Here is a 57,671-nt window from a genome sequence, read left to right as displayed (position 1 = left end):
CCATCAGCAATGTGCGGTCGTCCGCCAGCTGCTTGACGCCCGACGCCATCTGATTAAAGGCCCGCGTTACCGAACGGACTTCCGATGCGCCATACTCACGCAGCGGCGGTGGAATGATGCCCTTGCCCACCTGCAAAGCGGCATGCTCAAGCTCCACCAGCGGGCGGTTCTGAATACGGATAAACAGCCAGGCGCCACCTATGGCCAACAGCATAATCGCCAGGGTATAGCGGAACAGCGGCGAGAAATCGCCCTGGTGAATTTCAGTCAGCGGAACACGTACCCAGATATCCGGTTGCAGCCAGGTTTTCAGCCACACCACCGGTGAGTTTTTGTTTACTTCCACCCGCACGTCGGTGGGCCCGCCGAGCTGCTGCGCCATTTGCTGGCTGAGGAATTGGTAGTGCTGCGCCCAGCGCAGACCGCTCTCTTCCGCCGCAGAATTGGTGTAGAGAGAAATGCCCAGTTCGCGATAGATTTCGCGACGGAACGCTGGCGGTACTTCCAGCAAAGTACCATCCTCCAGCTGCAGCCGGTCGGTCATCAGCATACGAACTTCGTAGGCCAACACCTTATTGAACTGCTGCAGGCTGGGCAGGATGGCGAAGTTCAGCACCACCAGATAGGTCGTCACCAGGCTGACGAACAGCAAGGTGACGATCAATAGCAGGGTTCGGGCAAACGAGCTACGCGGTGAAAAGCGCAATCGTCTCATGCCTTGCTGCCGTCCGGGACGAAGACGTAGCCAAGACCCCAAACGGTCTGGATGTAGCGTGGATGCGCAGGATCTTCCTCAACCATGCGACGCAAACGAGAAATTTGCACGTCGATGGAGCGTTCCATGGCGCTGTATTCACGGCCGCGGGCCAGGTTCATCAGCTTGTCGCGCGAAAGCGGTTCGCGTGGATGGCTGACCAATGCCTTCAGCACTGCGAATTCGCCGCTGGTCAATGGCATAGGCTCGTCTTCGCGGAACATTTCGCGGGTGCCGAGGTTCAGTTTGAATTTACCAAAGGCGATCACCGCCTCTTCCTGTGAAGGAGCGCCCGGCAGTTCATTGGCCTGACGGCGCAACACCGCACGGATGCGGGCCAGCAGTTCACGTGGGTTGAAGGGTTTTGGGATGTAATCGTCAGCGCCGATTTCCAGGCCAACGATACGGTCGACTTCTTCACCTTTGGCGGTCACCATAATGATCGGCATCGGGTTGCTTTGGCTGCGCAGACGGCGGCAGATGGAAAGACCATCTTCGCCCGGCAACATCAGGTCAAGCACCATCAGGTGGAATGATTCACGAGTCAGCAAGCGATCCATTTGCTCAGCGTTGGCTACGCTGCGAACCTGAAAACCCTGTTCGGTTAAATAACGCTCTAAAAGCGCACGCAGGCGCATGTCATCATCGACGACCAGAATCTTATGATTCTCTTGCATTGTATTACTCCCAAAGGCTTTATTGCCTGACGTGAATATTGTTAAAAAACCCTGTCATTTCGGACAGCGTTTAATGGTATATATTCTAGACGAAATTGTTACAAAGCTTATTCTTTTGCCCATTTATCAACAATTTTCATCAAAATGCCCGCGACGATTCACCAAAATCCCGATGCGCATAGGTTAAATTTAGAAGCACTGCGTCTTTTGGCTGGCGGCATACCCGACGGCTGATTCGGCAGTGTAACTCAGCCGGGGCGATAAGAAACGCGAGCACCGGCAATTTTGCGCGTGGCCGATGATTAACGCTCATTGGATTGTGCAACAGCAGCCTACAGCCCGATGCGAGTTTATGCGACACTTTGCCAACGCAATGACGTCCTTCCCTTTGATATGTCCCTAAAGGCGGAACCACGATGAGAACGCAGCTGATAACCCGCGAAGGTTACGACAAGCTAAAGCAGGAATTAGACTTTCTCTGGCGCGAAGATCGGCCAGAGGTCACCAAAAAAGTGACCTGGGCAGCCAGCCTCGGCGACAGAAGTGAAAATGCCGATTATCAGTACAACAAAAAACGGCTGCGGGAAATCGATCGCCGCGTACGCTACCTGACCAAATGCCTCGAGCAATTAAAGATTGTCGATTACTCCCCGCAGCAGGAAGGCAAAGTGTTTTTCGGTGCCTGGGTGGTAGTGGAAAACGAGGACGGCGACACTAAACGCTTTCGCATCGTCGGCTATGACGAGATTTTTGGCCGCCGAGACTACATCTCCATCGATTCGCCCATGGCCCGCGCGCTGCTTAAAAAAGAAGTGGGTGATGCCGCCACCGTCAATACGCCAGTCGGCGATGCCCTGTGGTACGTGAATGAGATCGAGTACGTAAAATAAGATTTCAGTTTTTTCCGAGCGACCGCCCGCCGCCGCAGTACAGGCCGCTTTACGCGCTATGACTGTCGAGAGGCGGCCCGCTCCGCTGGCATTTTCCCCGCGCAATCCGTATAACTGTCCCCCTGTTTACCAACCGTTCTCAACAGATACCAGACTTATGAATGACCCACTGAGCCGCATTATTGCAACAGAACTGCAGGCCCGGCCGGAGCAAGTTGACTCCGCCATCCGTCTGCTGGATGAAGGTAATACCGTGCCCTTTATTGCACGCTATCGTAAGGAAGTCACCGGGGGTCTGGACGATACCCAACTGCGCCAGCTGGAAACCCGCCTGGGTTATCTGCGTGAACTGGAAGACCGCCGTCAGACCATCCTTAAATCGATCGACGAGCAGGGCAAACTGACCGAACAGCTGGCGACGGCGATCACCGCCACGCAAAGCAAAACCGAACTCGAAGACCTCTACCTGCCTTACAAACCGAAGCGCCGCACTCGTGGCCAGATCGCGATTGAAGCCGGTCTGGAGCCTCTGGCGGACACGCTGTGGCAGGATCCTCAGCAGCAACCTGAACAGTTGGCCGAAGGTTACGTTAATGCAGACAAGGGCGTAGCGGACGTAAAAGCCGCCCTCGACGGCGCGCGTTATATCCTGATGGAGCGCTTCGCCGAAGACGCCGCATTACTGGCCAAGGTCCGTAACTACCTGTGGAAACATGCGCACCTGGTGTCCAAAGTAGTGGAAGGCAAGGAAGAAGCCGGGGCCAAGTTCCGCGACTATTTCGATCATCATGAACCCATTGCCCAGGTGCCATCGCACCGTGCGCTGGCCATGTTCCGCGGCCGTAACGAAGGCGTACTGCAGCTGGCGCTGAATGCCGATCCGCAGTTTGAAGAAGCCCCACGCGAAAGCCAGGCGGAGCAGATCATCATCAGCCACCTGGATCTGCGCCTGAATGATGCTCCGGCGGATGCCTGGCGCAAAGCGGTGGTCAACTGGACCTGGCGTATCAAGGTGCTGCTGCATCTGGAAACCGAACTGATGAGCACGGTGCGCGAACGCGCGGAAGACGAAGCGATCAACGTCTTTGCCCGTAACATGCATGACCTGCTGATGGCGGCCCCGGCCGGTATGCGCGCCACCATGGGGCTGGATCCGGGCCTGCGTACCGGGGTCAAAGTGGCGGTAGTCGATGCTACCGGCAAGCTGGTCGCCACCGACACCGTATACCCGCACACCGGTCAGGCCGCTAAAGCCGCCGCCATCGTCGCCGCACTGTGCATCAAGCATAAAGTGGAGCTGGTCGCCATCGGCAACGGCACCGCATCGCGCGAGACCGAACGTTTTTACCTCGACCTGCAACAGCAGTTCAGCGAAGTCAAAGCACAAAAGGTGATCGTCAGCGAAGCCGGCGCTTCGGTGTACTCCGCTTCCGAACTGGCGGCGCTGGAATTCCCTAACCTCGACGTCTCGCTGCGCGGTGCGGTATCCATCGCACGTCGTCTGCAGGATCCGCTGGCCGAGCTGGTCAAAATCGATCCGAAATCCATCGGCGTCGGCCAGTATCAGCATGACGTCAGCCAAAGCCAACTGGCGAAAAAACTCGACTCCGTGGTCGAAGACTGCGTGAACGCCGTCGGTGTGGATCTGAATACCGCCTCGGTGCCGCTGCTAACCCGCGTAGCCGGCCTGACGCGCATGATGGCGCAGAATATCGTCACCTGGCGTGACGAAAATGGCCGCTTCAGCAACCGCGAACAGCTGCTGAAAGTCAGTCGCTTGGGGCCGAAAGCCTTTGAACAGTGTGCCGGCTTCTTGCGTATCAACCACGGCGACAACCCACTGGACGCCTCGACCGTTCACCCGGAAACCTACCCGGTAGTCGAACGCATTCTGGCCGCAACGCGGCAGGCTCTGCAGGATCTGATGGGCAACCCGGCGGCGGTGCGCAGCCTGAAGGCCAGCGACTTTACCGACGAGAAGTTCGGTGTGCCGACGGTGACCGACATCCTGAAGGAGCTGGAGAAGCCAGGCCGCGATCCGCGTCCGGAATTCAAAACCGCAACCTTTGCCGAAGGGGTGGAAACCCTCAACGATCTGCAGCCGGGGATGATCCTGGAAGGTTCGGTCACCAACGTCACCAACTTCGGTGCCTTTGTTGATATCGGCGTGCATCAGGATGGGTTGGTGCATATCTCCTCGCTGGCGGACAAGTTTGTCGAAGATCCGCACACCGTGGTGAAAGCCGGTGACATCGTCAAAGTGAAGGTGATGGAAGTGGACCTGCAACGTAAACGCATTGCATTGAGCATGCGTCTGGACGAGCAACCGGGTGAAGGTTCCCCACGGCGCGGTGGCAATTCAGCGCCGGCCAAGGACAACACCTCGCGACCGCAGGCCAATAAGTCCAAACCACGTGGCGCTAACACCTCGGCAGGCAACAGCGCCATGGGTGACGCACTGGCGGCGGCCTTTGGCAGAAAGTCGTAGTCAGGCGGCCAGCAGAAAACGCATGAGACACAGGGAGGGGGTTAACCCCTCCCTTTTCCGCTAAATACCCTCATCATTTTTTGACCCGCCTCAATAAACCCGCATTTTTATTCGCTGCCGCCGACAGCCCTGATAATTCCGGTTTTAAGCCTGAAAGCCACGCTAAATAGTCATTTATTAACATCTCTATTAACATTAAATTCTCATTCCGGTATTTCTCAGCGAAACACAAATGCTTAGCGCTCGTATTCAGCAGGCAATATGTTGCCTAATAAATACCGATATTGACGTCACCGAATCAAAGCTGTCGAATCTGTCACTACTTTTTTCAAACCGGAAAAATTCACTACAAATACGTAACTGATTTAACTCACCATTCGCATTTGCACCCCACCAGGCTGGGTGATAAAAATAGCGCTGTCAGGCAATTGCATTCTCTAAATGTGATCGCCACAACCTTTGGTTACCAATACCCCTATTTTTTGTATTGAATACGATAATTATTCTCACTATTATTATTTTGCGTGTTCACTGCATTGCCTCATGGATTGAAAGCGTCGGCAGCCCGTGGTTTTTATCTCGGGACTGCCATTGGAACGTTCTTTTATCATCACCAGCCCAATAGCCTGGGCTTAGAGAAGGTTACATGCATCTTCTGCCTAAACGGTCTTATAAGATCGCCGGCTTCGCCAATGAAATCGGCCCGGCTTATCGCCAAAAACTTTTATCCCTCGGCATGCTGCCGGGCTCGTCTTTTGAAGTGGTACGCGTCGCGCCATTGGGTGACCCCATAGAAATAAAAACCCGCCGCGTCAGCCTGGTGCTGCGTAGGAAAGATCTGGCCCTGATCCTGCTCGACGGCTAGTCCTGAGCCGCCTTGCTTTGGCCATGCATCTTGCCTGGCCCAATTTCCATTGACTGATATCACGCTAAATTATGAAAAAACTCACTATTGGCTTAATAGGCAACCCCAACTCCGGTAAAACTACGCTGTTCAACCAGCTGACCGGGGCACGCCAGCGGGTCGGTAACTGGGCGGGCGTGACGGTAGAACGCAAAGAAGGCCTGTTCACCACGCCGCAATCACAGGTCAAACTGGTCGATCTGCCCGGCACCTACTCCCTGACCACCATCTCGGAGCAAACCTCACTCGACGAACAAATTGCCTGCCACTACATTCTGAGCGGCGACGCCGATCTGCTGATCAACGTGGTCGATGCTTCCAATCTGGAACGCAATCTATACCTGACGCTGCAACTGCTGGAGCTGGGCATCCCCTGCATTGTCGCGCTGAATATGTTGGATATCGCCAAAAGCCAAAAAATTAATATCGATATCGCGGCACTGTCGGCGCGTCTCGGCTGTCCGGTGGTGCCGATGGTGTCCACCAAAGCCGACGGTATTGGCGTGCTGAAGCAGATGATCGACAACCATCAGTTCAATGAATTAAAAGCGCTGGTGAACTACCCGCCGCTGCTGCTCAAGGAAATGACCACGCTGAGCGACGCCATGCCGCAGACCCTGCCAAGCGAGCAACGTCGCTGGCTGGCGCTGCAGATGCTGGAAGGCGATATCTACAGCCACCAGCTTGCCGGCCCTGCGGCGGCCCTGCTGCCGGCGGCCAAACAGGCGCTGCAGCGGCAACAGCAGGAAGATCCTGCACTGGTGATTGCCGATGCGCGTTATCAGTCAATCGCCACCCTGTGCGATGCCGTGAGCAATTCACAACAGGCCATGCCGAACCGTCTGACCGAAGCGCTGGATAAAGTGATCCTCAACCGCTGGTTAGGGGTGCCCATCTTCCTGCTGGTGATGTATTTGATGTTCCTGCTGGCCATTAACCTCGGCGGCGCACTGCAGCCGATCTTCGATATCGGGTCGGCGGCAATCTTTATTCAGGGTATTCAATGGCTGGGCTATACCCTGCACTTCCCTGAATGGTTGACCATTTTCCTGGCGCAGGGGGTCGGTGGTGGTATCAACACCGTGCTGCCGCTGGTGCCGCAAATCGGCATGATGTACCTGTTCCTGTCGTTCCTCGAAGACTCCGGCTATATGGCGCGTGCGGCGTTCGTGATGGACCGCCTGATGCAGGCGCTCGGGTTGCCCGGCAAGTCTTTCGTGCCGCTGATCGTCGGCTTCGGCTGTAACGTGCCTTCGATCATGGGCGCACGTACGCTGGATGCGCAGCGCGAACGCCTGATTACCATCATGATGGCGCCCTTCATGTCCTGCGGGGCTCGGCTGGCGATCTTCGCCGTGTTTGCCGCTGCTTTCTTTGGCCAGGACGGCGCAGGTGTGGTTTTCTCTTTGTATATGCTGGGTATTGTGGTGGCAATCCTCACCGGTCTGGTATTGAAGTACACCATCATGCGCGGTGAAGCTTCCCCCTTCGTGATGGAGTTGCCGGTTTACCACGTGCCACACCTGAAAAGCCTGCTGCTGCAAACCTGGCAGCGCCTGAAAGGCTTTGTGCTGCGTGCCGGTAAGGTGATTGTAGTTGCCAGCATCTTTATTGGCGGCCTGAACAGCTTTTCGTTCAGCGGCAAGCCGGTAGATAACATTAATGACTCGGCGCTGGCGTCGGTGTCCAAAGTATTGACGCCGCTGCTGAAACCGATGGGCGTGCACAGTGACAACTGGCAGGCTACCGTCGGCCTGGTGACCGGAGCCATGGCGAAAGAAGTGGTGGTCGGTACGCTAAATACCCTGTACACCGCCGAACATATCAACAGCACCGAATTTGATGCCGCCAACTTTAACCTGCTGGATGAACTGGGTGGCGCATTGGACACCACCTGGCAAGGGCTGAAAGACACCTTCAGCCTGAGCGTACTGTCCAACCCGATTGAGGCCAGCAAGGGCGATGGGGAAATGGACGTCGGCTCAATGGGCGTTATGAGCAGCAAATTCGGCTCCGGGGTTTCCGCCTACAGCTACCTGATCTTTGTGTTGCTGTACGTCCCTTGCGTCTCGGTGATGGGGGCCATCGCCCGCGAATCCAGCCGCGGCTGGATGACCTTCTCCATTCTCTGGGGGCTGAACGTCGCCTACTCGCTGGCCACGCTGTTTTATCAGATTGCCACCTTCAGCCAGCATCCGCAGTACAGCCTGGCGGCGATCGCCATCGTGGTGTTATTCAATCTGCTGATTCTGTTCGGCCTGCGCCGGGCACGTAGTCGGGTCACGGTACGCCTGAGCAACGCCACCCCGGCAGCCTGCTGTCAGGGCGCCAAGGGCAACTGCCACTAATGGCCGGCCTGCTGCAGATCCGCGACGCATTGGCGCTGCACGGTAGCATACAGGCGCTTCAGCTCAGCCGTCAGTTGGCGGCTCCGCTGCCGCTGGTGCAGGCAATGCTGGAGCGTTTGGTCGCAATGGGGAAAGTGGAGCGTATCGAGCAGGATAACAGCGCCTGCCTGAGCGGCAGCTGCAAAAGCTGTCCGGAAGGCAAAGCGTGCAGCAGTACGGTGATATATCGGTTAAAACACTGAGAGGTGGGGCGCGGCACGAGGCGCGCCCCCTTCTTGATTATTGCTTGTCTTTGTACACTTCGGCGATAGCACTGAACTTGCCGTGCTCACGGCCTGCCAGGATCACGTAATATTGTCCGCCTTTTTCATCAGCCAGTTTGGACAGTTCTTCTTTTGCATCCATCGGCGATGTGGTTTGTGCGGTGGTAGTTACCGTACCGATCTTCTCATATTTACCCGGATTCTTATCCAGATCTTCCTTGGTCAGCAAGGTTGCCGCCAGGGTGCTGAAAGACACGGAACCCACAACTAACGCTGCAACAATCATTTTCAAAGATTTCATTACCATACCTCTCAAGGGATAATTTATTTGTTATGAAAGCCGTCCAGAGTAAATGCGCGATAACACTGGCTGCCGTGACATCTTCGGACCTCGTTGCTTTCCCTGACGAGACCGTTTTCCCAGAGACGAAACGCCGAATGAAAATACGCACGCGTTTTTTCATTGTGCAGCCAACGCAGTTACCCACCTAAGTATTGAACAGGTTTATTTTTTATCCACTAAGCGGCTCTTTTTTTAGCGCTTTATTGTGCGATTTTGGGTCAGATCCCATTTTCTGCCACAAAAGTGCCAATAATTTCTGCAAATTCATCAGGGTGGGAAATGAATGGTGCATGAGCTGCTTTTGCAATGATGATTGATAGCGAGTTTGGCCACTTGGCATCAAGCAGTTCTGCCACCTTACGCGGCACCAAACCGTCCAGATAACCGTAAACCCGCAACAGCGGCAACGGCAGCTTGGCCAGTGGCTGGCGCAAATCGGCCGTTCGCAGTATTTCCAGCCCACCGTTTAATACCTCAACGCTTGGCATCGGTTGGTTAAGCACCACCGATTTCAGCAGGCGGGCATCTTGCCGCGCGCTTTCCGTTCCCAGCGTCTGCAATGCCAGAAAACGCTCTACGGTACGCTGAAAATCCTGCCCCAGCTGATGCTGGAAACCGCTCAACACCTCCGAGCGGATCCCCGGCCAGTCATCCTGAGCGGCAAAACAGGGTGATGAAGCCACGGTGATCAACCCGCTCACCCGTTGCGGCTGCAACAGCGCAATCTGGCTGGCCACCAGCCCGCCCAGCGACCAGCCCAGCCACCAGGCCTGCGCCGGTGCCGCGGCCATCACGGTTTCCGCCATCTGTTCGAGTGACATAGGGCCAAACCCCTGGCTACGGCCATAGCCCGGCAGGTCGACCAGATGCAGGCGGAAATGCGGCGTCAGCCGCTCAATCATGCAATGCCACACTTCGGCATTCAGCCCCCAGCCGTGGAGCAGCACAAGATCGCGATCGCCTTCACCTATTGTTTGCCAGTACAACGCACTCATCCGTTATTGTCCTTTCATTCTCATCCGTCAGGGAGGACGGTTATGCTATCAATCCAGAGCCGCTGTTGGCTATGCCGACAGTCGCTGCGTCTTTATGGTCAGGGTATCTGCAGCTACTGCCTGCGTCACATGCCCGCCAAACCTTTGTGCTGCCCGCGCTGCGGCCTGCCTGCCGGCGATGCCAGATTGCCCTGTGGCCGCTGCCTGCAACAGCCGCCCCCCTGGCAGGCGCTGGTGTTCGTCAATGACTACGCCGCGCCGCTGCGCCAGTTGATAAAAAAGTTCAAGTTTCAGCACACGCCGGAACTGGCCCCGCTGTTGGCGCGGCTAATCCTGCTGAACTGGCAACAGGCGCATCGAGAGCAATATCTGAACAGACCCGATATCATTTTAGCGGTACCCTTACAGGCAAAACGTTGCTGGCGGCGCGGCTATAATCAGAGCGATCTGCTGGCGCGGCCGCTGGCCCACTGGTTAGGGTGCGATTACCGCCCCGCCGCCCTGAGCCGGGTGCGTAAAACGGCTCCGCAGCAACGGCTATCGGCCCGCGCGCGGCGGCGCAATTTGCGTGGTGCGTTTCGTTGCCATGAAGCCATGGCGGGCCGACACGTCGCGCTGCTGGATGATGTGGTGACAACCGGCAGTACGGTCATGGAAATCGCCAAGTTGTTGCAGCAGCAGGGAGCCGCATCGATCCAAATCTGGTGCGTTTGCCGCACGTTGTAGTACCAGGGCAATGGGCGTATTATAACCTAGTATTAAAGTCAACTATTTGAACTAACGAGCTAACGCCATGATTCGTATAACAGATACTGCACAGGAACACTTTGCCAAACTGCTGGCAAACCAAGAGGAAGGCACCCAAATCCGCGTATTCGTGATCAACCCGGGTACGCCTACGGCCGAATGCGGTGTCTCTTATTGCCCGCCGGACGCCGTTGAAGCGACAGATACCGAGCTGAAGTTCGAAAAGCTGTCCGCCTATATTGACGAGCTGAGCAAACCGTATCTGGAAGATGCCGAAATCGACTTCGTCACCGACCAACTGGGCTCGCAGCTGACGCTGAAAGCGCCAAACGCCAAAATGCGCAAGGTAGACGACAATGCGCCGCTGATGGAGCGTGTTGAATACGTGCTGCAGTCGCAGATCAATCCACAGCTGGCTGGCCACGGCGGCCGTGTGACCCTGATGGAAATCACCGACGATAGCCTGGCTATCCTGCAGTTTGGCGGCGGTTGTAACGGTTGTTCAATGGTCGATGTGACCCTGAAGGAAGGCATCGAGAAAGAGCTGCTGCAGAAGTTCCCTGAACTGAAAGGCGTGCGCGATTTGACCGAGCACCAGCGCGGCGAGCACTCTTACTACTGATACCCTTCTTACTTGAAGTTGCAGCGTTGTTGGCTGCGTGCACTTACCCCAGTCACTTACCTGAGTAAGCTCCTGGGGATGCTCGCACTTGCCGCCTAGCTGCAACTCCAATTAATTTGGGTATCTACCATTTGCATGAGAGCTTAAGTTCTCATGCCCCGTCTTTAATACACAATGGCTCTCTGTTACCCCACCGAGACCTTGCGACGCCGCTTGTCCAAATCCTTCAGCAGGCGATTGACCTGCTGATCGGCAAACATCTCTTCCAGCGTTTTGGTCAGTTTTCGCCGCCAGTTTGGGTACTGATCGCTGGTGCCGGGAATATTGACCGGATCCGCCATATCCAGCCAGTCTTCCGGCTGCAGACCCAGCAAGGCGCTGGCGCTGTCGGCGACATAGCGCTGCAAACCACGATTAAGCAGCGGGCTCATATTCAACAACGCCGCCTTTTTGCCCACTTTCTGCGGCACACAGCCATAGTGATGTAAGCCATCCAGTAGCCCCTGCTTGGCACGTTCGCGATCGGCGAACAGCTCTTTCAGGATCTCCGCATCCGGATACAGCCCCAGCTTGTTGCCGAGCTTCAGATCGCCACTTTGCCAATAGCCGCGCAGCGTCGGCAGGTCGTGCGTGGTGATGGTCGCCATCGCCTGAACCGGATAGGCCTGCGGGGCGCGGAAGTGGTTCTCGCCGTCGCGTTCGAAGTACAGCACCTTGTAGGAATAAACGCCGCTGTCGCGCAGCTTGCCGACGATTTCCACCGGAACGGTACCGAGGTCCTCGCCAATCACCATGCAGCGGTGACGTTGACTTTCCAGCGCCAGCACCGCCAGCAGATCATCTACCGGATATTTCACGTAGGCGCCGTGAACGGCGGTTTCACCGTAAGGGATCCACCATAAACGCAGTAACGCCATCACATGATCAATACGCAGCGCACCACAGCTGGTCATATTGGCGCGTAGCAGATCGATAAACGGCTGATAGCCGCGCGCCGCCATCACATGCGGATCCATCGGCGGCAGCCCCCAGTTTTGCCCCAGCGGCCCGAGAATGTCCGGCGGTGCGCCAACCGAGGCCTTCAGGCAATACAGCTCGCGTTCGCACCAGGTTTCCGCGCCGCCTTCCGCCACGCCGACCGCCAGATCGCGATACAGGCCAATCGGCATCTGCTGTTGCTGACTTTGGCGGAAACAATCGGCGAACTGACTGGCAGCCAACCACTGCAGCCACAGGTAAAATTGCACCTGTTCTTGCTGCTGCTGACAAAATTGCTTTACCGCAGCGCTATCACCCTGCTGATATTCTTCCGGCCAGACCGGCCAGCCCCACAGGCTGTCATCCGCAGCCGCAAGATGAGCATGCAGCGCGTCGAATGCCGCCTGCTGATACAAACTTTCGCCGCCGTCGATAACAAACTGCTCGAATGCCTGACGCTGAGAGTCAGCGGCTTTACGCGCCTGGAACAGCGGGAATGCCAGTTGCAACGCCGCCAGCTTAAGCTGCGTCACCTTGCCGTAATCCACCCGATCGCTGGCACGGGCCTCGGCCAACTTTTTTTGCGTTGCCGGTTTCAGCCACCATTGCTGGGCGGCTTCATTGCGCTGGAAATCTTCCACCGCGTTCACGTCAATATAGATGACATTCAACCAGCGTCGCGACGACGGGCTATACGGGCTGGCGCTTTCCGGGTTAGCCGGGTACAGCGAGTGAATCGGATTCAGCCCGACAAAAGCGCCGCCCCGTTCACCGACCTGCTCCACCATCTGGCGCAAGTCGCCAAAGTCACCGATGCCCCAGTTGCGATCGGAGCGAAGAGTGTAAAGCTGGACGCAAGCGCCCCACAGCTTCTTGCCGGTCAACAAGGCATCCGGTTCGAAGCAGCGTTTCGGCGCCACAATCAACCGGCACTGCCACTGCTGTTCACCCTGTGTCAGCGTCAGTTGATGATAGCCCGTTGGCAATTCAGCCGGCAGGGTGAACGTTTTGCGTGCGCTGGCGCGGCCTTGCTGCCGGCCGCCGTCTTCGCGCAGCAGCGTCCACTGATACTCTCCGCTGCCCGCCAGCGGCAAAGCCACCGGCGCGCCCTGATAAAACACCTTCACCGCCGGCAGCGGCGTCACCGCAGCCTCCTGCGGTGATGCGCTTCGGCCCATGGCGTCCAGCAGCCTGCGCTTGGTGTCTTCAGCGATCGCCTGCTGTTGACCATGGGCGTTAATATAATCGGCAGCGATACCCGCCTGAGCTGCCGCCTGATCGATGACCTTGCGATCCATTCGCTCTCCTTAACGCTTGGCTTGCCAGATACGCTGCTGGTAGTCGCGGATCGAGCGATCCGAGCTGAACATCCCAACACGTGCGGTGTTAAGAATAGTACGACGCGTCCATTCATCACGGTCACGATAGAGTTCGTCTACCTGCTGTTGAGCTTTACAGTAAGAAGCAAAGTCCGCCAGCACCAAATAAGGGTCGCCGCCTTCCAGCAGGCTGTGCAGCATCATGTCGAAAGCATGCTTGTCACCGTTGCTGAATGCACCGCTCGCCAATTCGTCCAGAATCGCTTTCAGATGTTTGTCTTTCTTGCGGTAGCTGAGCGGATCGTAGCCTTTCGCCAGCAGCGCCTTCACCTGATCCACGGTATTACCGAAGATAAAGATGTTGTCTTCGCCCACCTTCTCGGCGATTTCCACGTTAGCGCCATCCAGCGTGCCGACGGTCAGCGCGCCGTTTAACGCCAGCTTCATATTGCCGGTCCCTGAAGCTTCTTTGCCGGCTGTGGAGATCTGCTCGGAGATATCCGCGGCCGGGATCATCAGCTCAGCGACGGAAACGCGGTAGTCAGGAATAAACGCCACTTTCAGGCGATCCTTCACCAGCGGATCGTTGTTGATCTTCGACGCCGCCTGGTTGATCGCATAAATGATGTTTTTCGCCAGGTAATAGCCCGGAGCCGCTTTGGCGCCGAACAGGAACACGCGCGGCACGATATCCAGCTGCGGGTTATCGCGCAGTTGACGATACAGCGACAGGATATGCAGCAGGTTAAGGTGCTGGCGTTTGTATTCGTGCAGGCGCTTGATCTGCACGTCGAAAATCGCGTCCGGGTTCAGTTTCAACCCCATGACGTCGTGCACGTAATTGGCCAATACGACTTTATTATCGCGCTTGATTTGCTGATAACGCTGACGGAACGCCGCGTCATCGGCGTACTTCTCCAACCCCTTCAGCGCGTCAAGATCGTTAGCCCACTCTACCTTCAGCGTTTCGTCAATCAGCCCAGACAACGCCGGGTTACACTGCTTCAGCCAGCGGCGCGGCGTGATGCCGTTGGTGACGTTGTGGAATTTGTTCGGCCACAGTTGGTGATATTCCGGGAACAGATCTTTCACCACCAGATCGGAGTGCAATTGCGCCACACCGTTGACCGCAAAGCCGCTGACCACGCACAGGTTAGCCATGCGGACCTGCTTGTTATGGTGTACTGCCAACTTGGCCCACACCGCGTCGTCACCCGGCCAGTGCTTGTCCACCAGCTTTTTGAAGTTGGCGTTGATCTGTTTGATGATGGAGAAGTGGCGCGGCAGCAGGCTGCGTACCAGTTTCTCATCCCAGCACTCCAACGCCTCCGGCATCAGGGTATGGTTGGTGTAGGCGAAGGTCTTGCTGGTGATGGCCCAGGCGGCATCCCACTCCAACTGATGCTCATCCAACAGAATGCGCAGCATTTCCGGAATGGCGATGGTCGGGTGAGTGTCATTAAGCTGGATCACTTCGTACTTCGGCAGATCTTCAATTTTGCGGCCTGCCAGATGGTGCTTACGCAGGATATCCGCCACCGAACAGGCGCACTGGAAGTATTGTTGCATCAGGCGCAGGCGCTTGCCTGCCTGGTGGTTGTCATTCGGATACAGCACCTTGGTCAGCTTGGCCGCTTCAACGCCCTGCTTCTCCGCCTGCAGGAATTTACCGTCGTTGAAATCACTCAGATTAAACGGATGCTGATGCGTCGCCTGCCACAGGCGCAGCGGTTGAGTCACGCCATTGCGGAAGCCCGATACCGGCAGATCCCAGGCCTCGCCGCGCAGGGTAAATGCCGGACGCCACAGTTCACGGCCATCGGCCAATTTCTCCAGTTTCCCGCCGATGCCCACATCCACCGACAGCGCGGCGTTGTGGCGGAACCACGGGTAGCTTTCGCGCTGCCAGTTATCCGGCGCTTCCTGCTGCTGGCCGTCGCTAAACGACTGGCGGAACAGCCCGTATTGGTAATTCAACCCGTAGCCGGTGGCCGGTTGTTCCACCGTTGCCATCGAATCCAGGAAACAGGCCGCCAAACGCCCCAGCCCACCATTGCCCAACGCCGGATCGGTTTCCTGCTCCAGCAGATCCGCCAGCTTGATGTCCTGCTCCGCCAATGCCTGCTCGACGGTGTCATACCAGCCCAGGTTAATCAGGTTGTTGGCCGTCAGGCGACCAATCAGAAACTCCATCGAAATGTAGTTCACGTGGCGCAGCGGCTTACTGCTTTTGCGCGGTGCAGGCTGCGCAGCCAACTGCTCGGCCAACGCCGCGCTTACTGCCTCCCACCATTGGTGCTGAGTCATTTGTTGTGCAGAACTGAGGCCAAACTTTTGCCACTGACGGGTCAGTGCCGCCAGGAAAGCATCCTTTTTAAGCGTAGGCTGGGACATAAAGAACTCTCTATCCAGTAAGTGGGTCAAATTAGCGTTATCGTGCCGGGGAGAAAGAGTGAAGGCATCATCCCGCCTGGGGATTAGCTGGGGAGGAGGATTGGGGCGTAGCTAAAATTGTGATCTCAGGCACTTTTTGACTCCCTTGCATCATGCAAAAAAGCCCACCGACGGACGCGGCGAGCACTGAGAACCAGGCGAAAACTTGTTCAATGACGTTAGCACAGTTATCGCAGAGGCTACAGTCGCCTGCGCGCCCATAAATGCTTTCTTGTACCTGCGTCACTCAAGCGCGCTAAAACACCACGGTTCCACAGGGCTTTAGCTGTAAACGTAAAAAAGTGTGATCAATAGCAATATAACTCCAAGCCAATGCGGAACCTTGTTGCAATACGTTTAACGTTGTCAGAAGTTAGGAGGGGGATTAATTACGAGCCATAAAATAATTAACCCTACTCCGATCCCGGCAGGCGTCGCGCTGCAATGAACGCCAACGGGCAGGCCAACGGCTACGGAAACCGCGATTTTCACTCTGGAATACTATGCTGATCCCATCGAAACTGAGCCGTCCGGTACGGCTGCAAAATACCGTGATCCGCGATCGCCTGCTGGCCAAATTAGCCAGCACGGCCAACTATCGCCTGACATTGGTCAATTGCCCTGCGGGATACGGGAAAACGACGCTGGTCGCACAGTGGGCGGCCGGTAAATCAGATCTGGGCTGGTACTCGCTGGATGAAAGTGACAACCAACCCGAGCGCTTCGCCAGCTACCTGATCGCCGCCTTGCAACACGCCAGCGGCGGCCACTGCGTCAAAAGCGAAGCACTGAGTCAAAAGCATCAGTACGCCAGCCTGTCGGCACTGTTCGCCCAGGTGTTTATCGAGCTTTCCGACTGGCATCAGCCACTGTATCTGGTGATTGACGACTATCACCTGATCACCAATGACGTGATTCATGAAGCCATGCGCTTTTTCCTGCGCCACCAGCCGGAAAATCTGACGCTGATCCTGCTGTCCCGCACCTTGCCGCCGTTGGGCATTGCCAATCTGCGCGTGCGTGACCAACTTTTGGAAATGGGCACGCAACAGCTGGCGTTTACCCATCACGAAGCCAAACAGTTCTTTGACTGCCGCCTGACGGCCCCCATGGAACAGCATGACAGCAGCCGGCTGTGCGATGAGGTCGAAGGTTGGGCTACCGCGCTGCAGCTCATTGCGTTATCCGCCCGTCAATCCACTTCTTCCGCCCAGCAGTCGGCCAAACGCCTGGCGGGGCTTAATGCCAGCCACCTGTCGGATTATCTGGTGGACGAAGTGCTGGATCACGTCGATGCCGAGGCGCGCGCCTTCCTGCTGCGTTGTTCGGTGCTGCGTTCCATGAACGATGCGCTGATCGTCCGCCTGACCGGCGAAGACAACGGCCAGCAACGGCTGGAAGAGCTGGAGCGTCAGGGCTTATTTATCCACCGCATGGACGACAGCGGCGAGTGGTTCTGTTTCCACCCGTTATTCGCTACCTTCCTGCGTCAGCGTTGCCAATGGGAATTGGCGCTGGAACTGCCGGGCCTGCACCGGGCCGCCGCCGAAGGTTGGCTGGCGCTGGGGTATCCGGCGGAGGCAATCCACCACGCGCTGGCGGCCAGCGATGTCAGCATGCTGCGCGATATCCTGTTGCAGCATGCCTGGTCGCTGTTCCACCACAGTGAACTGGCCCTGCTGGAAGAGTGTCTGAACGCGCTTCCTTACGAAAAGCTGATCCAAAACCCCAAGCTTGCACTGCTGCAGGCCTGGCTGGCACAAAGCCAGCACCGCTATATCGAAGTGAATACCCTGCTGGAGCGCGCCGAACAGGCAATGCGCGAGCATAAAATTGACGTCGATCGCACCCTGCACGCCGAATTTGATGCCCTGCGCGCGCAGGTGGCAATCAACGCCGGCAAGCCGGAAGAGGCCGAACGCCTGGCCACCGAAGCGCTGAAATTCCTGCCGCTTTCCAGCTATTACAGCCGCATCGTCGCCACCTCGGTCACCGGCGAAGTCCATCACTGCAAGGGCGAACTGGCTCGCGCACTGCCGATGATGCAGCAGACCGAGCAGATGGCCCGACGCCATCAGGCTTACCACTACGCGCTTTGGGCGCTGCTGCAGCAGAGCGAAATTCTGATTGCACAGGGGTTCCTGCAGGCCGCCTACGAAACGCAGGACAAAGCTTTTGAGCTGGTGCGCGAACAGCATCTGGAACAGCTGCCGATGCATGAGTTCCTGCTGCGTATCCGTTCACAAATCCTGTGGTCCTGGTCGCGGCTGGACGAAGCGGAAGACGCCGCCCGCGAAGGCCTGAAAATCCTGGCCAACTATCAGCCTCAACAGCAGCTGCAGTGCATGGCCATGTTGGCCAAGTGCTCGCTGGCGCGTGGCGATCTGGATAACGCCAATGCGCACATGCAACGTTGTGAAGTCCTGCTGCACGGCTCTCAATACCACCGCGACTGGCTGACCAATGCCGACAAACCGCGGGTGATCCACTGGCAGATGACCGGCGACACCGCAGCCGCTGCCCAATGGCTGCGCCAGACCGAAAAACCCGGCATGGCGGACAACCACTTTATGCAAGGCCAGTGGCGCAACATTGCTCGGGTACAGATCATGCTGGGCCAGTATGAAGAGGCCGAAGTGGTGCTCGACGAGCTCAACGACAATGCCCGCCGCCTGCGCCTGGTCAGCGATCTGAACCGTAACCTGTTGCTCAGCAACCAGCTTTACTGGCAGATGGAGCGTAAAAGCGACGCGCAAAAGGTCCTGATGGAGGCGCTTTCACTGGCCAGCCGTACCGGATTTATCAGCCATTTCGTCATTGAAGGCGAAGCGATGGCGCAGCAACTGCGCCAATTGATTCAGCTTAATACGCTGCCGGAGTTGGAAAATCATCGCGCCCAACGTATTCTGCGCGACATCAATCAACATCACCGGCATAAGTTCGCGCATTTTGACGAGAACTTCGTCGATAAGCTGCTAACTCATCCACAGGTACCGGAACTGATCCGCACCAGCCCGCTGACGCAGCGCGAATGGCAGGTTCTGGGGCTGATTTATTCCGGCTACAGCAACGATCAAATTGCCGGCGAACTGGACGTGGCGGCTACCACCATCAAAACCCATATCCGTAACCTGTACCAGAAGTTGGGCGTAGCCCATCGCCAGGAAGCGGTACAGCAGGCGCAGCAACTGCTGAAGATGATGGGGTACGGCGCCTGACGAATACAGAAAGGACTCATCGATTATGGAAGATGTCATTATTGGCAACGCTAAAAAAACTGATGCGGGAGAGGTGGTAAGGCTTATCGCACTGGCGGATAAAGATGCGGTACTGGCCCTGTCTGGCAAAGACGATATCAACGAAGCCCTGTTTCAGTACGAAGTGAACTTCGGCCGCCATGATGTCTATTTTGGCTATAAAAACGTCTTCGTGGCTCGGGACCAGGAAAAAATACTTGGCTGTATCCTGTATTTCAAAGGAGAAGACGAGTCAGGGTTCACAGCCATAACAGAACATCGAGCTGAAATGGAAAATGAATCAGACCCCGATGAAATATATATAGATTCCCTGGCCGTCCTGCCGGAGTGCAGAGGACGAGGGATAGCAAAATCTCTGATTAGCCGTGTTGTTGAGGAAGCCGGGCGACAAGGGCTCAATAAAGTCGGCCTTCTGGCTGATACGAAAAAACCTCATCTGAAAGCACTGTATCGCAAGCTAGGGTTCAAGGTGACGGCGGAGATAGAGCTCCTCAACGATCGCTACGAAAAGATGACGGTCGAAACGGGAGTTTAATGAGTCAGGAAAAGGGCGCCCTTTTCCTGAGATCGTTGATTGAACCCGCCATAACAACCCAGGGTAATCGCCAACGGGGATAACTCCTTCTGGTTTACCCCTGCCCGTAATAAGCAGCAGCGCCGTGTTTACGATTAAAGTGCTTTTCCATCAGATGGCCATCAATACGCCGCAGCTGAGGGTTGATGCCGCAGCTGATCCAGGCCATCTTCGCCACCTCTTCCAGCACCACCGCATTATGTACCGCCTCATCCGGCGTGCTTCCCCAACTGAAAGGCCCGTGCTGAAACACGATAATACCCGGCGTGTACAACGGCTGATGGCAACCCAGCGTTTCGATTATCACCTGCCCGGTGTTCAACTCGTATTCGCCGGCAACTTCTTCCGCCGTCAGGGCACGAGTGCAGGCAATATCCCCGGCAAAATAATCGGCATGGGTAGTGCCAAGCGCCGGTATGGATTTACCGGCCTGTGCCCAGGCGGTGGCATGGGTAGAGTGGGTATGCGCGATACCGCCAATTTGCGCATATTCCCGATACAATGCCAAATGCGTGGGCGTATCGGAGGAAGGCCGTAAATGCCCTTCCACCACCTCTCCCTGCATATTTACCACCACCATATCCTCCGGCTGCATGCTTTCATAAGGCACGCCGCTGGGTTTGATGACCACCCACCCCCGTTCACGATCAATGCCGCTGACGTTGCCCCAGGTATAAGTCACCAGCCCATGCGCAGGCAGGGCCATATTCGCGGCATAGACCCGCTGTTTCAGTTGTTCCAGCATACTAAGCTCCTATAGCCAACCCTGCCCTTGCCATACGTTCAGTCACCCAGGCTTTCGCCGCCCTCACCTCCTGTAACGGGTCGGTCGCAGTTTCGCTCCACATCTCAATCAGATAGGGCCCGCGGTAACCACTGTGCAATAAGGTACGAAAACAACGTTCAAAATCGACCACCCCTTCGCCAAAAGCTACGTTTTTAAACTCGCCCGGACGGGTATCCTTTACATGTACCGCCACGATATGCCCGCGACCGGCCACCAGTTCCATCTGCACGTCGTTGTCCCAGGCCGACAGGTTGCCAATATCCGGATACAGCTGAAACCACGGGTTGTTCAGGTAATGGGCGTAGCCCAGCGCCTTGCTGATCGAGTTCATCAACGGGTAATCCATAATTTCCATCGCCAGCGTCACCTGGGCACGGCTGGCCATCTCCACCGCCTGTTTCAAACCGTCGCGGAACCTCTCGCGCGTGTTGTCATTGGCCTGCTGGTAGTAAACGTCATAACCCGCCAATTGAATCACCCGGATACCGAGATCCTGCGCCAGCCGGATGGCTTTTTGCATAATCAGCAGCCCCTGGTTGCGCACCCCATCATCCTCGCTGCCTAAAGGAAACCGACGGTGGGCGCTCAGGCACAGTGAAGGCACGCGTACGCCGCTGGTCGCAACGGCTTGTACCAGCGCCAGGCGCTGCTCACTGCTCCAGTCCAGCCGTGCCTGACGGCTGTCGCTCTCATCTATCGACATCTCTACGAAATCAAATCCCAGTTCACCCGCCAGTTGCAGACGCGTCAGCCAGTCCTCTCCCGCCGGCAGTGCCTTTTCGTAGATGCCCAACGGGACGGCCTTTTGCAACATAGCCATGATTTACCCCCACAGTTGATCAATAGCGCGCTTGAACTCACGTGCCGCTGCCACCGGATCCGCAGCATCGCGAATGCTGCGCCCGGCGATGAACACATGAATGGGAATGCCCTGGAACAGCGGCAGATCGCTCAACGCCAGCCCACCGGTGACGGTCACCTTGAAGCCCATATCGGCAAGGCGCCGAATAGCGGCGATATCTTCATCGCTCCAGGCCACACCGGCAGCCTGTGCATCGCGGCTGCGGTGATAAACCACCTGCTGCACGCCCGCCTGACGCCACGCCAACGCTTGTTCCCAGGTCCAAAAGCCGGTCAGTTCGATCTGCACGTCGCCATCGAACTCTTTCGCCACCGCCAGCGCACCTTTGGTGGTATTGATATCGGCGCAACAAATCACGGTGATCCAGTCCGCATGCGCCTCAAAGCACATGCGCGCCAGGATCTGACCCGCATCGGCAATTTTAGCGTCCGCCAATACGATGCGATCCGGGTACAAGGCTTTCAGGTCGCGCACGGCACGCACCCCTTCAGCCACGCACAAAATGGTGCCCACTTCGATGATGTCGACTTCGTCGGCGATCAGCCGTGTCGTACGATAGGCATCGTCCATTGACTGGTTATCCAGCGCCACCTGCAGCATAGGTAAATGTCGGGTCATCATGCTCTCCTGGTTAATGCGTAGCCGCAGCCGCGGACGTTTGATTGATTAAATCCAGCACCTCAGCCACCGTGCGGCAGGCACGCACGCGATCAAAATTGGCTTCGTCTTCAAACAGGTTTACCACCTGCAGAATGCCAACTTCCTGATGCGTACGGCTGTCCACCGCAGCTAGGGTGATCAAGATATCGATCGGGTCGTTATCCTCATCGCCAAAGCACACTGGCGTTTTCAACGTGACCAAAGCAAAACCGGTTTTCAGTACCCCTTCTTCCGGACGACCGTGCGGCATCGCCAGCCCCGGAGCCAATACAAAATAGGGGCCGTGTCGTTCAACGCCGGCGAGGATGGCGTTGAAATAGCGGGGTTCCACCACCTCGGCGGCGACCAACAGATCGACGCCCAATTTCACCGCCTGCTGCCAATCGGTGGCTTCCGCCTGCAGCAGGACTGATTTGTTCTGTGCCAGTGAATCACTCAGTTTCATGGCCGTTCCCTCACTGGCTCAGGTCTTTGGGGAAATGTGTGCCAATCACTTCCATCAACTTGGGGCCAAAGTCGGTCGCAGAAAGCATATTGCGCACGCCAACCACATACTTGTTGCCGCTGACGACAATCTCATCCGCCACATGGGTCGACGCGACAATGATGTCAGCGCTGCCCAGTTCGGATTTGTACTCCCCGACCGCACAGCTGTTCACCGTATGATTAACGCCCTGCTGGGTAAGGAATTGACCGACTTTCATTTTCATGATCATCGAGCTGCCTTGCCCGCAGCCGCATACCGCCAAAATTCGTACTGTCATGGTGCTCTCCCGTTACTGTGAGGCCGTTTCAGCCAGCTGTTTTTCCGCATCTTCTTCCGCGCGCAGGGCGCGCCCGGCGAAGAACATGTAAAGCAGTGCAATCACAATCACCACCCCCATAAACCACAGGCCCAGGCTCAGGCCCTGCATCAATGGCGGTGCCAGAATCGACCAGTCCGCCATGCCCATCCAGGCGCTCAGGCCGGTCAGCTTGACGGCCCAGACGCAGCCGAAGATCTCAATCATGCCCATCACCAGGCAGATTTTCATGGCGGCACGCCAGCCGCCGAAATGATTGGCAAACACGCCGATAGTGGCGTTAGAGAAAAACATCGGAATAAAACCGGGAATGATCATGATGGAGGAGCCGAGCGCCAGCAGCACCGCCACCGCAATCAACTGGCCAATGGTGCCCCACATAAAGCCCCAGACCACGGCATTCGGTGCGAAGCTATAAATGGCGGCGCAGTCAATCGCCAGCACCGCGCCGGGGATCAGCCGCTGAGAAATGCCATTGAAGGCTTCCGTCAGCTCGGCCACAAACATGCGCACGCCCTGAACAATGATGAAAATCGCCACCGCAAACATCAGCCCAGTTTGCAGAATGTAAATCGTCCAGTGCGTTTTCCCGGCCATGACCTGCAGCGTGTCCAGGCCAAATGAGCAGAGAATGATGCCGAAAAACAGCGTCATGACGATGGCGGTGGAGACGATATTGTCGTGGAAAATATTCAACCAGCCCGGCAGTTTCAATGCTTCCACGCTGTCTTCTTTTTTGCCCAGATAAGGGGCGATTTTATAGGCCACCCATGAGGCGAACTGCTGCTGGTGGCCAATAGAAAAGCCACTGTTTTCGGTTACTGCCTGCGTCGGCTTGAACATCATGTTGGAGGTTATCCCCCAATACAGCGAGGCCAACAGCGCGCTGCACAATACGGTGGTCCACATCCCGTAGCCCAGGATGTAGAAAAATACGGCCAACAACCCAACCTGTTGAAACATGATATGACCGGTGAGCATAATGGTGCGGATACCGGTAATGCGCCGCAGCAGGACATAGAGGGTATTGAGTGCCAGCGCCAGCAGCACCGCATATCCGACCCAGCTGTAGGCGTCCCCCATACGCTCAATGGCGGCCATCATTGAGGCGTAGGTATCAGAAATGGCCCCGTTGATGCCGTACACCTCCGACAGCTTCGCCACCACCGGTTTGAAGGTGCTGGTCAAAATGCCGGAACCGGCTTGCAGCAACATAAAGCCGATAATTGTCTTGATGATGCCTTTGATGATCACTGCCGCGCTTTTACGCAGCAGCACATAGCCAAGCAGCGTGACTAACCCCAGCAGCAGCGGGGCGTTAGTCATCACCTGATTAAAAAAAACGGTGAAAATGGTGTAAAGGGTGTCCATCTGGCTCTCCTGGTAGCGTTTGCATGCTTGTTGCGCATTGGCGGACGCCACCAGCACCAAACCAGGCGTCGCAGTCACGCAGGAACAGCCTCACCATACCAATCACCAAGAATCACAAAAAGATTATAAATGATTATTTGTGAACAACCTCGCAAGATATAAAACAATTCTATGTTGATTCAACGCCCTAAGATTCACCACGCTGATTACCCATTGAATTAAATTACCTTTTACGCATTTTCAATCCATGACCTGCAGATTACCCGATGACAAGCCAAACGCTTTACTGCATTGCCAGCATAAAAAAACGGTGTTAGATTCAGTCAAAATCGATCACATTAAATCTTTAAGTGATTATATGTGATTATTTAAAACACTGAACCGCAAATGATGAGGGGTTAACCATGAGCAAAGTCGCAACGATTACGCGCGAATCCTGGATACTGAACACCTTCCCTGAATGGGGAACCTGGCTGAATGAAGAAATTGAACGCGAGCAGGTCGCGCCAGGCACTTTCGCCATGTGGTGGCTGGGATGCACCGGCATCTGGCTGAAGTCGGAAGGAAGCGCAAACCTGTGCGTTGATTTCTGGTGCGGTACCGGCAAACAAAGCCATAGCAACCCATTGATGAAAAACGGCCACCAGATGCAACGCATGGCCGGAGTGAAAAAATTACAACCCAACCTGCGCACCACCCCCTTTGTGCTCGATCCTTTTGCGATCAAGGACATTGATGCCGTCCTGGCCACCCACGATCACAACGATCACATCGACGTGAACGTCGCCGCCGCCGTGATGCAGAACTGCGCGGCTTCGGTGCCTTTTATCGGGCCGCAAAGCTGCGTGGACATCTGGATCGGCTGGGGGGTACCACGCGAACGCTGCATCACGGTAAAACCGGGGGACGTAATCAAAATCAAGGATGTGGAAATCCACGCGCTGGATGCTTTTGATCGCACAGCCTTGATCACGCTGCCGGTGGAACAAAAAGCCGCGGGCGTGCTGCCGGACGGCATGAACGAGCGAGCGGTGAATTATCTGTTCAAAACACCGGGCGGCAACTTGTACCACAGCGGTGACTCGCACTATTCCAACTACTACGCCAAACACGGTAATGATCATCAGATCGACGTGGCGCTGGGTTCCTACGGCGAGAACCCACGTGGCGTCACCGACAAAATGACCAGCGCCGACATTCTGCGCATGGCGGAATCATTGAACGCCAAACTGGTGATCCCGTTCCATCACGACATATGGTCTAATTTCCAGGCGGACCCACAGGAAATCCGCATGCTTTGGGAAATGAAAAAGGATCGGCTCCAATACGGATTCAAGCCTTTTATCTGGCAGGTTGGTGGCAAATTTACCTGGCCGCTGGATAAAGATAATCTGGAATACCACTACCCACGCGGTTTTGACGACTGCTTTACCCTTGAACCCGATTTGCCTTTCAAATCCTTCCTGTAACCAGGCTATGGGGCATTTTGATGTCATACCTATGCGCACTTTTGAACAGCAATGATTCAAATCGTCAGAAGGTGCGCATATAATCAAAAAAAGTGTCCCCACTCCCTGATGGAGCCTGCATGACTGAGTCCCAACGCCATAATGCCATTCTCGATCTCTTACAGCATAAGGGGCAGATCTCCGTAGCGGACGTGATTACGGCATTTGAAATATCCCCCGCCACCGCGCGCCGCGATATCAACAAACTGAATGAAATCGGTAAACTGCGTAAGGTTCGCAATGGCGCAGAAGCCACCAGTACCCCTCGCGCAGCATGGACGCCACTCAATATCCACCAGGCCCAGCATCTGGACGAAAAAATGCGTATTGCCAAAGCGGCAGCGCAACTGTGCCAGCCGGGCGAAAGCGTAGTGATTAACTGTGGCTCGACCGCTTTCCTGCTGGGGCGTGAGATGTGCGGTAAAGACGTGCAGGTGATCACCAACTACCTGCCGTTGGCCAACTACTTGATCGAACAAGAGCACGACAGCGTAGTGATCATGGGTGGCCAGTACAATAAAACTCAGTCCATCACCCTGGCACCGCAGGACGGCGACGCTTCTCTGTATGCCGGCCACTGGATGTTCACCAGCGGTATCGGCCTGACCGCCGACGGCTTGTACAAAACCGATATGCTGACCGCTATGGCCGAACAGAAGATGCTGAACTATGTCGGTAAACTGGTGGTGCTGGTCGATAGCAGCAAGATTGGTCAGCGCGCAGGCATGCTGTTCAGTCGCACCGAGCAAATCGACATGGTGATCACCGGCCGTGACGCATCTCCAGCTATCGTAGAGCAGCTTCGCCTGCAAGGTGTTGAAGTACAACTGGTGTAATAAACCACAATTTTAATCTGGTCTTAATTGCCGCGAAATTGACTACAATGGCGGCATATTCTTATTACGAGGCAGTTGGCAGTTATGGAACAGTTTGAAGCGATCAACGTTGAGCAGGCGCACAGCCGTTGGAAAGACGACAGCGCCGCGCTGGTCGACATCCGCGACCCCCAGAGTTTTGAAGCCGGGCACACGCCAGGCGCCTTCCACCTGACCAACGCCAGCCTGCAGACCTTTATGCAGCAAAACGACTTTGATCGTCCGGTGATGGTGATGTGCTACCACGGCAACAGCAGCCGCAGCGCGGCGCAATACCTGCTGCATCAGGGGTTTGACGCGGTGTACAGCATTGACGGCGGCTTCGAGGCCTGGGCACGCCAATATCCTCAGGACGTTGAAACCTCCGCATAATCCTCCCCCCGCCGTCTGCGGCGGGTTCCTTTTTCGCGCTTTTAGTGAGTGTTTTTGCGGGTTTTTCGCAGATCTGCTGCCTGCGCTCAGGATTTCGACGGTATAATCGGCCGTCAACGCCATCGGGGTAAACCGGCGGCTAAAATCATTCACTTAGACGGAAAAGCCATGGTTAGAGTAATCGCCGTATCCAACCCCCGCCTGGCGCAGGCCTTTGTCGACTATATGGCGACACAGGGCATCGAGCTACGGGTGCACAACAGCGGCGAAGCGGCAGAGATCTGGCTGGCTGACGACAGCCATCTGGAGCAGGTACAACATGAGCTGCAGCAGTTTCTGATCGATCCACTCAACAGCCGCTACCGGGCCGCCAGTTGGCAGGCCGGCAAGACCGACGCCGAGCTGCACTACCAGGGCTATTCTTATCTGCACACCTTGCGCAGCAAGGCCGGCCCGCTGACGCTGAGCGTGATGGCGCTGTGCATTGTGGTCTATATCCTGATGCAGATACTGGGCGACGACGCGGTAATGTACTGGCTGTCCTGGCCGCAGAACAGCGAGCAGTACACGCAACTGTGGCGCTGGGTCAGCCATGCTTTCCTGCATTTCTCGCTGCTGCACATCACCTTTAACCTGATGTGGTGGTGGTATCTCGGCGGCCCAATGGAAAAACGCCTCGGCGCCGGCAAGCTGTTCGTACTGGCGGTGGTCTCGGCCTTTTTCAGTGGTTGGGCGCAGTCGCTGTTTAGCGGTGCCTTGTTCGGTGGCCTGTCCGGCGTAGTCTATGCGCTGATGGGTTACTGTTGGCTTAGCGGCGAACGTGCACCGGAACGCGGTCTGATGCTGCCACGCGGCCTGATGGTGTTTTCGGTTCTGTGGCTGGTGGCCGGATATTTCGATATTTTAGGAATGTCGATCGCTAACGCGGCACACGTAGCCGGTTTAGTGTTAGGGTTATTGATGGCATTTTGGGACACGCGTCATCGCGCGCACAACGAACAATAACAGCCAGGTACAAGCCGGGCGTTTTAGGGGATTATCGTGAAGCAAACACAGCGTCATGACGCAATTATCGAGCTGGTGCGCCTGCAGGGGTATGTCAGCACGGAAGAACTGGTCGAACATTTTGACGTCAGCCCGCAAACGATTCGCCGTGATTTGAATGACCTGGCCGATCAGAACAAAATCCAACGTCACCACGGTGGCGCCGCGCTGCCCTCCAGCTCAGTGAACGCCGCGTATAACGATCGTAAAGTGATGTGGTCGGAGCAGAAAGCGCGTATTGCCCAACGCGTCGCCAGCCAAATCCCGGACGGTGCCACGCTGTTTATCGACATCGGCACCACGCCGGAAGCGGTCGCCCATGCACTGATGAACCACAAGAACCTGCGCGTGGTGACCAATAACCTGAACGTCGCCACCCTGCTGACCGCCAAAGAAGATTTCCGTTTGATCCTGGCCGGTGGCGAAGTGCGCACCCGCGATGGCGGCATCATGGGCGAGGCCACGCTGGACTTTATCTCCCAGTTCCGTCTCGATTACGGCATTCTCGGTATCAGCGGCATCGATATGGACGGCTCGCTGCTCGAATTCGACTATCACGAAGTGCGCACCAAACGCGCAATTATCGAAAACTCACGCTGCGTGATGCTGGTGACCGACCACTCCAAATTCGGCCGTAACGCGATGGTCAACCTCGGTAACATGAACCTGATCGACTATCTGTTTACCGACCAACTGCCACCGCCAAGCGTGATGAAAATCATCGAGCAGTACGACGTACAGCTCGAACTGTGCTAAGCCCTCTCCGTCACGTTTAACCCTGCGGTGCCGCTTTTTACCTCCGTTATTCCTGCCGTTTTCTCCGGGGTTCAGCCTGCTGGCCCCGGTCATTCCTGATCGAAATACCCCTTCTTTTTGTATACCTACTATCACCAAACTGTTACCTCTATCACGCCTAAATGTTTTTGTTTGGTTAAGTCTTGGCTTGTTTGTTGGTTTTTGATTACAATCATGAGCGAAAACGAACATGAAAGAGCTATTTCGAACATCTGGAGGAAGTTGACGTGGAAACCAAAGACTTGATCGTTATCGGTGGCGGCATCAACGGTGCCGGCATCGCGGCGGATGCTGCCGGGCGCGGCCTGTCCGTACTGCTGCTGGAAGCGCAAGACTTGGCCTGTGCTACGTCTTCCGCCAGTTCCAAACTGATCCACGGTGGCCTGCGCTACCTGGAACACTACGAATTCCGTTTGGTCAGCGAAGCGCTGGCAGAGCGTGAAGTGCTGCTGAAACTGGCACCGCACATTGCCTTCCCTATGCGTTTCCGTCTGCCGCACCAGCCGCACCTGCGTCCGGCCTGGATGATCCGTATCGGTCTGTTCCTGTACGATCACCTGGGCAAACGCACCAGCCTGCCAGGCAGCAAGGGTTTGCGCTTTGGACCAGAATCGGTGCTGAAACCTGAATTGAAGCGCGGTTTCGAATATTCCGACTGCTGGGTCGACGATGCTCGCCTGGTGGTGTTGAACGCCCAGGAAGTGGAAAAACGCGGTGGCGAAGTGCGTACCCGTACCAAGGTCACCCGCGCATGGCGTGAGAATGGCCTGTGGATGGTAGAAGCGGTCGACGTCGACAGCGGCAAAACCTTTACCTGGCGCGCCAAAGGCCTGGTGAACGCCACTGGCCCATGGGTGAAACACTTCTTCGACGACGGCCTGAAGCTGAAATCACCTTACGGTATCCGCCTGATCAAAGGCAGCCACATCGTGGTGCCGCGCGTACACGATCAGCCGCAGTCCTATATTCTGCAGAACGAAGACCACCGTATCGTCTTCGTGATCCCATGGAATGACGAGTTCTCCATCATCGGCACCACCGACGTGGAATACCACGGCGATCCGAAAGACGTGAAGATTGACGATAACGAAATCAACTACCTGCTGAAAGTGTATAACGACCACTTCAAGAAACAGCTGGGCCGTGACGATATCGTCTGGACTTACTCCGGCGTGCGCCCACTGTGCGACGACGAATCGGACTCGCCGCAGGCGGTCACCCGCGACTACACGCTGGACGTGCATGACGAACAGGGCAAAGCGCCGCTGCTGTCGGTGTTCGGCGGTAAACTGACCACCTATCGCAAGCTGGCTGAGCATGCGATGGAAAAACTGTCGCACTACTACCCTGGCTGCGGCCCGGCGTGGACCAAAAACGGTTCGCTGCCAGGCGGCGACATCGGTGGCGATCGCGACAGCTACGCCGCAAAACTGCGCCGCGAGCACAGCTGGCTGCCTGAATCACTGGCGCGTCGCTTTGCACGCACCTACGGCAGCCACAGTGAGCTGATCCTGGCCGGTGCCAACAGCCTCAACGATCTGGGCGAAGATTTCGGTCACGGCCTGCATGAAGCCGAGCTGCGCTACCTGATCGAAAAAGAATGGGTGGTCGAGCTGGATGACGCTATCTGGCGCCGCACCAAGTTGGGCATGTGGCTGGACGAAACGCAGCAGGCACGAGTCAAGGCCTGGCTGGCAGAACACGCGAAAGCGAAAACGCTGTCTCTGGCATCGTAAACCGCTAAACGTTAAAAGGGCCGGATATCCGGCCCTTTTTTACATTACAGCTTGATGGGTTTGATGTGCCAGATTTCGTCCGCATACTCCTGGATGGTGCGGTCGGAAGAGAAGTAGCCCATATTGGCGATATTCAGCACCGCCCGACGCGTCCAGTCGTCCTGATTGCGATACACCTCATCCACCTTGTCCTGCGTATCCACATAGCTGCGGTAATCTGCCAGCAGTTGATAGTGATCGCCCAGATTTACCAGTGAATCAAACAGGTTGCTGTAGCGCTTGGGTTCTTCGGGGCTGTAAACGCCGGTGGCAATCTGGGTCAGCGCCTGATGCAGCTCCGGATCCTGCTCATAGTACAGATGCGGGTTGTAACCGTTGCGGCGTAGCTCCTCCACCTGCTCGGCGGTATTGCCGAAGATGAAGATGTTCTCCGCCCCCACGTGTTCCAGCATTTCAACGTTAGCCCCATCCAGCGTGCCGATAGTCAGCGCGCCATTCAGCGCAAATTTCATGTTACTGGTGCCGGACGCCTCGGTGCCTGCCAGCGAGATCTGTTCGGACAGATCCGCCGCCGGAATGATCATTTGCGCCAGGCTGACGCTGTAGTTTGGAATGAACACCACTTTCAACTGCGTATGCACTCGCGGATCGTTGTTGATCACCTTGGCGACGTCGTTGATCAAGCGAATGATTTGTTTGGCGGCGTAATAAGCCGAAGCCGCCTTGCCGGCAAAGATCACCACGCGCGGCACCCGTTCGGTTTCCGGATCCTGCAGCAGGCGGTTATACAGCGTGATCACGTGCAGTACGTTAAGCAGCTGCCGTTTGTACTCGTGGATACGCTTAATCTGTACGTCAAACAGCGCGTCCGGGTTGACCACCACATTCAACGTTTTGGCGATGTAGGTCGCCAGTCGCTCCTTGTTCTGCCGTTTGGCGCTTTGCACCGCCTTCAGGAAGCTGGGGTAATCGATATTGGCCTTGATCTCGCTCAGTTGGCTGAGATCGGTACGCCAGGTCTGACCGATGCTGTCGTCCAGCACGTCAGACAGCGGTCGGTTAGCCAGCCCCAGCCAGCGGCGTGGGGTGACGCCGTTGGTTTTATTGCAGAAGCGATCAGGGAAAATACGGGCGAAATCGGCAAACAGCGATTGCACCATCAGTTCGGAGTGCAGCGCTGAAACGCCGTTAACCTTGTGGCTCGCCACGACCGCCAGCCACGCCATACGCACCCGGCGACCATTGGTTTCATCAATGATAGACACCCGCGCCAGCAGCTCATTGTCGCCCGGCGCCACTTCCTGCACCTGTTTGAGGAAGTGATCGTTAATCTCGAAAATCAGCTGCAGGTGACGCGGCAGGATCCGACCAATCATGTCCAGCGGCCAGGTTTCCAGCGCTTCGCTCATCAACGTGTGGTTGGTGTAAGAAAACACCTGCTCGACCACCGCCCAGGCATCCAGCCAGCTGAACTTATGTTCGTCGATTAGCCGGTGCATCAGCTCAGGGATAGATAACACCGGGTGGGTATCATTGAGGTGAATGGCAATCTTGTCTGCCAGGTTGTCGAAGCTTTTATGCATCGTCCAATGGCGGTTGAGGATATCCTGCACCGTGGCCGACACCAGGAAATACTCCTGCCGCAGGCGAAGCTCACGCCCAGAATACGTCGAGTCATCGGGATAGAGCACGCGTGATACGTTTTCAGAATGGTTTTTATCCTCAACCGCCGCAAAGTAATCGCCCTGATTGAATTTACCCAGGTTGATTTCATTACTGGCCTGCGCGCTCCACAGCCGCAGCGTATTGGTGGCGTCGGTATCAAAACCGGGGATCACCTGATCGTAAGCGGTGGCGACTACCTCTTCGGTTTCCACCCAGCGCGCCTTGGCGCCTTCCTGCTGGATCCGTCCGCCAAAGCGCACCTTATAGCGGGTGTTATGACGCGGGAACTCCCACGGATTGCCGTATTCCAGCCAATAGTCCGGTGACTCCATCTGTTGGCCGTTTACGATATTCTGTTTGAACATGCCGTATTCGTAACGAATGCCGTAGCCCCGACCCGGCAGCGCCAGCGTCGCCAGCGAATCCAGGAAGCAGGCGGCCAATCGCCCCAGCCCGCCGTTGCCCAGCCCTGGATCGTTCTCCTCCTCCAGCAGTTCGCCCAGGCTCAGCCCCATCTCATTCAACGCGTCGTCGATATCCTGATAAATCCCCATCGACAACAAGGCGTTGGACAGCGTCCGGCCAATCAGAAACTCCATCGACAGGTAATAAACCTGGCGCACATCCTGCGAAAGTTGCGCACGGTTAGAACGTAACCAGCGCTCCACCATACGGTCACGCACCGCAAACAGCACGGCATTCAGCCAGTCATGCTGGTTGGCGATAGCCGGATCCTTGCCGACGATAAACATTAACTTATAGGCGATGGAGTGTTTCAGCGCTTCAACACTGACCGTGGGTGAGGTGTAACTAATCGGTGAAGTCATAGCTTTTCGATCCCAAGTTTGTGGCTGCCCGTCGCCTTTCAAGCCGCAGCGTTGTTACCTGCACTTGCTCACCCAGTTACTTACTAAAGTAAGCGCCTGGGGATGAGTAAGCTGGCCGCCTGGCTGCAACGTGAAATTCATAGGGCATTACAATAGGTGTTGATATACCCAAAATAATTGGCGCTGCATCAAGGCGGCAAAAAAACTTATCCCGATGAGCTTACACTGGTAAGTGATTCGGGTAAGTGAGTGCAGCCAACACAGAGACAGCGTCAAATATGACGGGAATAAAGCGACAAATATTCCTTTGCCGCGACCTGCCAGCCAAAATCCACGCTCATGGCGTGGCGCTGGACGTGACGCCAATGCTTCGGCCTGCTCCACAGCACCATGGCGCGCCGAATGGCGTTGCCCAGTGCGGTGGCGTCACAATCATCAAACACAAATCCGCTGGCGCTGCCGTCGGCCAGATTCTCCAACGCGCAGTCCACCACCGTGTCCGCCAGCCCCCCGGTGCGGCGCACCAGCGGCAGCGTGCCGTATTTCAAGCCATAGAGTTGAGTCAGCCCGCAGGGTTCAAAGCGGCTCGGCACCATGATCACATCGGCCCCGCCGATAATGCGGTGCGAGAAGGCTTCGTGGTAACCAATCTGTACGCCAACCTGCTCCGGATAGTCGGCGGCAGCGGCGAGAAACGCCTGTTGCAGCACCGCATCGCCGGCCCCCAGCAGCGCAAGTTGGCCGCCCTGCTCCAGCAGCGCCGGCAGGGCTTCCAGCACCAGATCCAGCCCTTTCTGACTGGTCAGGCGGCTCACTACCGCAAACACCGGCAACGACTCATCCACCTTCAGGCCCATCGCTTTTTGCAGGTGCAGCTTGTTCTTGACCTTGTTCTTCAGATCGTCAGCGTCGTAACGGGCAGTCAGCCGCGGATCGTGGGACGGGTCCCAAATTTTGTCATCTACGCCGTTAAGAATGCCGCTCAAGCGCCCCTGATGCTGGCGTTCCTGCAGCAGCCCCTCCATGCCATAGCCAAACTCCGGCCGGGTGATTTCGCGCGCGTAGGTCGGGCTGACGGCGGTGATATGGTCGGCGTAGTACAACCCCGCCTTCAGGAATGACATCTGGCCGTAAAACTCCAGGCCATAGACGTTGTAGAACGAAGGCGGTAACCACAGCTCTGCCACGTGATGGGCGGAGAACAACCCCTGATAGGCCAGGTTATGCACGGTGAAGATGGATCGCGCCGGATGGCCATTGGCGGCCAGATAGGCACAGGCCAGCCCAGCATGCCAGTCATGGGCATGCACTATCTGCGGGCGCCAGTACCGATCCAGCCCCTTGGCCAGCTCACAGGCTATCCAGCCCAGCAGGGCAAAGCGTCGGTGGTTGTCGGAATAGGCATTCATTGATTGGTCGTGATACGGGCTACCCGGCCGCTCGTACAGCCAGGGGGCATCAATCAGGTAAATGCCCACGCCGTGGTAGGTGCCGTAACGCAAGCCGACCCGGCCGGCGAAAGAATCGATTTCTGCCACCAGCACCGAGTCCGGTATGCCGTTGCGCACGTCAGGAAAAGCGGGCAATAACACCCGAACATCGCCGCCCTCGGCGATCTGAGCCGCCGGTAATGCGCCAACCACGTCTGCGAGCCCGCCGGTTTTCAACAGGGGGAACATTTCAGAACATACGTGTAAAACCTGCATTATCACTCCTGAGAATCGGCAAAATTACTCTGGAAAAGCAGGCTTGCCGCTGTTGTTAACCCCGCGTTGTGCAAGCCATCAGTCCGTTTATATGGCGGCAGGCTATCGTTCTGCCGACTACCTTAACTCACAACTTTGACAACATTTCGCGCGTAACCAGCACAATGCCACCTTCCGAGCGATAAAAGCGTTTGCTGTCCTCGTCGGCGTTTTCGCCAATCACCATGCCCTCGGGAATATGGCAGGCACGGTCGATAATGCAGCGCCGCAGACGGCAGGAACGGCCGACGTTAACGTCCGGCAGCAATACGGTAGAGTCGATGGTGCAGAACGAGTTCACCCGCACCCGCGGGAATAGCACCGAATGCACCACCACCGAACCGGAGACGATGCAACCGCCGGACACCAGCGAGTTCATGGTCATACCGTGGCTACCGGAACGATCCTGTACGAATTTGGCTGGCGGCAGCGGTTCCATATGAGTGCGGATTGGCCAGGCACGGTCATACATATCCAGCTCTGGTGTCACCGAAGCCAGATCGAGGTTGGCGCGCCAGTAGGCCTCGAGCGTACCCACATCACGCCAGTACGGCGGCAGATCGGGGTTGGAGGTCACGCAGGACAGCGTGAACGGGTGCGCCCAAGCCGCTTTCTGGGCGGTGATTTTCGGGATCAGATCCTTGCCGAAATCGTGGGTGGAGCCCGGCGTCGACATGTCCTCTTCCAGCAGTTGGAACAGGTAGTCAGCGTTAAAGATGTAGATCCCCATGCTGGCCAGCGACATATCCGGGTTGCCCGGCATCGGCGGCGGGTTGCTGGGTTTTTCCAGGAATTCGAGGATCAGATCGTTTTCGTCCACTTCCATCACGCCGAACTCGCTGGCTTCCTCACGGGGGACCGGCAAGCAGGCAACGGTGCATTGCGCGCCCTTCTCCACGTGGTCGATCAGCATGCGCGAGTAATCCATCTTGTAGATGTGATCGCCCGCCAGGATCACCACATATTCGGCGTCGTAACGGCGAATGATATCCAGGTTCTGGTACACCGCATCCGCCGTGCCCTTGTACCAGTGCTCGGTACTGAGGCGTTGCTGGGCCGGCAACAGATCGACAAACTCGTTCATCTCTTCGTTGAGGAACGACCAACCGCGCTGGATATGCTGCACCAGGGTATGGGACTGGTATTGGGTGATCACGCCGATGCGGCGGATGCCCGAATTCAGACAGTTCGACAGGGCAAAATCGATAATACGGAATTTACCGCCAAAGTGGACGGCCGGCTTAGCCCGGGTTGAGGTTAAATCTTTCAAACGCGAACCGCGGCCACCGGCCAGGATCAGGGCGACGGACTTAATCGGCAGTTGGCGTGCCAACATCAGGGGGTCTTTATTTTCAAACCTAACCATAGCTGACTCCTTTTATTTTTTCTTTACCAGCACGCAAATCGAGTGCGCAGCCTGGTGCCAGGCGGGTAAAACCGCCCGCGAATCTTCCTGAGTAAAGGGAGCGACAAGCTGCCAATCGCCGACGGGCAACGTCATCTCCACCGCCTGCTGCGTGGCGTTCACGACCACCAGCCAGCGTTGCGACAGACAGATCTGCAACCGCAGCTCACCCTGCTCCCACTCCTGTGCGTCGAGGGGTTGCCCCTGCGCGTTGAGCCACTGCACGCTGCCGTCACCCTCCTGCCACCAGCGGTCTTGCTGCAAGGCAGGGATTTGTTGACGTAAACGGATCAGTGCTGCGGTGTAATCGGTGAGAGCGTCATCTGCCGTGGCCCAGTCGAGCCAGGTGATAGCGTTGTCCTGACAATAGGCATTGTTGTTGCCCTGCTGGCTGTGTCCATGCTCGTCGCCGGCCAGCAGCATCGGCGTCCCCTGGGACAGCAACAACGTGGCGAGCAGCGCTCGTCGGCTGGCCCTGCGGCGTTGCAAAATGGCATCGTCGGCAATCGGGCCTTCAACACCGTGGTTATTGCTAAAGTTACGATCACTGCCGTCACGGTTACCTTCACCGTTCAGTTGGTTGTGCTTGCGGTTAAAACTGACCAAGTCCTGCAGGGTGAATCCGTCATGAGCGGTCAGCATGTTGATGCTGGCGTACGGCGCACGCCCGCGTTGGTTAAACAGATCACTGGAAGCGGCGAAACGTTGGGCGAACTGCCCCAACGATATGCCGTCCTGCAGCCAGAAACGACGGATATCGTCCCGGTAATGGTCGTTCCACTCGGCGAAGCGCCCCGGGAATTGGCCCACCTGGTAACCGCCAGGCCCGATATCCCACGGCTCGGCGATCAGCTTGCAGCGAGAAAGCAGGTCGTCCGCCAGCAACGCCTGGAACAACGGCGCATCGCGGTCGAACGCAGGCGTACGGCCAAGTACGCAGCCCAGATCGAAGCGGAAGCCATCAACGTGGCATTCGCCCACCCAAAAACGCAGACAGTCCATCACCCAGGCCACGCCCTGTGGCTGATCCAATCGCAGCGTGTTACCGCAGCCGGTATCGTTCACATAGTCGCCGTCGGGGGTGAGCCAGTAATAGCCCGGGTTATCGATACCGCGCAGCGACAACGTCGGCCCGTCGGTATCCAGCTCGGCGCTGTGGTTGAACACCACGTCAAGGATCACCTCAATACCGGCCTTATGCAGTGCTTTCACCGCATCGCGAAACTCGCGCAGCGGCGTCGTATCAGTGCGCAGGCTGGAATACCGGTTATCCGGTGCAAAGGGCGCAAGTACGTTATAGCCCCAGTAATTAATCAGTCCGAGCCGCTGCAGACGCGGTTCAGAACTGTGCTGCTGCACCGGCAACAACTCCAGCGCAGTGATGCCGAGCCGCTTGAAATAGGCAATCATCACCGGGTGACCGAGCGCGGCGAAGCTACCGCGCAACACCGGTGGGATCTCCGGATGCTGCAAGGTCAGGCCGCGCACATGCGCTTCGTAGATCACCGTTTTGCCCCAGGGCGTGGCCGGCGGGCGGTCATCCTGCCAATCGTAAGCTTCGTCAATCACCACGCACTTGGGCATCAGTTCGGCGCTGTCATGCTGATCCGGCCGGTCATAGCCGCCATGCAGGTAAGGATCATCTGCAACCGGTCCCTCTACCGCGCGTGCGGCGGGATCCAACAGCAGCTTGTTGGGGTTAAAACGCAACCCCTGCGCAGGATCAAACGGACCATGCACCCGGAAACCGTAACGCTGCCCCGGTTTACCGCCCGGCAGGTAGCCGTGCCAGATATCACCGCTGCGCGCCGTCAGTGGCAGCCGAACCTCCTGCTGCTGTTCGTCAAACAGGCATAGCTCCACCCCCGTGGCTCGGGCGGAATACAGGCTAAAGTTGATGCCGTTACCGTCATAGTGCGCCCCGAGAGGCGCGGCGATGCCGGGCGTCAGCTCAGTCATTGCGCCTCCCGCAGCAGGTAGATAGTCGCCAATGGCGGTACGGTCACGCTGATCGAATGCTCGCGGCCGTGGTTGCCTATCGGTTCAGACACCACGCGGCCCTGATTGCCGGTATTGCTGCCGTGATAATGATGCGAGTCGGTATTGAGGATTTCCCGGTATTCGCCGGCACGCGAAATGCCGATGCGATAATGATGGCGCGGTACCGGAGTGAAGTTGCTGACGGCAATCAGCTCATTACCCTGCGAATCGTAACGGGCAAAGGCGAACACCGAGTTGTCGTGGTCGTCCACCACCAGCCACTCAAAGCCGTCAGGGCGATAGTCGCGCTCATACAACGGCGCCTGCTGTTGATAGCAATGGTTGAGATCGCGCACCAGCCGTTGCACGCCGTGGTGCCAACCGTCCAACCCTTCCAGCAGGTGCCAGTCGAGGCTGCTGTCGAAGTTCCATTCGCGCCCCTGGGCAAATTCGCAGCCCATAAACAGCAGCTTCTTGCCCGGATGCGCCCACATAAAGCCGTAGTAGGCGCGCAGGTTGGCAAACTTCTGCCAGGCATCGCCGGGCATGCGGTCGAGCACCGATTTCTTGCCATGCACCACTTCGTCATGGGAAATCGGCAGTACAAAGTTCTCGGTGTAGGCGTACAACATGCCGAAAGTCATCTGATTGTGATGATATTTACGGTGCACCGGGTCGCATTTCATGTAGTTAAGCGTGTCGTGCATCCACCCCAGGTTCCATTTGTAATGGAACCCCAGGCCATTGGATTCCGGCGGCAGCGTCACCCCAGGGTAATCGGTGGATTCTTCCGCCAGCGTCACCGCGCCGGGGCGCTCCTTGCCGACGGTGTGGTTGGTATAACGCAGGAAGGCGATGGCCTCCAGGTTCTCGTTACCGCCGTAGTAATTCGGCACCCATTCGCCGTCAGCGCGGCTGTAATCACGGTAGATCATCGAGGCTACCGCATCGACGCGCAGCGCATCTATGCCATAACGCTCCAGCCAGTAAAGGGCATTACCTGCCAGATAATTACGCACCTCGTTGCGGCCATAGTTATAGATCAGGGTATTCCAGTCCTGATGAAATCCTTCGCGCGGATCGGCGTATTCATACAGCGCGGTGCCGTCGAAGTTCGCCAGGCCATAGGCGTCGCTGGGAAAATGCCCCGGCACCCAGTCGAGGATCACGTTAATGCCGGCCCGATGCGCCGCAGCCACAAACGCCTTAAAGTCGGCCGGAGTGCCGAAACGCCGGGTCGGCGCGTACAGACCTAAAGGCTGATAACCCCAACTGCCGTCAAACGGGTGCTCGTTAATCGGCAGCAGCTCGATATGGGTGAATCCCATGTCCTTGACGTAATCAATCAGCTGCACGGCCAGTTCACCGTAGCTGAGCCAGAAATTATCGTCGGTGTGGCGGCGCCACGAGCCAAGATGCACTTCGTAGATAGAAATCGGGCGGTCAAAATCATTGGCCCGCTGACGTTGCGGGGTGTTTTCTACCACCTCAGGCAACGGAGTGACCAACGACGCGGTGTCCGGTCGCATCTGCGCTTCAAATGCGTAAGGATCGGCCTTGAGCTGGGTGTTGCCGTAGCAGTCGATGATTTCATATTTGTACAACTGCCCGGCCTTCACGCCCGGCAGAAACAGCTCCCAAATGCCATTTTCACGACGCAGGCGCATCGGATGGCGGCGTCCGTCCCAAAAGTTGAATTCCCCCACCACCGAGACTCGCTGGGCGTTGGGTGCCCAGACGGCAAAACTGACGCCTTCGACGTCATCAAGCGTGGCGAGATGAGCACCCAAACGTTCATAAGGACGCAAATGGGTCCCTTCAGCCAACAGCCAACTGTCGATATCCTGCAGCAGGGTGCCGAAGCGGTAGGGATCGTCGACGATCTGTTGGTGATCGTGCCAGCGCACATCAAACTGATAGCGGAACGGCGTTTTACGGCGCGGCACCGTGGCGCTGAAAAAACCCCGCTCATCATCACAGTTCAGCTGCACCAATCGGCGGCCGGTTTGCTGATCCCGCAGCCAGACTTCGCTGGCGTCAGGCAACAGCGCACGCACCTGCAGGCCGTTATCGACCGCATGCATGCCAAGCAGGGAAAAAGGATCGGCAGAGTTGCCGGAGAAAAGCTGATCAATCACGTCACGATCGGGAAGTACAGGCATAGTCTTCTTCCTAAGATTAAGAGCATGATTTATAAGAGGCCACGCAGCCCATCGCCTTTCAGGTTACAGCGGCGTTGGCTGTACCTTGAGATCCACAGGGCGTAACGCTTAATCCATAGCCGTTTTGGTTATCATGCAATTCATTCGGTTTCTAAAGCGTGATTACAGTCGGTTATTGATCAATTTTCACCCTACCGACCCGAATACCGCTCTTTATGCTTATTTTTGGTGCTGGCGAAAATTTATCCGCCAGCCCTTTAAGCATAGCTAATGTCAGTTAAAAACATTGCCGCATTACCAGGAAAAAGCTTCATTAAGAAAACTGCCAGCCTGACAGCGTCTTTGCGCTGCTGCCCGCATGGTGGAGTGCCGATGGCTTGTGTGCTTTCTCCCCTTTGCAGCGACTTAGTCCATAGCGCGCCGAAACGGAGAAAAAGGAAGGAAATAAGGCTTTTGAGGGCTGAAAGAGCTCAGCCCTCGGGAAGTACAGTTCAGGTTACAGCAGGATACGCAGCATGCGGCGCAGCGGTTCAGCCGCACCCCACAGCAACTGGTCACCCACGGTGAACGCAGACAGGTATTCCGGCCCCATATTCAGCTTACGCAGACGGCCGACTGGCGTATTCAGCGTCCCGGTAACCGCAGCCGGCGTCAGTTCACGCATGGTCAGTTCACGGTCGTTAGGGATCACCCGCACCCAATCATTGTGGGTCGCCAGCATCTGCTCGATTTCCGGCAGCGAAACGTCTTTTTTCAGTTTCAGGGTGAATGCCTGGCTATGGCAACGCAACGCGCCAACGCGCACGCACAGGCCATCAACCGGGATCACGCTGCTGCTGTTGAGGATTTTGTTGGTTTCCGCCTGGCCTTTCCACTCTTCGCGGCTCTGGCCGTTATCGAGCTGCTTGTCGATCCATGGGATCAGGCTGCCGGCCAGCGGCACGCCAAAGTTATCGGTTGGCAGTTTGCCGCTGCGGGTGGCCGCAGTGACTTTACGTTCAATGTCCAAAATGGCCGATGCCGGATCCTGCAGCTCTTTCGCCACGTCTGCATGCAGCATGCCCATTTGAGTCAGCAGCTCACGCATGTGACGCGCGCCGCCGCCGGAAGCGGCCTGATAGGTCGCAACGGATGCCCACTCGACCAGGTTGTTGGCGAACAGGCCGCCCAGCGACATCAGCATCAGGCTGACGGTGCAGTTGCCGCCGACAAAGGTCTTGATGCCTTTGTCCAGGCCCTGCTGAATCACGTCGCGGTTGACCGGGTCCAGAATGATAATCGCGTCATCCTGCATGCGCAGTGAAGAAGCGGCATCAATCCAGTAGCCTTGCCAACCGGTTTCACGCAGCTTCGGGTAAATTTCGTTGGTATAATCGCCGCCCTGGCAGGTAATAATGATGTCGAGCGCGCTCAGCGCATCAACATCGTAAGCATCTTGCAGCGTGCCCTGCTGGCCGCCGAATGCCGGCGCCGCAGAACCGTGCTGCGAAGTGGAGAAAAAGACCGGGCGAATGGCGTCGAAATCGCGCTCTTCCGTCATGCGTTGCATGAGTACGGAGCCGACCATTCCGCGCCAACCGATGAAACCAACGTTTTTCATATGACTGTCCTGCCTTGGAGGATGACTGCTATAAGTTGTGTGCACTATCTCTCCACCTTACAAAATGTCAGCGCAGGCGCAAAGTGAATTTATTCGATAGCTGAACGATTCTCAGCAATCCTTCTTATATACCCCGTTGTCTTTCAAGCCATCGGGGATGGGTTAGTGCGTGGGTCGGGATGGCCGACACGTTTTTCAGATGCAGAGGTAATGATGACAGAGATGATTTCCGTCACGGTGTTGCTGTTTTTAATCATGGATCCGCTAGGTAACTTGCCGATTTTCATGTCGGTACTCAAACATCTGGAACCGCGCCGACGCAGGGTGGTGGTGATCCGCGAATTGCTGATCGCCCTGTTGTTAATGCTGATATTCCTGTTCGCCGGCGAGAAAATTCTGGCGTTCCTCAACCTGCGAACCGAAACCGTGTCCATTTCCGGCGGGATTATTTTGTTTCTGATCGCCATCAAAATGATTTTCCCTACGCAGGAGGGCAACAGCAGCGGGCTTTCCGCCGGGGAAGAACCCTTCCTGGTCCCGCTCGCCATCCCACTGGTCGCCGGGCCTTCGATTCTGGCGGCGCTGATGCTGCTCTCGCACCAGTATCCGAACCAGATTTCACATCTGGTTGTGGCGCTGCTGATTGCCTGGGGGATTTCTGCCGCTATTTTGCTGATGTCGGACTTGTTCCTGCGCCTGCTGGGCAGTAAAGGCGTGAGCGCGCTGGAAAGGCTGATGGGGCTGATTCTGGTGATGCTGTCGACCCAGATGTTCCTGGACGGCGTGCGGGCTTACATGAAGCTGTAGTGAATAAACGGGCGCCTGTGCGGCGCCGGCTTAGGGTGGCAGCCCGGATTACTGGGCTGCAACATGCCGAATATAGGCAAGAGTATCGGCGACTACGCCATCCAGCGGCTGATCGATATCAATCGCCTGCACATCCGGCTCCTGCGCGCCCGGCTCTTCCAGGGTGGCAAATTGGGAAACCAGCATCTGCGGCTTGAAGAAATGCCCTTTGCGCTGCTTCAGGCGCTCTTCAATCACCGCCTTGTCACCCTTCAGATAGATGAAATGCAGGTTGCGGTTGCCTTCACGCAGGCGGTCGCGATAGCTTTTTTTCAGCGCCGAACACACCAGCAGAGAGACGTCATTGGTGCGTTCCATGGCAAAGATAGCGTCATTCAATGCGGCCAACCACGGGGCGCGATCGTTATCGTCCAGCGCATGCCCGGCGGCCATTTTGTTGATGTTGGCGCGCGGGTGCAGGTAGTCTCCGTCCAGCATCGCGGCATGAGCTTCATGGGCAACGGCGCTGGCGACGGCAGACTTTCCGCTGCCTGAAACGCCCATCAAAATAAATACGTGGTGCTGTGGATTACTCATAATGTCATGCCCTTACGGAGTCAGATGTACGTTCTGGCAACGGGTTACGCCGCCTGCGCCATCAAATGCGCCCCAAACTCAAAAGAATGTCCGACACCCCCACGGGGTGCCGGATAACCTCGCTATTCCCTTTGCATTTCAAGTGGCAGTCAACGCTGCGCCAACCTGAAAAACGACAGGAATATTAGACCACCGTCGCCAGCAGCAAACACCCTACCAGGCCGCAGACGGAAATGATGGTTTCCAGCACCGACCAGGACTTGATGGTTTCCATGATGCTCAGGTTGAAATACTCCTTGAACAGCCAGAACCCCGGATCGTTGACGTGAGAGAAAATCACGCTGCCTGAACCGACCGCGATCACCATCAGCTCCGGGCTGACGCCGGTAGTGGCGATCAACGGGGCCACGATGCCGCCGGCGGTGATCGCCGCCACGGTAGCGGAACCCAGCGCCAGACGCAGCGCAGCCGCAATCGACCAGGCCATCAGAATAGGTGAGACGTTGCTGCCTTCCATCAGGGCGGCAATGTATTTCTCCACGCCGCTGTCGACCAGTACCTGCTTGAACGCGCCGCCACCGCCGATGATCAACAGCATCATGGCGATAATTTTGATGGAGTCGGTGATGGTACCCATCACTTCATCCATAGTACGGCCGCGGTTCAAGCCAAAGGTGAAGATAGCGATCAGTACCGCAATCAACGTCGCCATCACCGGATCGCCGAAGAACTCGGCAAAGCGCAGCAGGCTATGGCCCTTCGGCAGCACCATTTCCGCTACCGCACGCAGCGCCATCAGGATCACCGGCACCAACGAGGTGGCAACGCTGATGCCAAAGCTTGGCATTTCTTCTTCGGTGAAGATTTTTGGGTTATACAGGCCTTCAGGAACCGGCTTGTCGATGCCTTTCAGGAAGCGGGCATAGACAGGACCGGCCAGGATCACCGTCGGAATGGCCAGCAGCGTGCCGTACAGCAGGGTTTTACCCATATCGGCATGGAAGATGGTGGCGATCGCCGTTGGGCCAGGGTGCGGCGGCAGGAAACCGTGGGTCACCGACAGCGCAGCCGCCATCGGCACGCCGACATACAGCAGCGGCACGCGTGCAGACGCGGCGATACTGAAGACCAGCGGCAGCAGCAGCACGAAGCCAACTTCATAGAACAGCGCAAAACCGACGGTAAAACCGGTCAGTACCACCGCCCATTGAATGTATTTTTGACCGAACTTCTCGATAAGCGTAGTGGCGATGCGCTGGGCGCCGCCGCAGTCCGCCAGCAGCTTGCCGAGCATGGCGCCGAAGCCCATGATCAGCGCCAGGCTGCCCAGGGTGCCGCCCACGCCGGCCTTGATGGAGCCGATCACTTTATCGACTGGCATACCCTGAGCGATACCCACCGCCAGAGCAACCAGAACCAGAGAGATAAAGCCGTTCAGCTTAAAGCGGATCATCAGCAGCAACAGCAGCGCGACGCCGCCTGCAACAATCACTAATGGCATAATTTTTCTCCAACCTTTTTATCGCAGACTCTCTTTACGATAGGCCGTAAAGCGCGCGTTTGTTGTATTTTTAGGCTCTTCCCGGTGTTAGAAGACGAGCTGTAGGTGGTGCTGAGTCAAGGGTTCTATTTCTCCCTGTAGCGACCCTATCGCGCCGCCACAAGGTCATTGACCTCGTTGTTACCGGTATCATGATACCGGTAACAACAGCAGTGTCGGAACCGGGTAACGGGCTAAAATTCGCGTTCTGGGATAGAGATCAAACTTATGGGGGTAACGCGCGGTGGGCTTACAGATGACTAGCAAAACGCGCCGGGCGGCGCGATTTTCAAATTAAAATTGATGAAACAAAGAGTTAAAAGCGATCAGATGCTGCCGCCGGGGATCACGGTAAAACCGACGTCCACCATGCGCGGGCTGACCGTTTCGCCCCGCAAACGCGCCAACAGGCGTTCAGCCCCGATCTGCCCCATACGTTCACGCGGCGTCAGGACGCTCGCCAGTTTTGGCACCATCACCTGACCGATATCGTGGCCGTGGAAACCGGCAATCGCCATATCTTTGGGGATCGACAGCCCTTGGCGCTGGCACTCAAAGGTCGCGCCAATCGCCAGGTCATCGTTGGTGCAGAAAATACTGTCGATCTGCGGATAATCGCGCTGCGCCTGACGCAGCAGTTCGCCACCGGCGGAATAGGACGACGAACGCGCGGTCATGACGCTGTACGGCTCGAGACCGGATTCGCGCATCGCCTGTTCATAGCCCTGTTGTTTGATAATGGTACGTTCATCCTGACGCGCCCCGAAATACACCACGTGGCGATGACCGTGCGCGATGATTTGCTGGGTCATCTGGCGTGCCGCCTCAAAGTTGTTAAACCCCACGGCCAGGTCAATGCACGGTGAAACGCAGTCCATCAGTTCGACAACCGGGATCCCTGCCACCTCAATCATCTTCATGGTGCGCGGCGTATGGTGGCGTTCAGACAGGATCAGCCCATCAATGTTGTAAGACAGCAGCGAGGTCAGGCGCTGTTCTTCGCGCTCCGGCAAATAGCCGTAGTGCGCCAGCATGGTCTGATAATTGTGCGCATCGGTGACGCTCTCGATGCCGCGCAGCACTTCAGCAAACACCTGGTTGGTCAACGACGGCAGCAATACGCCAATGGCGCGACTGGTGGAGTTGGAAAGGATATCCGGCGCACGGTTGGGAATGTAGCCCAGCTCATCCAGCGCGACGGCAATTTTTTGCTGCAAGATGGCAGAAACCTGCTCGGGATTACGCAGATAACGGCTCACCGTCATCTTGGTAACGCCAACCTTGTCTGCGACATCTTGAAGTACCGGCCGTTTTTTCTTCATTATCAATGAACTGGCTAACCGTGAATGGGCGCTCATTTTAGCAAAAAAAAACCGCTGCCGATATTGTTGGTTATCGGACGTCACAACGCAAAAAGGGCTCACTGTGTGAGCCCTCAGTATTTACCGCTTTATCAGACCGGCGGCAGATCGAACAGCAGGATTTCACTGTCTTCATCGGCATGAATCGACAGCGCAGTTTCATCCCACACCGCGAACGCATCGCTGGTGCCGGCCTGCTGACCATTGACCACTACCTTGCCACGCACCACCTGGATCCACACGCGACGACCGGCTTCAATCGGGCATTCTGCCTGTTCGTCTTGCTTCAATGCCCAGCGGGACAGCGTCATGTCCTGGAACACTTTCAGTGAACCGTCGCGCGCATCCGGCGACAACACCAGTTGGCGGCCCTGTGGCGCATCAAACATGCGTTGCTCATAGCGCGGCTCCAGCCCGACCCGATCGGGAATGATCCAAATCTGGTACAGGTGCAACGGACGATCGTTATTGCCGTTGTACTCGGAGTGACGCACCCCGGTGCCGGCACTCATGATCTGAAACTCACCGGCCTGGATCTGCTCTTTATTGCCCATGCTGTCCTGATGTTCTACCGTGCCGCTCAGCACGTAGGTCAGGATTTCCATGTCTTTATGCGGGTGGGTGCCAAAACCCTGCCCTGCGTCGATCACGTCTTCGTTGATCACCCGCAGCGCCGAGAAGCCCATAAAATCGGCATCGTAATAGTTGGCAAAGGAGAAGGTGTGCCAGCTATCCAGCCAACCATGATTGGCATGACCGCGATCTTCTGCCTTACGTAGATAAATCATATTCAACTCTCCTCAATGTTTTTTACAGTCTAGTCCTGGCAGCAGAATATGAAAGCGTAAAAAACTCATCCCTCTGTTCAAAAATTTAGATGGAGTTGCGAAGCCATTGGCAGGGAATTTGTTGAAGGCGGGTGAGTTGAAAACAGGCAAAAAAAAAGCCAGCACCCGAGCTGGCTAAGTAATACTTGGAAGCAATGTGAGCAATGTCGTGCCTTCGCAGCGAGGGTATCAAAGGTTGATACTCTCCCCAGAACGCATCGCAATAATAATCATTATCATTCGCACCTGTAAAGCGTTTTTTTAACCAATCCGGAATAATATTGACTCGACACAATAAACCGATAAATTCAGAGGTTATTCAACCGGTAAGCCAAAGGAGCAGCGTAATGAGTGAAATCGTAGTTCGTCACGTGGAAACGGCAGATGCACAGGCCCTGCATCAACTCTATTCTCAGCCGAAGGCTTACCGTGACACGCTACATCTTCCGCTACCGTCGGTCGAACTATGGCACAAGCGCCTCGCCAACCTCGAACCGGGCACGCATAGCCTGGTGGCCTGCATCGACGGACAGATTGTCGGTCAGTTGAGCGTGATGCTGAATCAGCGTGTACGCCGCCGCCACGTGGCGAGCTTTGGCATCGGCGTCGATGACCACCACCACGGCAAAGGCGTCGGCAGCAGCCTGATGAAAGCGATGATTGACCTGTGCGACAATTGGGCAGACATCGAACGCATCGAGCTGACGGTATTTACCGATAATCAGGCGGCCATCGCGCTATACCGCAAGTTCGGTTTTGAAATCGAAGGGACCAGCCGCGCTTACGCCATGCGCGACGGCGTACTGGTAGATTCTTACCATATGGCTCGCTTTCGCAGTGAACAGCAGAAAAAATCAGCCTCATGAGTGAGATAAAAAGTGAACCAGGGGCGGCAAACCGCCCCTTCACCGTCAGCCGTCGCACCTTCGTGCAAACGCTGGCCTGCGTAACGGGTGCTATCGGCATCCTCTCTCCCACCACCTTCCTGGGGGCCGCAATGCCAAGTTCTCCCGCCGTTCGAACCGGCGCCCGTAATCTGATTACCGACGTGCCCGGCCTGAAGGTCGGGGTCGCTCAGGACAGCCGGGTGCGTACCGGCACCACGGTGATCCTGCCGGATAGCCCGGCGATCGCCGCCGTCGATGTGCGCGGTGGCGGCCCGGCAACCCGCGAAACCGATGCGCTGGGGGAAGACAATCTGGTACAAACCCTTGATGCACTGGTGCTGAGCGGCGGTTCGGTTTATGGCCTGGCGGCGGCAGATGGCGTCGCAGCCTGGCTGGGGCAACAGGGGCGTGGTTACGCCCTGCGTCCGGCACCGGGCGTGCCGGTCTCTCCCATCGTACCCACCGCCTGCCTGTATGATCTAAGCAACGCTGGCGATAAAAACTGGCAGCTCGACCCACCCTATCGCCAATTGGGGATAGAGGCCGCCGGCAAGGCCGGCCACGACTTTCCGCTCGGCACCGTGGGTGCAGGCTATGGTGCCATGACCGGCATGGGCAAGCTGAAAGGCGGGCTGGGTTCGGCGTCGATCGTGGCGACCAATGGCGCTACCGTCGGCGCACTGGTGGCGGTCAATAGCCTGGGGTCGGTCGTCGCCCCCGGGACCCGTGCCTTCTGGGCGACGCCTTATGAAATCGACGGCGAGTTTGGCAATGGCGGTGCCGCAGCGCTGGCGCAGTTGAATGGCCAGGGCGAAGACTGGATGCCAGAAGAACCGACGGGCGGCAGGAAGAACACCACCCTGGCTTGCATCGCCACCGATCTGGCGTTGACCCGGGTGGAGCTGAAACGCGTGGCGATGATGGCGCAGGACGGCATGGCACGCGCCATCCGCCCGCTACACAGCCCGTTCGACGGCGATGTGGTGTTTGCCTTATCCACCGGGCAGCGTGAGGTACAAGGCAGCCGAGAGCTGGCGGTGCTGCAGATAGGTGCACTGGCGGCGGACACCCTGGCACGTGCCATCGCCCGTGGTGTCTATGCGGCGACCCCATGGCCCGGCGGACAGGTAACCACCTGGAAAACCCTCGCCTGACGTTGCCAATAAAAAAGGGCGCATCGATGACTCGAGCACCCCTTGCCGATCGCCTGCGAATTAAATGCCGGCGGTCTCTTTAATATAACGGCGCGCCTTCACCGCATACTCAAACGGGTTGGCCAGCGCCGGATCCTGCTCCGCCTCCACCACCATCCACCCTTTGTAACCGCGCTCATCCAGCAGTTTAAACACCGGACGGAAGTCGATCACCCCATCACCCGGCACGGTAAAGGTGCCTTTCTTCACGCCGTCGAGGAAGCTGAGTTTGTTGGCCTTTACCTCGGCCACCACGTCGTCACGCACATCTTTCAGATGCACATGGTTAATACGCGGCAGGTATTTTTCCAGTATCGCCATCATCGCCTGCTGGCTGCCTTCTGAATAGTAAGCATGGCCAGTATCAAACAGCAGGTAGACGTCGTCGTTCACCATGCTCATGTAACGGTCGATCTCGGCGGTAGTTTGAATGCCGGTACCCATATGGTGGTGCAGACAGACCTGCATGCCCTTACCGGCAGCAATCTTGGCCAGCTCATTGTAGCCATCGGCCACTCGCTGCCACTCTTCATCGCTGAAATACGGCTTCTCTTCGAACACCCCTTTGGTGGTGCCCTGAATGCTTTTGCTCTGCTCGGAGCAGCCAATCACCTTGGCACCCATCGCATGCAGGAAATTCATATGGTTAATAAATTCATCAATGGTTTTTTCTTTCAGACCATCGGCGAAGAAGGTGCTGAACCAGGCGTTGCAGATTTGAATGCCGCGGATATCCAGCATCGGCTTGAGCACCGCCGGATCGCGCGGATACTTGCTGCCCACTTCGCTGCCGGTAAACCCGGCCAGCGCCATTTCGCTGACGCACTGCTGGAAAGTGTTCTCTTTGCCCAGGTCGGGCATGTCGTCGTTGGTCCAGCCAATCGGGGCGATGGCCAGTTTTACGTTGTCTTTATTCATTTTCAGCCTCAATCATAGGAGCAGCACGCCGGTGATTTCACACCCACGCAGCCGAGAAATTTATTTACCCAACAGCTCTTTTTCGATGCGCTCTCGGGTCGCTACCGCCTGAGTTTTCATTCGTTCCGGATAGCCAAACAGCGAGGTGCAGATAATGGATTCGCCGCCCACCTTAAAATTACGATTGGCAAACTCCATATCGCGCAACGTCTGGAACAGGGCATCGAAATCCACTTCCCCTTCGCCGATACCCATATGCTGGTGCACGGCGGCGTCTACACCCGGCGGGTTGACGATATAGCGGCAGTGCTTGGTATGGTTCATGGTGTCGGCGATCAACACGTGCGAGAGATCGTCACCGGCATATTTCAGCATGCCGGCCACGTCACCCTGGCCTTTGTCGTAGTAGAAGGTGTGCGGCACGCTGTAGAGATACTTCACGTGATCGCTGCGTAACGACTTGACGATATCGGCGGTTTCGTTGCTCAGCTCGCAGAAATCCCACGGGTGCGATTGGATTTCCATGCGGATGCCTTCGCGCTCGATAATCGGCAGCAGCTCCTCCATTGAGCGGTACCACAGCTCTTCACAGATCTCCGGCTCATTGGGGTTACCCGCCAGCTCGGTATTGATCACCTGTACGCCCATTTCCACTGCGATTTCAATCATCCGGCGCCAGTTTTTGACCGCCGCCTGGCGGCGATCTTCGCCCGGACCGGACCAGCGATACACCACGATAAACGAGGAAATCTCCACGCCGGTGGCCTTCAGCGCATTTTTGTATTCCGCCATCACTTCGCGCCCGGCTTTCGGATGCTTGTAGAACGGATTGATCTGCGGGTGTGGCGACTGCTCAATATACTGATAGCCCCAGTCCGCCACCTGCTCAACCATTTTAGTGATGCCAAGGTCCCTGATGACATCCACATCAAAAGCGATCTTCATGGTCATTCCTCTTTAAACGTAAGTGCGGCGCTCAACCCATCAGTTGCCGTAAAAAGCCGGGCGCGGCGGCAAGGTCACCGGCACAATTTCACCGCTGAGTTGCGCGGCCACGCAGGCGTCGGCAGTGACAGAAGCGGCATAACCATCCCAGGCGGAAGGCCCGGTCAGCTTGCCGGCCAAGACGTCATTGATAAAGCCTTGCAGCTCGACGTCATAAGCATCGATAAAGCGGTCTTTCCAGTCGGTCAGAATTTCGGTAGACAGTCGGGCGCCGCTGCGCATCTGCACCGACGACGGCTCTGGCAGCTTGACAATGCCGGTTTCACCCACCACCTCACACTGGATGTCATAGCCGTATTGGCAGTTAACGAAAATTTCGACGTCGATGCGCGTGCCTTTGGCGGTTTCGAACAGCACAATTTGCGGATCTTTCAGGTGCGGGAACGCCTTGGGGCTTTTACGCGGGAACACGACCTGCACCGAGACATAGTCGTCATCCAGCAGCCAGCGCAGCACGTCAATCTCGTGGATCAGGGTGTCGGTGATCGCCATATCCGTGGTGTAAGCTTCGCCGACGGTCGGGTTGCGGTGTGCGCAGTGCAGCATCAGCGGTTCGCCAATTTGCCCGCTGGTCAGCACCTGTTTTAACGCGCGGTAACCCTGATCGTAAGGGCGCATAAAGCCGACCTGCACCAGACGTTTACCGTGTTTCGCTTCGGCCTCGACGATGTTTTTGCAGCCCTGAGCGGTGACCGCCAGCGGCTTTTCACAGAATACCGGCTTACCGGCGGCAATCGCGGCCAACACGAACTCTTCGTGACTCGGGCCCCAGGAAGTGACCAGCACCGCCTGCACGTCCGCCGCATTGACCAGATCGTGGCCGTTGTCATACACCTTGGCGTCCAGCTTCAGGTCGCTCACCACCTTGGCGGCGCTGTCGCGATTGATGTCGTTGACCGCCACGATACGGCTGCCCTGCAACACTTTGCTGCAGCGGCGAATGTGATCCCGACCGATTGCGCCGGTGCCAATAACCCCAATGTTCAATGTCATTTTCGTTATCCTCTTCAAATAGTTGCGGCAGACGCAAGGTCTGGGTAATCAAACGGGATCCTGATCAGTAGTCGCGGGCCTTATCGATGTTTTCCTGCAGCTTGCGGGCCACGGCGACGATTTTTTCGCTGTCGGCAACCTGGGCACCGCCCACGCGCCACCAGCTGAGATATTTGTGCACCATGGTTTTTGGCAGCACCTTGATGTCCAGCAGGGTCGACACGGTTTGCCGACGGGCATCGGCCAGCGCTTCGATCAGCTGCTGCTCGGTGGTCACGCTGTAGGTCTTGCAACCGTAGGCCGCAGCCAGCATGGCAAAGTTGACCGGCACCAAATTGCCGTCGAGCTTGCCGCCCTGCGGGTTGCGGAAGCGGAACTCGGTGGTGTAGCTGTCCATGCCGTGTTCCATCTGCAGGTTGTTGATGCAGCCGTTGGTCATGTTGTCGAGCAGCACCACGTTGATTTTGCAGCCTTCCTGAATCGAGGTGACCAGTTCGGAATGCAGCATCATAAAGGCGCCGTCGCCGACCATCGCATACACCTCGCGGTTCGGCTCAGCCAGCTTGACCCCCAGCGCGGCATTGACCTCGTAGCCCATACAGGAGTAGCCGTATTCCACGTGATAACCCTGTTCGCCGTGGTTGTGCCACACCCGTTGCAAATCACCCGGCAGGCTGCCCGCGGCGGCGACGATCACGCTGTCCTGCGGCAGATGCTGGTTCAGTACCCCCAGCACCCGGCTTTGGGTTAACAAGGAGTCGGTCTTTTCGATAAATTCGGCAAACACGCGGTCACGATCGAGGTGATCGTCAATTTCAGGAACAAAACCTTCTCCGGTGTATTCCACCGCATAAACCCGGGCGGTTTCCTGCTGTTGCGCGCTGCGTGCGTCGGCAATGGCATTACCCCAGCCGGCTCGATAATCTGCCTGTGCCAGCCGTTCGCTCAGTGCGGACAGCGCTTCGCGGGCATCGGCCAACACCTGCACGCCGTCGAGCTTGCCGGCGTCAAAAGCGCTGACGTTGATATTGAGGAAATCGACGTCCGGATCCTGGAACAGCCATTTTGACGAAGTGGTGAAGTCGGTATAACGGGTGCCCACGCCAATCACCAGATCGGCCTGACGTGCCAGCGTATTCGCCGCCAGGCAGCCGGTTTCACCGATGCCCCCCAGGTTGAATTCATGGCTGCTAGGCACCGTGCCTTTGCCCGCCTGAGTTTCGGCAAACGGGATGTGGAAACGCTCGGCGAAGTCACGCAGTGCCTGGCCGGCCTGCGAGTATTTCACCCCGCCACCGCACACCAGCAGCGGGCGTCGTTTAGCGGTCAGCAGCGCCAACGCATCCTCCAGCATGCCTGCAGTCGCCGGGCGGCGATCGAGCCGATGCACACGCTTTTGGAAGAAATAGTCCGGGTAGTCATAGGCTTCGCCCTGCACGTCCTGCGGCAGGCACAGCGTCACCGCGCCGGTTTCCGCCGGATCGGTCAGCACGCGCATCGCATTGATGCAGGCGCTCATCAGTTGTTCAGGGCGCACTATGCGGTCCCAGTACTTGCTCACCGCACGGAAGGCGTCATTGGTGCTGATGCTGAGATCGTAAGACTGTTCAATCTGTTGCAGCACCGGGTCCGGCTGGCGTGAGGCGTAAACATCGCCCGGCAGCAGCAATAAAGGAATGCGGTTGGCGGTGGCGGTCGCGGCGGCGGTGATCATATTGGCGGCGCCGGGCCCGACGGAAGAGGTGCAGGCATAGATCTGCTGACGCAGCTTCTGCTTGGCGAAGCCGGTCGCTGCGTGGGCCATACCCTGCTCGTTACGCCCCTGATGCACCACCAGCTCACCGCTGTCCTGCTCCAGCGCCTGCCCCAGACCGAGGACGTTGCCGTGGCCGAAAATCGCAAAGATGCCTTTGACGAATTTGGTTTCCACGCCGTCGACCAACAGGTACTGGTTGTCGAGGAACCTGACGAGTGCCTGTGCCATGGTTAACCGGATCTTGCCCATTTACTCACCCTTTTAGATTAGTCTCGCCCGCGCCGGCACCAGCTGCATGCCGAACCAGATAAGCTGTGTGATACTCGCCGTCAGCAAGCGCTGTGTCCTGCTTAAGCCGACAACCTGAAACGTGTTGGGATTATAAACAAATATATTTTTCATAAAATCACATTACAGAAGAAACATTTCATTTTGCGATAAAGATCCCATAATGATGAAAACCCCGTTTCATCCATGCCTTTAGAATTCACTGACTTAGCCACCCTTTAATCCGTTGAGGCGTCCGCTCAACACCGCCTGAACTCACAGCCACCCTTGGCACCATCAGCCTGTGACACCAAGGATACCCTTGCCGCCCCTCGGCGTTTTCACCTCAGGGCGGGCGGGGTTTTCGATGCCCTTTACCGTTGTAGCAACGGGGTTTTAAATGCATCACATTTTTGGGGTGTAAATTTCATTCAATCTTGAAATTGAAATTTTTATTCCTCATACTCCAAAAATGCTTCGCAGTCGGGGTTTCGCTTAATACAGAAGGAAACGGGTATGGCTACACAAGAAAAACAGCTTGATGTCATTTGTCTCGGGCGTATCGCCGTCGATTTCTATGCACAGCAAATCGGCGCACGCCTGGAAGATGCCAGCACATTCTCAAAATATCTCGGCGGCTCTTCCGGCAATGTGGCTTACGGCACGGCCATTCAGGGTCTGAAGTCCGGCATGCTGGCCCGCGTCGGCGACGAACATATGGGCCGTTTCCTGCGCGAAGAACTGCAGCGCGTCGGGGCCGACACCCAAAGCCTGATTACCGACCCCCAGCGCCTGACCGGCCTGGTGATCCTCGGCATTAAAGATCAGGAAACCTTCCCGCTGATTTTCTACCGCGAAAACTGCGCCGATATGGCGTTGACGCCGGACGATATCGACGAGGCCTACATTGCATCGTCACGGGCATTGGCCATTACCGGCACCCACCTGTCGCATCCGAACACCCGCGCGGCAGTGTTAAAGGCGCTGGAATACGCCCGACGCCACGGTCTGCGCACCGCGTTGGATATCGATTATCGGCCGGTGCTGTGGGGCCTGACATCGCTGGGCGACGGTGAAACCCGTTTCGTCGAGTCAGAAAAAGTGACCCGCGAACTGCAAGAAGTGCTGCATCACTTTGATCTGATCGTCGGCACCGAAGAAGAGTTTCATATTGCCGGCGGCAGCACCGATACCCTGACCGCGTTGAAAAACGTGCGCAAGGCGACCCAGGCCACGCTGGTTTGCAAACGCGGCGCCCAGGGCTGTTCGGTATTTGAAGCGGAGATCCCGACAAGCTGGCAGCAGGTCAAACTGCACTCCGGCGTAAGGGTTGAGGTACTGAACGTACTGGGTGCGGGCGATGCCTTTATGTCCGGTCTGCTGCGCGGTTACCTGAACGATGAAGGTTGGGATCAGGCCTGCCGCTATGCCAATGCCTGCGGCGCACTGGTGGTTTCGCGTCACGGCTGTGCGCCGGCGATGCCGACCAAGCAGGAACTGGATGACTACCTGCAGCGCGAGCAGGAAGTGAAACGTCCGGATCGCGATGCGCGGCTTAACCATCTGCACCGGGTCACTACCCGCAAACAGCAGTGGCCGGAGCTGTGCGTGTTCGCTTTCGACCACCGCAAACAGCTGGCGGATATGGCGCGAGAAGCCAACGTCAGCGAGGAACGCATTCCCAAACTGAAAACCCTGCTGCTGACCGCGGCGCAACAGGCCGCCGAGGTTGCCGGGTTGCAGGGCAACAGCGGCATTCTGGCCGATACCACCTATGGGCAGGCGGCGCTGAACAGCATCACCGGCCAGGGCTGGTGGATTGGCCGACCGATCGAGCTGCCCAGTTCACGCCCGCTACGACTGGAGCACGGCAATATTGGCTCGCAGCTGATCGACTGGCCGCAGGAGCACGTGGTGAAGTGCCTGGTGTTTTACCATCCGCATGACGCCGCCGAGCTGCGTCGCGAGCAGGATGAACTGATTGGCGACGTGTATCGCGGTTGCTGCAAGTCCGGCCACGAACTGTTGCTGGAGGTGATCCTGCCGGAAAGCAACGCCGACAAGGCCGAAAGCTACTATCTGGAGATGTTGCAATATTTTTACACGCTGGGCATCAAGCCCGACTGGTGGAAATTGCCGCCGCTGAGCGCAGAAAATTGGCAGCGGGTGGGGGCTTTGATAGAGGCGAACGATCCATTCTGCCGTGGCGTATTGATACTGGGGCTGGACTCACCGGAAGAAACGCTGAAGGCTGGTTTCGCCGCGGCGGCAGACGCCCGTTGGGTAAAAGGTTTTGCCGTCGGCCGCACCATCTTCGGCCAGCCTTCACGCCGCTGGTTGCAGGGCGAACTGGATGACGCCGGCTTAATCGAGCAGGTGAAACAAAAATACCTGACGCTGATTGGCTTCTGGCGCCAATACCGCCCAACCTCTCACTCGTCTTAATCGACAAACCCTCCCCTTAAACGATTTTCGCCGCTTTAAGGGGATTTTTTTGCCGGTTTTCTGTGAAGTAACGCAACTTGCAATCGAATAAATCGCTTTTTGGTGAAATGAAACTTCCGCTCCATCTGTTAGAATGAGCTGTCAATAATTCAGGCGTCAGGCCAATACGCCTTAGCCCACACTGCGAGCCGAATGGATGAACAACCCAACTCAACTTTCGCTGTTACAGGACGAGATCCGCCACCGTTATGAAACGCTGAGCAAGCGTTTGAAACAGGTGGCGCGTTACATTTTGGATAACAGTAACAGCATTGCTTTCGATACCGTCGCCTCCATCGCCGCACAGGCCAGCGTCCCGCCGTCGACCCTGATCCGCTTTGCCAACGCGTTTGGCTTCAGCGGTTTCAACGAAATGAAACAGGTTTTTCGCCAGCACCTGATGGAAGAAACGGTCAACTACACCGAACGCGCTCGCCTGTTTCGCCAGACCTCTACCGACGATAACGTTGCGCCGGAAAAGCCGGCGGAAATTCTTAACGTTTTCACCATGGTCAATGCTCAGGCCCTGCAACAGCTGGCGATGCAAACCAGCCCCGAGCAGTTGGATCGCGCGGTTGAGTTGTTGAACAACGCCGAAAATATCTACGTGATTGGTCTGCGTCGCTCATTCAGCGTCGCCTCGTACCTCACCTATGCCTTGCGTCACCTGGAGCGCCGAGCCTTTCTGATCGACGGTTTGGGCGGCATGTTTACCGAGCAACTCAGCATGGTGAAACCCAATGACGTTGTGATCGCCATCAGCTATTCGCCGTATGCGCAGGAAGCGTTGGAGCTGGTGGAGTTGGGCGCCAAGCGTGGCGCACAGCAGATTGCCATTACCGACAGCCAGGTCAGCCCGCTGGCCGCCTTCAGCGACGTGTGCTTTGTGGTGCGCGAAGCGCAGGTGGACGGTTTCCGCTCCCAGGTCGCCTCTATGTGTCTGGCGCAAACCCTGGCGGTATCGCTGGCGCTGAATAACGCCAAAGAAGAGTAATACTTGCAGGATCAACAAGGCCCGGCTAGCCGGGCCTGATGCGAATTATTTCGCCGCTGGGTATCCGTCGCTATTAATCCAGGCGTGGTCTTTTTCCCAGGTGAATTTCCACAGGCGCACCGGCCCGGCCATCACGTTGAGATAGTAGTTGTCGTAACCGGCCAGCGTTGCCACCGGGTGGTAGCCGCGCGGCACCTTGACCACGTCGCGGTTATAGACCGCCATGCACTCGTCCAGCGACCTGTCGTCGGTATAGACCCGTTGCATGCAAAAG

47 protein-coding genes (2 of these 47 cut by a window edge) are annotated in these 57,671 nt (G+C 56.8%); 20 read left to right on the top strand and 27 right to left on the bottom strand.

Annotated elements, in window-relative coordinates; genetic code table 11:
• On the bottom strand, window positions 1-715 hold the 5' portion of the coding sequence (envZ, locus tag AC1RKG_RS22215) for a two-component system sensor histidine kinase EnvZ (protein ID WP_142816250.1). It extends 656 nt beyond the left edge of the window; 715 of the gene's 1,371 nt are visible here — the first part of the coding sequence; its start codon is at window positions 713-715; the stop codon falls past the left edge of the window.
• Window positions 712-1,431: an osmolarity response regulator transcription factor OmpR gene (gene ompR, locus AC1RKG_RS22210; protein WP_004709363.1), complete on the bottom strand. Its 720-nt coding sequence runs from the start codon at window positions 1,429-1,431 to the stop codon at window positions 712-714. Before ompR ends, envZ begins: the two co-directional genes overlap by 4 nt.
• A 416-nt stretch (window positions 1,432-1,847) precedes the next feature.
• Here ompR and greB point away from each other — a divergent pair, with 416 nt between their 5' ends.
• From greB to AC1RKG_RS22185, 5 genes are all read left to right on the top strand, one after another.
• A complete protein-coding gene (greB, locus tag AC1RKG_RS22205; RefSeq protein ID WP_020837359.1) occupies window positions 1,848-2,321 on the top strand; it encodes a transcription elongation factor GreB in 474 nt (157 codons plus the stop codon).
• Between the two features lie 157 nt (window positions 2,322-2,478).
• Window positions 2,479-4,809, top strand: coding sequence for a Tex family protein (locus tag AC1RKG_RS22200; protein WP_201895926.1), 2,331 nt, complete (start codon window positions 2,479-2,481; stop codon window positions 4,807-4,809).
• A gap of 646 nt (window positions 4,810-5,455) precedes the next feature.
• The gene (feoA, locus tag AC1RKG_RS22195; protein ID WP_020837362.1) at window positions 5,456-5,674 is read left to right on the top strand and encodes a ferrous iron transporter A; all 219 of its coding nucleotides are present in this window, start codon (window positions 5,456-5,458) and stop codon (window positions 5,672-5,674) included.
• 71 nt (window positions 5,675-5,745) lie between these two features.
• A complete protein-coding gene (feoB, locus tag AC1RKG_RS22190) occupies window positions 5,746-8,061 on the top strand; it encodes a Fe(2+) transporter permease subunit FeoB (protein ID WP_020837363.1) in 2,316 nt (771 codons plus the stop codon).
• Window positions 8,061-8,303 carry a FeoC-like transcriptional regulator gene (locus tag AC1RKG_RS22185; RefSeq protein WP_020837364.1) on the top strand — a complete coding sequence of 81 codons (243 nt, stop codon included), beginning with the start codon at window positions 8,061-8,063 and terminating at the stop codon, window positions 8,301-8,303. The genes feoB and AC1RKG_RS22185 overlap by 1 nt, the downstream gene beginning before the upstream one ends.
• A gap of 37 nt (window positions 8,304-8,340) precedes the next feature.
• On the opposite strand, the gene AC1RKG_RS22180 is transcribed toward AC1RKG_RS22185, so the two are convergent.
• Window positions 8,341-8,625 (bottom strand): YdgH/BhsA/McbA-like domain containing protein, encoded by a 285-nt coding sequence (locus AC1RKG_RS22180; RefSeq protein ID WP_046372469.1) that lies wholly within the window; start codon window positions 8,623-8,625, stop codon window positions 8,341-8,343.
• Between the two features lie 260 nt (window positions 8,626-8,885).
• Window positions 8,886-9,662, bottom strand: a complete 777-nt coding sequence (bioH, locus tag AC1RKG_RS22175) for a pimeloyl-ACP methyl ester esterase BioH (RefSeq protein ID WP_493183723.1) — start codon at window positions 9,660-9,662, stop codon at window positions 8,886-8,888.
• Window positions 9,663-9,704: 42 nt separating this feature from the next.
• On the opposite strand from bioH, the gene gntX reads away from it, so the two are divergent.
• Both gntX and nfuA read left to right on the top strand, forming a co-directional pair.
• A complete protein-coding gene (gene gntX / locus AC1RKG_RS22170; protein WP_046372467.1) occupies window positions 9,705-10,388 on the top strand; it encodes a DNA utilization protein GntX in 684 nt (227 codons plus the stop codon).
• Between the two features lie 67 nt (window positions 10,389-10,455).
• On the top strand, window positions 10,456-11,031 hold the full coding sequence (nfuA, locus tag AC1RKG_RS22165; RefSeq protein WP_006328556.1) for a Fe-S biogenesis protein NfuA: 576 nt from the start codon (window positions 10,456-10,458) through the stop codon (window positions 11,029-11,031).
• Between the two features lie 185 nt (window positions 11,032-11,216).
• Here nfuA and malQ read toward each other — a convergent pair whose 3' ends face one another.
• Window positions 11,217-13,307: a 4-alpha-glucanotransferase gene (malQ, locus tag AC1RKG_RS22160; protein ID WP_493183722.1), complete on the bottom strand. Its 2,091-nt coding sequence runs from the start codon at window positions 13,305-13,307 to the stop codon at window positions 11,217-11,219.
• 9 nt (window positions 13,308-13,316) lie between these two features.
• Entirely contained in the window at window positions 13,317-15,722 is a 2,406-nt protein-coding gene (gene malP / locus AC1RKG_RS22155) for a maltodextrin phosphorylase (protein WP_493183721.1), read from the bottom strand.
• A gap of 542 nt (window positions 15,723-16,264) precedes the next feature.
• Here malP and malT point away from each other — a divergent pair.
• Window positions 16,265-18,979 carry an HTH-type transcriptional regulator MalT gene (malT, locus tag AC1RKG_RS22150; protein WP_020837370.1) on the top strand — a complete coding sequence of 905 codons (2,715 nt, stop codon included), beginning with the start codon at window positions 16,265-16,267 and terminating at the stop codon, window positions 18,977-18,979.
• Window positions 18,980-19,004: 25 nt separating this feature from the next.
• Complete coding sequence (locus tag AC1RKG_RS22145; RefSeq protein ID WP_020837372.1) at window positions 19,005-19,553, top strand: GNAT family N-acetyltransferase; 549 nt, start codon at window positions 19,005-19,007, stop codon at window positions 19,551-19,553.
• A gap of 94 nt (window positions 19,554-19,647) precedes the next feature.
• Here AC1RKG_RS22145 and AC1RKG_RS22140 read toward each other — a convergent pair whose 3' ends face one another.
• From AC1RKG_RS22140 to ulaA, 6 genes are read right to left on the bottom strand one after another with little or no spacing between them, the layout of a single operon-like run.
• Entirely contained in the window at window positions 19,648-20,334 is a 687-nt protein-coding gene (locus AC1RKG_RS22140) for an L-ribulose-5-phosphate 4-epimerase (protein WP_048760553.1), read from the bottom strand.
• Between the two features lie 4 nt (window positions 20,335-20,338).
• Entirely contained in the window at window positions 20,339-21,193 is an 855-nt protein-coding gene (locus AC1RKG_RS22135; protein ID WP_046374948.1) for an L-ribulose-5-phosphate 3-epimerase, read from the bottom strand.
• A 9-nt stretch (window positions 21,194-21,202) separates the two neighbouring features.
• Complete coding sequence (locus tag AC1RKG_RS22130) at window positions 21,203-21,859, bottom strand: 3-keto-L-gulonate-6-phosphate decarboxylase UlaD (protein ID WP_493183728.1); 657 nt, start codon at window positions 21,857-21,859, stop codon at window positions 21,203-21,205.
• Between the two features lie 13 nt (window positions 21,860-21,872).
• Window positions 21,873-22,346: a PTS ascorbate transporter subunit IIA gene (ulaC, locus tag AC1RKG_RS22125; protein WP_129941694.1), complete on the bottom strand. Its 474-nt coding sequence runs from the start codon at window positions 22,344-22,346 to the stop codon at window positions 21,873-21,875.
• Window positions 22,347-22,356: 10 nt separating this feature from the next.
• Window positions 22,357-22,665, bottom strand: a complete 309-nt coding sequence (gene ulaB, locus AC1RKG_RS22120) for a PTS ascorbate transporter subunit IIB (protein ID WP_048760489.1) — start codon at window positions 22,663-22,665, stop codon at window positions 22,357-22,359.
• Window positions 22,666-22,677: 12 nt separating this feature from the next.
• Window positions 22,678-24,075, bottom strand: coding sequence for a PTS ascorbate transporter subunit IIC (ulaA, locus tag AC1RKG_RS22115; protein ID WP_493183727.1), 1,398 nt, complete (start codon window positions 24,073-24,075; stop codon window positions 22,678-22,680).
• 404 nt (window positions 24,076-24,479) lie between these two features.
• Between ulaA and ulaG the strand changes: the two genes are divergently transcribed.
• The 6 genes from ulaG to glpD all read left to right on the top strand — a co-directional run bounded on the left by ulaG (window position 24,480) and on the right by glpD (window position 30,405).
• Window positions 24,480-25,544: an L-ascorbate 6-phosphate lactonase gene (ulaG, locus tag AC1RKG_RS22110; protein WP_217331882.1), complete on the top strand. Its 1,065-nt coding sequence runs from the start codon at window positions 24,480-24,482 to the stop codon at window positions 25,542-25,544.
• Window positions 25,545-25,663: 119 nt separating this feature from the next.
• The gene (gene ulaR, locus AC1RKG_RS22105) at window positions 25,664-26,419 is read left to right on the top strand and encodes an HTH-type transcriptional regulator UlaR (protein WP_046372459.1); all 756 of its coding nucleotides are present in this window, start codon (window positions 25,664-25,666) and stop codon (window positions 26,417-26,419) included.
• Between the two features lie 84 nt (window positions 26,420-26,503).
• Window positions 26,504-26,830: a thiosulfate sulfurtransferase GlpE gene (glpE, locus tag AC1RKG_RS22100; RefSeq protein ID WP_020837374.1), complete on the top strand. Its 327-nt coding sequence runs from the start codon at window positions 26,504-26,506 to the stop codon at window positions 26,828-26,830.
• A gap of 168 nt (window positions 26,831-26,998) precedes the next feature.
• Entirely contained in the window at window positions 26,999-27,835 is an 837-nt protein-coding gene (gene glpG / locus AC1RKG_RS22095; protein WP_020837376.1) for a rhomboid family intramembrane serine protease GlpG, read from the top strand.
• 36 nt (window positions 27,836-27,871) lie between these two features.
• A complete protein-coding gene (locus AC1RKG_RS22090) occupies window positions 27,872-28,630 on the top strand; it encodes a DeoR/GlpR family transcriptional regulator (RefSeq protein WP_020837378.1) in 759 nt (252 codons plus the stop codon).
• Between the two features lie 266 nt (window positions 28,631-28,896).
• Window positions 28,897-30,405 (top strand): glycerol-3-phosphate dehydrogenase, encoded by a 1,509-nt coding sequence (glpD, locus tag AC1RKG_RS22085; RefSeq protein WP_046372456.1) that lies wholly within the window; start codon window positions 28,897-28,899, stop codon window positions 30,403-30,405.
• A gap of 44 nt (window positions 30,406-30,449) precedes the next feature.
• Here glpD and glgP read toward each other — a convergent pair whose 3' ends face one another.
• The 6 genes from glgP to asd all read right to left on the bottom strand — a co-directional run bounded on the left by glgP (window position 30,450) and on the right by asd (window position 41,789).
• A complete protein-coding gene (glgP, locus tag AC1RKG_RS22080; protein ID WP_046372455.1) occupies window positions 30,450-32,897 on the bottom strand; it encodes a glycogen phosphorylase in 2,448 nt (815 codons plus the stop codon).
• A gap of 272 nt (window positions 32,898-33,169) precedes the next feature.
• Complete coding sequence (gene glgA / locus AC1RKG_RS22075) at window positions 33,170-34,603, bottom strand: glycogen synthase GlgA (protein ID WP_046372454.1); 1,434 nt, start codon at window positions 34,601-34,603, stop codon at window positions 33,170-33,172.
• A 127-nt stretch (window positions 34,604-34,730) separates the two neighbouring features.
• Window positions 34,731-36,008 (bottom strand): glucose-1-phosphate adenylyltransferase, encoded by a 1,278-nt coding sequence (glgC, locus tag AC1RKG_RS22070; RefSeq protein WP_020837383.1) that lies wholly within the window; start codon window positions 36,006-36,008, stop codon window positions 34,731-34,733.
• 12 nt (window positions 36,009-36,020) lie between these two features.
• Complete coding sequence (glgX, locus tag AC1RKG_RS22065; RefSeq protein WP_493183720.1) at window positions 36,021-38,006, bottom strand: glycogen debranching protein GlgX; 1,986 nt, start codon at window positions 38,004-38,006, stop codon at window positions 36,021-36,023.
• On the bottom strand, window positions 38,003-40,189 hold the full coding sequence (gene glgB / locus AC1RKG_RS22060; protein ID WP_020837385.1) for a 1,4-alpha-glucan branching protein GlgB: 2,187 nt from the start codon (window positions 40,187-40,189) through the stop codon (window positions 38,003-38,005). The genes glgX and glgB overlap by 4 nt, the downstream gene beginning before the upstream one ends.
• A gap of 496 nt (window positions 40,190-40,685) precedes the next feature.
• A complete protein-coding gene (asd, locus tag AC1RKG_RS22055) occupies window positions 40,686-41,789 on the bottom strand; it encodes an aspartate-semialdehyde dehydrogenase (protein WP_020837386.1) in 1,104 nt (367 codons plus the stop codon).
• Window positions 41,790-42,002: 213 nt separating this feature from the next.
• Between asd and AC1RKG_RS22050 the strand changes: the two genes are divergently transcribed.
• The gene (locus AC1RKG_RS22050) at window positions 42,003-42,596 is read left to right on the top strand and encodes a YhgN family NAAT transporter (protein ID WP_041415736.1); all 594 of its coding nucleotides are present in this window, start codon (window positions 42,003-42,005) and stop codon (window positions 42,594-42,596) included.
• A 48-nt stretch (window positions 42,597-42,644) separates the two neighbouring features.
• Here AC1RKG_RS22050 and gntK read toward each other — a convergent pair whose 3' ends face one another.
• From gntK to AC1RKG_RS22030, 4 genes are all read right to left on the bottom strand, one after another.
• The gene (gntK, locus tag AC1RKG_RS22045; RefSeq protein WP_020837388.1) at window positions 42,645-43,172 is read right to left on the bottom strand and encodes a gluconokinase; all 528 of its coding nucleotides are present in this window, start codon (window positions 43,170-43,172) and stop codon (window positions 42,645-42,647) included.
• Window positions 43,173-43,356: 184 nt separating this feature from the next.
• Window positions 43,357-44,673 carry a gluconate transporter gene (gntT, locus tag AC1RKG_RS22040; protein ID WP_046372451.1) on the bottom strand — a complete coding sequence of 439 codons (1,317 nt, stop codon included), beginning with the start codon at window positions 44,671-44,673 and terminating at the stop codon, window positions 43,357-43,359.
• A gap of 365 nt (window positions 44,674-45,038) precedes the next feature.
• A complete protein-coding gene (gene gntR / locus AC1RKG_RS22035; protein ID WP_020837390.1) occupies window positions 45,039-46,034 on the bottom strand; it encodes a gluconate operon transcriptional repressor GntR in 996 nt (331 codons plus the stop codon).
• Between the two features lie 131 nt (window positions 46,035-46,165).
• On the bottom strand, window positions 46,166-46,861 hold the full coding sequence (locus tag AC1RKG_RS22030) for a pirin family protein (protein ID WP_020837391.1): 696 nt from the start codon (window positions 46,859-46,861) through the stop codon (window positions 46,166-46,168).
• 386 nt (window positions 46,862-47,247) lie between these two features.
• Here AC1RKG_RS22030 and AC1RKG_RS22025 point away from each other — a divergent pair, with 386 nt between their 5' ends.
• Both AC1RKG_RS22025 and AC1RKG_RS22020 read left to right on the top strand, forming a co-directional pair.
• Window positions 47,248-47,766, top strand: a complete 519-nt coding sequence (locus AC1RKG_RS22025) for a GNAT family N-acetyltransferase (protein WP_122080407.1) — start codon at window positions 47,248-47,250, stop codon at window positions 47,764-47,766.
• Window positions 47,763-48,941, top strand: coding sequence for a P1 family peptidase (locus tag AC1RKG_RS22020; protein WP_409325370.1), 1,179 nt, complete (start codon window positions 47,763-47,765; stop codon window positions 48,939-48,941). Before AC1RKG_RS22025 ends, AC1RKG_RS22020 begins: the two co-directional genes overlap by 4 nt.
• A gap of 60 nt (window positions 48,942-49,001) precedes the next feature.
• Here AC1RKG_RS22020 and iolE read toward each other — a convergent pair whose 3' ends face one another.
• The 4 genes from iolE to iolD all read right to left on the bottom strand — a co-directional run bounded on the left by iolE (window position 49,002) and on the right by iolD (window position 53,901).
• Window positions 49,002-49,898 (bottom strand): myo-inosose-2 dehydratase, encoded by an 897-nt coding sequence (iolE, locus tag AC1RKG_RS22015; RefSeq protein WP_046372448.1) that lies wholly within the window; start codon window positions 49,896-49,898, stop codon window positions 49,002-49,004.
• Between the two features lie 60 nt (window positions 49,899-49,958).
• On the bottom strand, window positions 49,959-50,843 hold the full coding sequence (locus AC1RKG_RS22010) for a sugar phosphate isomerase/epimerase family protein (RefSeq protein WP_044554812.1): 885 nt from the start codon (window positions 50,841-50,843) through the stop codon (window positions 49,959-49,961).
• Window positions 50,844-50,882: 39 nt separating this feature from the next.
• Complete coding sequence (gene iolG, locus AC1RKG_RS22005; protein WP_493183719.1) at window positions 50,883-51,896, bottom strand: bifunctional inositol 2-dehydrogenase/D-chiro-inositol 1-dehydrogenase; 1,014 nt, start codon at window positions 51,894-51,896, stop codon at window positions 50,883-50,885.
• Window positions 51,897-51,960: 64 nt separating this feature from the next.
• Window positions 51,961-53,901 (bottom strand): 3D-(3,5/4)-trihydroxycyclohexane-1,2-dione acylhydrolase (decyclizing), encoded by a 1,941-nt coding sequence (iolD, locus tag AC1RKG_RS22000; protein WP_122080409.1) that lies wholly within the window; start codon window positions 53,899-53,901, stop codon window positions 51,961-51,963.
• A gap of 534 nt (window positions 53,902-54,435) precedes the next feature.
• Between iolD and AC1RKG_RS21995 the strand changes: the two genes are divergently transcribed.
• Both AC1RKG_RS21995 and AC1RKG_RS21990 read left to right on the top strand, forming a co-directional pair.
• The gene (locus tag AC1RKG_RS21995; RefSeq protein WP_020837399.1) at window positions 54,436-56,364 is read left to right on the top strand and encodes a bifunctional 5-dehydro-2-deoxygluconokinase/5-dehydro-2-deoxyphosphogluconate aldolase; all 1,929 of its coding nucleotides are present in this window, start codon (window positions 54,436-54,438) and stop codon (window positions 56,362-56,364) included.
• A 196-nt stretch (window positions 56,365-56,560) separates the two neighbouring features.
• Window positions 56,561-57,397 carry a MurR/RpiR family transcriptional regulator gene (locus tag AC1RKG_RS21990; RefSeq protein ID WP_020837400.1) on the top strand — a complete coding sequence of 279 codons (837 nt, stop codon included), beginning with the start codon at window positions 56,561-56,563 and terminating at the stop codon, window positions 57,395-57,397.
• Between the two features lie 45 nt (window positions 57,398-57,442).
• Here AC1RKG_RS21990 and iolB read toward each other — a convergent pair whose 3' ends face one another.
• Window positions 57,443-57,671 carry the end of a 5-deoxy-glucuronate isomerase gene (gene iolB / locus AC1RKG_RS21985; RefSeq protein ID WP_187962032.1) on the bottom strand. The gene runs 593 nt beyond the window's last position, so 229 of the gene's 822 nt are visible here — the last part of the coding sequence; its start codon lies off the right edge, out of view — the gene reads right to left on this strand; it ends in the stop codon at window positions 57,443-57,445.

It is taken from the genome of Serratia sp. GW822-FHT06D09, from assembly GCF_058799515.1.
The sequence above is the reverse complement of the archived record's forward strand: the minus strand, read 5'-3'. Positions and strand labels throughout refer to the sequence as shown.

Excerpts from the sequence above, each read along its gene's own strand:
- ompR (WP_004709363.1), bottom strand. The coding sequence starts at position 1,431 with ATGCAAGAGAATCATAAGATTCTGGTCGTCGATGATGACATGCGCCTG.
- greB (WP_020837359.1), top strand. The coding sequence starts at position 1,848 with ATGAGAACGCAGCTGATAACCCGCGAAGGTTACGACAAGCTAAAGCAG.
- AC1RKG_RS22200 (WP_201895926.1), top strand. The coding sequence starts at position 2,479 with ATGAATGACCCACTGAGCCGCATTATTGCAACAGAACTGCAGGCCCGG.
- feoA (WP_020837362.1), top strand. The coding sequence starts at position 5,456 with ATGCATCTTCTGCCTAAACGGTCTTATAAGATCGCCGGCTTCGCCAAT.
- feoB (WP_020837363.1), top strand. The coding sequence starts at position 5,746 with ATGAAAAAACTCACTATTGGCTTAATAGGCAACCCCAACTCCGGTAAA.
- AC1RKG_RS22185 (WP_020837364.1), top strand. The coding sequence starts at position 8,061 with ATGGCCGGCCTGCTGCAGATCCGCGACGCATTGGCGCTGCACGGTAGC.
- AC1RKG_RS22180 (WP_046372469.1), bottom strand. The coding sequence starts at position 8,625 with ATGAAATCTTTGAAAATGATTGTTGCAGCGTTAGTTGTGGGTTCCGTG.
- bioH (WP_493183723.1), bottom strand. The coding sequence starts at position 9,662 with ATGAGTGCGTTGTACTGGCAAACAATAGGTGAAGGCGATCGCGATCTT.
- gntX (WP_046372467.1), top strand. The coding sequence starts at position 9,705 with ATGCTATCAATCCAGAGCCGCTGTTGGCTATGCCGACAGTCGCTGCGT.
- nfuA (WP_006328556.1), top strand. The coding sequence starts at position 10,456 with ATGATTCGTATAACAGATACTGCACAGGAACACTTTGCCAAACTGCTG.
- malQ (WP_493183722.1), bottom strand. The coding sequence starts at position 13,307 with ATGGATCGCAAGGTCATCGATCAGGCGGCAGCTCAGGCGGGTATCGCT.
- malP (WP_493183721.1), bottom strand. The coding sequence starts at position 15,722 with ATGTCCCAGCCTACGCTTAAAAAGGATGCTTTCCTGGCGGCACTGACC.
- malT (WP_020837370.1), top strand. The coding sequence starts at position 16,265 with ATGCTGATCCCATCGAAACTGAGCCGTCCGGTACGGCTGCAAAATACC.
- AC1RKG_RS22145 (WP_020837372.1), top strand. The coding sequence starts at position 19,005 with ATGGAAGATGTCATTATTGGCAACGCTAAAAAAACTGATGCGGGAGAG.
- AC1RKG_RS22135 (WP_046374948.1), bottom strand. The coding sequence starts at position 21,193 with ATGTTGCAAAAGGCCGTCCCGTTGGGCATCTACGAAAAGGCACTGCCG.
- AC1RKG_RS22130 (WP_493183728.1), bottom strand. The coding sequence starts at position 21,859 with ATGACCCGACATTTACCTATGCTGCAGGTGGCGCTGGATAACCAGTCA.
- ulaC (WP_129941694.1), bottom strand. The coding sequence starts at position 22,346 with ATGAAACTGAGTGATTCACTGGCACAGAACAAATCAGTCCTGCTGCAG.
- ulaB (WP_048760489.1), bottom strand. The coding sequence starts at position 22,665 with ATGACAGTACGAATTTTGGCGGTATGCGGCTGCGGGCAAGGCAGCTCG.
- ulaA (WP_493183727.1), bottom strand. The coding sequence starts at position 24,075 with ATGGACACCCTTTACACCATTTTCACCGTTTTTTTTAATCAGGTGATG.
- ulaG (WP_217331882.1), top strand. The coding sequence starts at position 24,480 with ATGAGCAAAGTCGCAACGATTACGCGCGAATCCTGGATACTGAACACC.
- ulaR (WP_046372459.1), top strand. The coding sequence starts at position 25,664 with ATGACTGAGTCCCAACGCCATAATGCCATTCTCGATCTCTTACAGCAT.
- glpE (WP_020837374.1), top strand. The coding sequence starts at position 26,504 with ATGGAACAGTTTGAAGCGATCAACGTTGAGCAGGCGCACAGCCGTTGG.
- glpG (WP_020837376.1), top strand. The coding sequence starts at position 26,999 with ATGGTTAGAGTAATCGCCGTATCCAACCCCCGCCTGGCGCAGGCCTTT.
- glgP (WP_046372455.1), bottom strand. The coding sequence starts at position 32,897 with ATGACTTCACCGATTAGTTACACCTCACCCACGGTCAGTGTTGAAGCG.
- glgA (WP_046372454.1), bottom strand. The coding sequence starts at position 34,603 with ATGCAGGTTTTACACGTATGTTCTGAAATGTTCCCCCTGTTGAAAACC.
- glgC (WP_020837383.1), bottom strand. The coding sequence starts at position 36,008 with ATGGTTAGGTTTGAAAATAAAGACCCCCTGATGTTGGCACGCCAACTG.
- glgX (WP_493183720.1), bottom strand. The coding sequence starts at position 38,006 with ATGACTGAGCTGACGCCCGGCATCGCCGCGCCTCTCGGGGCGCACTAT.
- glgB (WP_020837385.1), bottom strand. The coding sequence starts at position 40,189 with ATGCCTGTACTTCCCGATCGTGACGTGATTGATCAGCTTTTCTCCGGC.
- asd (WP_020837386.1), bottom strand. The coding sequence starts at position 41,789 with ATGAAAAACGTTGGTTTCATCGGTTGGCGCGGAATGGTCGGCTCCGTA.
- AC1RKG_RS22050 (WP_041415736.1), top strand. The coding sequence starts at position 42,003 with ATGACAGAGATGATTTCCGTCACGGTGTTGCTGTTTTTAATCATGGAT.
- gntK (WP_020837388.1), bottom strand. The coding sequence starts at position 43,172 with ATGAGTAATCCACAGCACCACGTATTTATTTTGATGGGCGTTTCAGGC.
- gntT (WP_046372451.1), bottom strand. The coding sequence starts at position 44,673 with ATGCCATTAGTGATTGTTGCAGGCGGCGTCGCGCTGCTGTTGCTGCTG.
- gntR (WP_020837390.1), bottom strand. The coding sequence starts at position 46,034 with ATGAAGAAAAAACGGCCGGTACTTCAAGATGTCGCAGACAAGGTTGGC.
- AC1RKG_RS22030 (WP_020837391.1), bottom strand. The coding sequence starts at position 46,861 with ATGATTTATCTACGTAAGGCAGAAGATCGCGGTCATGCCAATCATGGT.
- AC1RKG_RS22025 (WP_122080407.1), top strand. The coding sequence starts at position 47,248 with ATGAGTGAAATCGTAGTTCGTCACGTGGAAACGGCAGATGCACAGGCC.
- AC1RKG_RS22020 (WP_409325370.1), top strand. The coding sequence starts at position 47,763 with ATGAGTGAGATAAAAAGTGAACCAGGGGCGGCAAACCGCCCCTTCACC.
- iolE (WP_046372448.1), bottom strand. The coding sequence starts at position 49,898 with ATGAATAAAGACAACGTAAAACTGGCCATCGCCCCGATTGGCTGGACC.
- AC1RKG_RS22010 (WP_044554812.1), bottom strand. The coding sequence starts at position 50,843 with ATGAAGATCGCTTTTGATGTGGATGTCATCAGGGACCTTGGCATCACT.
- iolG (WP_493183719.1), bottom strand. The coding sequence starts at position 51,896 with ATGACATTGAACATTGGGGTTATTGGCACCGGCGCAATCGGTCGGGAT.
- iolD (WP_122080409.1), bottom strand. The coding sequence starts at position 53,901 with ATGGGCAAGATCCGGTTAACCATGGCACAGGCACTCGTCAGGTTCCTC.
- AC1RKG_RS21995 (WP_020837399.1), top strand. The coding sequence starts at position 54,436 with ATGGCTACACAAGAAAAACAGCTTGATGTCATTTGTCTCGGGCGTATC.
- AC1RKG_RS21990 (WP_020837400.1), top strand. The coding sequence starts at position 56,561 with ATGAACAACCCAACTCAACTTTCGCTGTTACAGGACGAGATCCGCCAC.